The following is a 55,437-nucleotide window of genomic DNA, read 5'->3' on the forward strand; positions in this document are numbered from 1 at the left end:
GGCGCCACATCGGCCACCTCGTCGAAACCATCGAGGCAGCCGAATGCAAGAACTACTTCGAAAACGCAGGCTACGCTTCCGTCAAAATATGAAACGCTCTAGGATCCATGCCGCGACTTTCGAGCAGGGCACAACGGTGCAATACTGTCTTTGGCGGTCCGTGTAGTATCCAACGTTAGGCTGCCCTTCTTGGACCGATGCATTCTCGGCAAAGGTCGCGGCATGGATCCTAGGGTCTGCGCCGCGTCGCTTCGCTCCTTGCTTCGCCCTAGGATGACGAATGCGTGGTGGGTCGGCACTCAACGGGCGCGGATAAAGTCCGCGAAAGCATTCAGCGCATCGCGCATCGCCAGCCGGTTCGCCGGCTCCGCCAGGATGCTCTCGACCTCCGGCTGCTTCTTCCCCAACAGCACAATCTCCAGCATATTGCCCTCGCACAACGCGAACGACATGGTGCGCATGATCTCGGCCAGTGCGGCGCGGGCGAACAGCGAGCGCGGCGAGGCGTGCACCAGCATAGCCGGCTTGGCGACGGCGGCGTCGCGCGAGACCAGCCAGTCGAGCCCGTTCTTCAGCCCGCCCGGCACGCCATGGGCATATTCCGGACAGGAGACGATCACGCCGTCGGCTCGAGTGACGGCATCGATCAGTTCGGAGGCTTCGAGCGGCGTCCGCTCGCCCTCGTCGTCGGGGTCGAAGATCGGCAGACAGCCAAGCCCGTCATAGACGCTGACGCGGCAGCCGGGCGGTGCGTTGCGCGCCAGTGCTGCGATCAGGGCCGAATTGGTGGAAGCCGCGCGCAGGCTTCCGGAAATGGCAAGAATGTTCAGCAAGATGGACCAGTCAGGACGAATCGTGGGTCGAAAAACCTACCACATCGTCTTCTTGTATTCCTCGTCGAGCCAGCGATCGGTCGCCTCGGCGGAATCGGCAACCGCCAATTGATCGCGCATGATCTGGCCGAGCGTCGGCAGCGTCGCGCGGTCGTACCAGGTTTCCGGCTTCCACAGGTCCGAGCGCATGAAGGCTTTTGCGCAGTGCATGTAGGCGGCCTTGACGCTGACCACGACGACGCTTTGCGGCTCCCTACCGTCGACGGCGAGCCGTTCGCGCAAATTTGCGTCGACGGTGATGCGGGCATCGCCGTTGACGCGCAGCGTCTCGTTCATGCCGGGAATGAGGAAGAGCAGCCCGACAGAGGGATTGAGGAGAATGTTCTCCAGCGTGTCGAGCCGGTTGTTGCCGGGCCGGTCGGGAATGGCGATGGTGGTGTCGTCGAGAACGGTGGCAAAGCCCGGCTTGTCGCCCTTCGGCGTCACGTCGGCGTTGCCGGCACCGTCGGACGAGCCGATCAGCACGAACGGGCTCTTGCCGATGAAGGAGCGGCAATGGCCGTCAAGTTTTTTCAGCTCCTTGCGGATAGAACCGTCGGTCGGACGTGGCGTCTTGTAGATCGTCCTCAACTGGTCGCGCGTGGTGATGAATTCCATGTCCCTCTCCCCAGAACGGTTCATTGTCTCACGAACGCAGAACCGCTTTTTCTACTTTCCGGTTCTCTCTTCTTTGCCGGCCTTGTCCTCGAGTGAATGACGCAGGATCAGCGGCATCTGGCTGAAGGTGAACAGAAGCGTGATCGGCATGATGCCCCAGACCTTGAAAGTAACCCAGGCGTCGGTGGAAAAATTGCGCCACACCACCTCATTGACGATGGCCAGGAACAGGAAGAACAGGCCCCAGCGGAAGGTCAGTTTCCGCCAGCCCTCGGCGTCGAGGCTGAAGGCTGAATCGAAGACATAGCCAAGCAGCGACTTGCCGAAGTAGAGGCCGCCGAGCAGCACGCCGCCGAACAGCGTGTTGACGATGGTCGGCTTCATCTTGATGAAGATGTCGTCCTGCAGATAGAGCGTCAGCGCGCCGAAGATGAAGACGACGACGCCCGACACCATCGGCATGATCGGCAAGGTGCGGGTGAGCAGCCACGAGGCGATCAGGGCGATGGCCGTGGCGGCCATGAACAGCCCGGTGGCGACGAAGATCGGCCCGCCGAACTCGGCCAGAACAGGGAATTTCTGCACCAGCCATCCGCCGCGCGCATTGGCGAAGAAGAACACCATCAACGGACCCAGCTCCAGCACCAGCTTGAGCAGCGGATTGACGCCTTCCTTCTTCTGCTTCTGCGGGTCCGACGGATCGCGTTCGAGAATGGGTGGGTTCATGGAATCTCTTTCTTGCGCATGATCTGATCCAAAAAGTCTGCAACTTTTTGGGACATGCTTGTTAAGCTACTCCAGCGATCGCCCTGGCGAATTCGCTTGCCGAGAAAGGTTCGAGGTCGTCGACCTGTTCGCCGACGCCGATGAAATAGACCGGCAATTTGTGCTTTGCCGCGATCGCCACCAGAATACCGCCGCGCGCCGTGCCGTCCAGCTTGGTCATCACCAGGCCGTTGACGCCGGCGATATTGCGGAAGATCTCGACCTGGTTGAGCGCGTTCTGGCCGGTGGTGGCGTCGACTGTCTGCAGCACGGTGTGCGGTGCTTCCGGGTCGAGTTTGCCAAGCACGCGGACGATCTTTTCGAGCTCCGCCATCAGTTCGGTCTTGTTCTGCAGGCGGCCGGCGGTGTCGATGATCAGCACGTCGGAACCGGCCTCCTTGGCCTTCTCGAAGGCGTCATAGGCGAGCCCTGCGGCATCGGCGCCGATCTTGGAGGCGATGACCGGCGATTTCGTCCGCTCGCCCCAGATCTTCAGCTGCTCGATCGCAGCGGCGCGGAACGTGTCGCCGGCGGCGAGCATCACCGACAGGCCGCCATCGGTCAGCTTGGCGGCGAGCTTGCCGATTGTGGTGGTCTTGCCGGTGCCGTTGACTCCGACCACCAGGATGACATGCGGTTTGTGCGAGAGGTCGAGCTCCAGCGGCATGGCGACGTGGGTCAACACCTTTTCCACCTCGGCCGCCATGATGGCGCGGACCTCCGTGTCGGAGACGTCCTTGCCGTAGCGGCTGGCGGCCAGCGCGTCGGTAACGCGCAAGGCCGTCTCCATGCCGAGATCGGCGCGGATCAGCACATCCTCCAGGTCCTGCAAAGTCTCTTCGTCCAGCTTGCGCTTGGTGAAGACGCCGGCAATGTTGCCGGTGAGTTCCTTGGACGAACGGGCAAGCCCGTCCTTCATGCGCTGGAACCAGGAGCGCCTCGGTGCCGGTTCCGGTGCCTTCTGCGGCTCGGCCTTCTGCTCGACCTTTTTGGTGACGGTCACCTTGCCGGGGGCGGCTTTCGGCTCCGGCGCGGGTTGTGGAAGAGACTGCGGCTCGGGCGCGATTTCCGCAATGACCGGCTGCGATTCGATAGGCGCAGGCTGGCGAATGGGAGGTGCGATTTCGGCAGGCGGGGCTTCGGGCGTCGGTGCTGAAACTTCTTCCTTCTCCCCGTCTTCAGACGGAGAGAAGGTGCCAGCAGGCGGATGAGGGGCGGCGCTGACCTCTGATAATGGCTGAGCAGGGGCCGGCCCCGGTGTCGGCACCTCGATCGGGGCTGGTGTCTCGGCCGGAACCTCGGCAGGCGTCGGCACTTCGACCGGTTCCGGTTCCGGCTGCTGTTCCGGGCGTGACGGGACGATCTCCGGCTCGGCCGGCGCGGGTGGCGGGACCTCCTGCGGCTGCGGTTCGGGAGCAGGCTCCGGAACGGCGGGAGGCGTTGGTATCTCCTCGGGCGCCGGCGGCTCGGCAGGCGTCTCGGGCGCGGGTTCTTCTTCCGGCTCGGGCTCCGGCAGGGGTTCCGGCTCGGAGGGAATAGTCCGCTCCGGTGCTGGCGGAATGGCCGGTGCCGGCTCGGGCACCGGCTTCTCGACAGGCGCCGATTCCGGCGCGGGGATCACTTCCGGCTCGACCGTCGTCGGCGTCGGCGCAGTTTCCGCCTCGCGCTCCAGCTCGTCACGCTTCAAGAACTCCGGAACGACCTGCTCGGCCGCCGGCTTCAGCGCCTCGAGCGCTTCCCATTTGATCGGCGGCAGCGGGGCGGTCTCGTCGACCCGCTCCTCGACCACCTCTTTCTTGCCGAACGAAAATATCTTCTTGAAAAAACCAGCCATGCTTTGCGTTTCTCAGGCCGCGCGGGCGGCGAGGGGCGCCGCGATCAGCCTGCTACCATCGTGGCCGGATATATCGGCCTCGACGATCTCACCCGGTGCGCCCGTGCCGAGTGCGGCAAGCGTAAAACCCTCGGTGCGGCCAAGGCCGTCGCGCTCGATCAGGATCGACTGACGCGTACCGGTGAGCGACGACAGATGCCTGATATACGCAACTTCACCGGCTGCGCGCAGCCGGGCGGCGCGCTGTTTGACCAATTCGCGGCGGAGCTGGGGCATGCGCGCGGCAGGCGTGCCTTCGCGTGGGCTGAACGGGAAGACGTGGAGATGGGTCAGGCCACACTCCTCGACAATTTTCTCCGAGTTCTCGAACATTTCGTCGGTCTCGGTCGGGAAGCCGGCGATGATGTCGGCGCCGAAGACGATACCGGGGCGCAGCTTGCGCACATCCTCGCAGAAGCGGATCGACTGGTCGCGCAGATGCCGGCGCTTCATCCGCTTCAGGATCATGTCGTCGCCCGACTGCAGCGACAGATGCAGATGCGGCATCAGCCGCGGCTCGGTGGCGATGGCGTCGAGCAGATCGTCGTCGGCCTCGATCGAATCGATGGAGGACAGCCGCAGGCGCTTCACGTCGGGCACCTGTTTCAGGATTGTTTTCACCAGCCTGCCGAGCTTCGGCGCGCCCGGCAGATCGGCGCCGAATGATGTCATGTCGACGCCGGTCAGAACGATCTCGGCATAGCCGTTGCCGGCGAGCCGCTTGACCTGCTCGACCACGGCGCCCATCGGCACCGAGCGCGAATTGCCGCGGCCGTAGGGAATGATGCAGAAGGTGCAGCGGTGGTCGCAGCCATTCTGCACCTGGACGAAGGCGCGTGCCCGGCCCTCGATGGCGTCGACCATGTGGCCTGCGGTCTCACGCACCGAAAAGATATCGTTGACGCGTGCCTTTTCGGTGTCGTTGACGCCGAAATCCGGCAGTGCGCGATAGGAGTTGGCCTTCAGCTTCTCTTCATTGCCGAGCACGAGATCGACCTCGTCCATGGCGGCGAATTTTTCAGGCTCGGTCTGCGCGGCGCAGCCGGTGACGATGATGCGCGCCTGCGGGTTGTCGCGGCGCGCCTTGCGGATCGCCTGCTTGGCCTGGCGCACTGCTTCGCCTGTCACGGCGCAGGTGTTGAAGATCATGGCGCCACCTTCCAGCGCGCCCAGACCGGCACTTTCAGCCTCGCGCCGCATCACCTGCGATTCATAGGTGTTGAGCCGACAGCCGAAGGTGACGACATCGATGCCCTGGGACATCGGGCTCTTGGGCAGAGCGGACATCAGGCCGCGCTTTCGGTGTCGCGGGCCCATGTCCCGTTCGACGGGTCGAAGCTGCCGGAAAATTCCCATTCGGCGGCGCCCGTCAGGACCACGTGGTCATCGTCGCGCCATTCGACATGCAGCATGCCGCCGCCGGGGGTCAACAGACTGACGCTGCGGCCGGTCCGGTTGGTGCGGGCAGCGGCCACGACGGCGGCGCAGGCGGCCGAGCCGCAGGCCTTGGTCAGTCCGGCGCCGCGCTCCCAGGTGCGGATGATCATCGTTTCGGGCGAAGTAACCTGAGCGATGGTGATGTTGGCGCGCTCGGGGAACATCGGGTGGTTCTCGAGCAGCGGGCCGAAGCGATCGAGCTCATAGGACCAGACGTCATTGTCGACCCAGAAGATGGCGTGCGGATTGCCCATCGAGACGACCGAGGGTGAATGCAGCACCGGCGCGTCGATCGGGCCGATCTGCAGCTCGATCATCCGGGTGTCGCGGAACTCCTCGGCCAGCGGGATATCCTGCCAGCCGAAGCGCGGCGTGCCCATATCGACCGAGATCGAACCGTCGGCATGTTCGCGCGCATTGAGGATGCCCGCCACGGTTTCGAAGGTGAAGATCTTCTGGCCGGTCTCGGCGGCGAGCGCCTGGACGACGCAGCGCATGCCATTGCCGCAGGCCTGGGCGCTGGTTCCATCGGAATTCAAGATGTCGATGAAAAAGGCGGTGCCCGGCGTCCTGGCGTCATGGATCGCCATGATCTGGTCGAAGCTGGTCGCGGCATCGGCATTCAGCGCAATCGCCGCCGCCGCCGTCACCCGATCGGCACGGCCACGCATATCGGCAACGATGATCTCGTTGCCGATGCCGTTCATCTTGGCGAAAGGGGCGGTGCTGGCCATTGCTCCCGAAAAATTCCGTGTCCGTTTGGCGCTATATGGCGGAAACGGGCAGGAATTACCAGTGCGCAGCCGCTTGGTCACGGCGAAAGCGCCGGACTTACGTGACGGCGAAAATGCCCAGCACCATCAGCAGGAAAATGATCAGAACGATGCCGATAAGGATGCGCGCACCGGTGGCGGCGGCACCTGCCAGCGCCGGCATGCCGAGCAGACTCGCCGCCGCGGCGACGATCAGGAGAATGACGATCCATTTGAGCATGGCAATGCCTCGCAAACCGGCAGATTTTTCAACCACATGAAAACGCGGTTGCCGCGTTGGGGTTCCGTCGAAACCGGATCAGGGCGCTATGTGCTCCGGCACATCCCAGACCTCGCCCGGCCGCAAGGCGCGAAAACGCTCGCGTGGGATGCCTTGATCGTCGAGCGCCTCGGTCAATTTACGCGCCGGCTCGTCGATCGGTTCGTCGGTGAGCTGGAATGTGCCCCAGTGACAGCCGGCGGCACGGGCGGCATTGCATAGCGTCATGCCTTGCACCGCTTCCCAGGGATTCTGGTGCTGCGACGCCATGAACCAGCGCGGCTCATAGGCGCCGATCGGCAGGATGGCGAAGCGGAAGCCGCCATGTTTCTCGGCCATCAGCCGGTAGTTGACGCCATTGTGAAAGCCGGTATCGCCGGCGAAATAGAGCTTGCTGTCAGGCGTTTCGACGACGAAGCCGGCCCACAGCGCCATGCGCCGGTCGCGGGCGCCACGCGCCGACCAGTGATGCACCGGCTCGACATGGACGGCGGCGCCATTGCCGATCTCGACCCTGTCGCCCCAGTCATGCGCCGACAGTCGCATGCCGGGCACGGCGGCTTCGATGATGGCGTCGTTGCCGAGCGGGGTGAGCACCAGCGGGTCGTGGCCGGCCTTCAGCCGCTTCAACGTGGCGAGGTCGAGATGGTCATAGGGGTTGTGGCTGACCAGAACGAGGTCGATCGGCGGCAGGTCGGCAAAGGCGATGCCTGGCGCATTGATGCGTTTTGGTCCGGCGAAGGAAAGCGGCGACGCGCGCAGCGACCACACCGGATCGGTAAGAATGTTCAGACCGGCCGTCTGGACCAGCAAGGTGGAATGACCAACCATGGTCACTTCCAGCGCGGCGCCCTCGACCCGAGCCGTCGGTTTCGCCTGCGGAAAGGGGCTTGCATCGCTCGCCGGCCATTTCGAGCGCTGGCCATTCAACTGCCATTTCAGCAGGTCGGCGAAACGGCCGGGTGGCTGGCCGTCGGGATTGAAGAACAATGCGCCGTCGAAATGGTCGCTGGGCGGGCCGCTGTAATAGCGATTGGCGGCAGTCTTTCTCGCGGCCAATTTGCGGCTCCAGCAGGGTTTCGTTTTCCAGACATAGGCGCTAAGGCGGTTCGCGCAAGCGTCCACCGACGAAGTGTTGACCGGAATTCCCAAGCGACGCGCGACAAGCGGTCAGCCGTCCCCATTGCGATAAAATTGCAACACTTCTGGCTGCAAACTGTATTTTAACCATATCGGGTTGAAATTTCGCCACCTTCTCCATCTTGGTGGGGGTGAGATTGTGCGGACGGCTTCCCCCCAGCCGGATCCGACGGAGGTTGGAATGACTTTTTCGAAAACCGGTCTGGTGGCCGTATCGCTGGCGGCGCTCGTTGCGAGCGGCTGTTCGACCTCACGTTTTTCCTCGATGGATGACCAGCAGCCGGCACCGCTGGAGGCCGCGCCCGCCGGCAAGGTGACGGCGAACCAACTGCCGCCGCCGGCATCGCCCGGCACCACCGACCCTTCGCAATTCCCGACCGCTCCGGCGAACACGCAGGTCGCCGCGCTGCCTTCGGATGGTTCGGCGCCGGCCGGCGCTTCGGACGTGACCGCCGCCAGCGTCGCCGGTGTCTGGAACGCCAGCGTTGCGGGCCAGAGCTGCAAGGTGGCGACACCGCAGACCAAATTCGGCGCCGGCTTCCGCGCCGGTCCGCTGCATTGCCCGGCGCCGATGGACGGCATCAAGTCGTGGAACGTCGCCGGCAAGCAGCTGACGCTCTATGACGAGAGCGGCGGTGCGCTGGCGCGGCTCTATTCCTCGGGCGGCTCGAAATTCGACGGCCAGACTTCCAACGGCCAGCCGATTTCGCTTACGAGATAGTTTTTGTTTTACGCAATTCCGGTTCCCGGAATCGCTCCAGAACGACGTGACCGATGCATCTGCGTGACGGCCTCCAGACCCATGCGACCGTTAGGCAGCGCTACGACCATCTGGTGGAAACCGGTACGATCGACCGCGATCCGGCGCAGGAACGGATCGTTGCGGCGCTCGACCGGCTGACCGATGAGATCTCGGCCAAGCGGCTGGCGCATAAGTCGAGCGCGCTGGGCTGGCTGTTCGCCCGCAAGCGCGAGACGCATGAGGCCGTCAAAGGCCTCTACATCCATGGCGGCGTCGGCCGCGGCAAGACCATGCTGATGGACATGTTCTTCGACTTGCTGCCGGTGCGGCGCAAGCGCCGCGTCCACTTCAACGACTTCATGGCCGACGTGCAGGACCGTATCCAGAAGCACCGGCAGGCGCGCAAGAATGGCGACGTCAGGGAAGACGATCCGATCCCGCCGGTGGCCAAGGCCCTTGCCGAGCAAGCCTGGGTGCTGTGCTTCGACGAGTTCTCGGTCACCGACATTGCCGACGCGATGATCCTGTCCAGGTTGTTTTCGGCGCTGTTTGCCAGCGGCGTGGTGCTGGTCGCCACCTCGAATGTGGCGCCGGAAAACCTCTACAGCCACGGGCTGAACCGCCAGCTTTTCCTGCCCTTCATCGGCATATTGGAGCGGCACACACAGGTGCTGGCGCTCGATGCCGACAAGGACTACCGGCTGGAAAAGCTCGCCCGGACACCGGTCTATGTGACGCCGGCCGATGCGGCGGCGGACCAGCTACTCGACGAGGCCTGGCAAGCCATGACGCGGGGCGCGCCGACCGCCGAGACGTCGCTGGCCCTCAAAGGGCGGCAGGTGATCGTGCCGCGTGCGGCGGGCGATGCGGCGCGGTTCTCCTTCGCCGATCTCTGCGAAAAGCCGCTTGGCGCGCGCGATTTCCTGGCGATCGCCGGGCGCTTCTCAACCATTTTCATCGACCACGTCCCGGTGCTCGGCGAAGGCAAGCGCAACGAGGCCAAGCGCTTCATCCTGCTGATCGACACGCTCTACGACCATCGTATGCGGCTGGTGGCGAGCGCCGAAGCGCCGCCGCAAGCACTTTATGCAGCCAAGCGCGGCGTCGAAGCCTTCGAGTTCGAGCGCACGGCATCGCGGCTGATCGAGATGCAAAGCCGCGACTGGCTGGAGGATTGGGCGGAGCGGCAGAAAGGAAAGCCGGCGGTGTCGGAAGCGTCGCAGGCGCAGGCCTAAAGAAAAGCGATTGGCAGCTTAGCGCCCCGCTCATTCCTGCTTCGTTGAAGATTGGCGAAATCGCGTGGCAATGGATCTCCCCCTCGAGGGGGCGATGGCCGGCAGGCCAGGGGGGTTGGTTCGACCGGGCGCGGCACAGATGGCGCCAGCGCGTCACGCGCGGCGACCCCCTCTGTCGCCTTCGGTGACATCTCCCCCCTTGCGGGCAGGGCTATCGCACATGGATTCTTGCGAAGAAGAACCCCCACCCTAACCCCTCCCCACAAGGGGGAGGGAACGCTGCCGCGTGCCTTTAATTCTTCTTGGCGCCGAAAAGACAGGCGATGCTCCTGGGTCAGCGCCAACGGAAGTCTCCCTCCCCCTTGTGGGGAGGGGTTAGGAGTGGGGGTACGTGCCGGGCAGACATCTCAGGAATTCCATATGCGATAGCCTGCCCTCAAGGGGGAGATTTGGCGACCGCCATCACAAGGGCGTCATCGCCTGCATCCAGCCTTACGATTTCCATCTTCGTCGGCTATTTCTTCCCAAGTCGGCTTACAAACTTTGACGTTTACGTAAATCCCAAATGATCTAACCGATTGAAAATACTGACACCAAAATAATCGTTTGAATTTTTTCCGTGCCGGGGCTATTGGGTGCGGCGAAAATTCGCGGTTCCCCGCAGCATTCCGGCCTCTTCTTCGACGCCGCCATCAAATCACCAGAGATTTGAGACGTCGTCACCGACAAAGGGAAAACATCTTCACATGGCACGCAACAAGATAGCGCTTATCGGCTCTGGCATGATCGGCGGCACGCTCGCTCACATGATCGGCCTCAAGGACCTCGGCGACGTGGTGCTGTTCGATATTGCCGAAGGTATCCCGCAGGGCAAGGGGCTCGATATCGCGCAGTCGTCGCCTGTCGATGGCTTCGACTCCAGGCTCACCGGCATCAACGACTATGCCGGCATCGAAGGGGCCGACGTCTGCATCGTCACCGCCGGCGTGCCGCGCAAGCCCGGCATGAGCCGCGACGACCTTTTGGGCATCAACCTCAAGGTCATGGAACAGGTCGGCGCCGGGCTGAAGAAGTACGCGCCGAAGGCCTTCGTCATCTGCATCACAAACCCGCTCGACGCCATGGTCTGGGCGCTGCAGAAGTTCTCAGGCCTGCCCAACAGCCATGTCGTCGGCATGGCCGGCGTGCTTGACAGCGCGCGCTTCCGCTATTTCCTGGCAGAGGAATTCAAGGTCTCGGTCGAGGACGTCACCGCCTTCGTGCTCGGCGGCCACGGCGATTCCATGGTGCCGATGATCCGCTATTCGACGGTATCGGGCATTCCGCTGCCCGACCTCATCAAGATGGGCTGGACCTCGAAGGAGAAGCTCGACCAGATCGTGCAGCGCACCCGCGACGGCGGCGCCGAGATCGTCGGCCTGCTCAAGACCGGTTCGGCCTATTACGCGCCGGCCGCTTCGGCGATCTCGATGGCCGAAGCCTATCTCAAGGACAAGAAGCGCGTGCTGCCCTGCGCGGCGTATCTCTCCGGCCAGTATGGCGTCAAGAACACCTATGTCGGCGTTCCCGTGGTGATCGGCGCCGGCGGCGTCGAGCGCATCATCGAGATCGAACTCAACAAGAGCGAGCAGAAGATGTTCGACTCCTCTGTGGCGACGGTGCAGGGCCTGACCGAGGCCTGCGTCAAGATCGCGCCGCAACTCGCCTCCAAATGAATCTCCAGTAAGTGAACCCCCAGTCGATCCGGAGACCATCCAAATGAACATCCATGAGTATCAGGGCAAGGCGCTGCTGAAGAGCTTTGGCGCGCCGGTGGCCGAAGGCGTGCCGGTGTTCAAGGCGAGCGAAGCGGAAGCCGCCGCCAAGGCGCTGCCGGGCCCGCTCTATGTGGTGAAGAGCCAGATCCATGCCGGCGGACGCGGCAAGGGCAAATTCAGCGAGCTCGGCCCGGACGCCAAGGGCGGCGTGCGGCTGGCGAAATCGGTGGCCGACGTCATCGCCAACGCCAACGAGATGCTGGGCAACACGCTGGTGACCAAGCAGACCGGTCCGGCCGGCAAGCAGGTCAACCGCCTCTACATCGAAGACGGCGCCGACATCGAGCGCGAGCTCTATCTGTCGATCCTGGTCGACCGTTCGGTCGGCCGCATCGCCTTCGTCGTCTCGACCGAGGGCGGCATGGACATCGAAGCGGTCGCCCATGACACGCCCGAAAAGATCATCACCGTCGCCATCGATCCGGAAAAAGGCGTCACGGCAGCCGACCTGAAGGCGCTCAACGGCGCGCTCAAGCTCGACGGCGATGCGGCCAAGGACGGCGATACGCTGTTCCCGATCCTCTACAAGGCCTTCGTCGAGAAGGACATGAGCCTGCTCGAGGTCAACCCGCTGATCGTCATGAAGAACGGCCGGCTGCGCGTGCTCGACGCGAAAGTGTCGTTCGATAACAACGCGCTGTTCCGCCACCCCGACGTGCTCGAACTGCGCGACACAACCGAAGAGGACGAAAAGGAAATCGAGGCGTCGAAATACGACCTCGCCTATGTCGCGCTCGACGGCAATATCGGCTGCATGGTCAACGGCGCCGGCCTCGCCATGGCGACGATGGACATCATCAAGCTCTATGGCGCCGAGCCGGCCAACTTCCTCGATGTCGGCGGTGGCGCGTCCAAGGAGAAGGTGACGGCGGCGTTCAAGATCATCACCAGGGATCCGGCGGTCAAGGGTATCCTGATCAACATCTTCGGCGGCATCATGAAGTGCGACATCATTGCCGAGGGCGTCATTGCCGCGGTCAAGGAAGTCGGGCTGGAAGTGCCGCTGGTGGTGCGCCTGGAAGGCACCAATGCCGAGCTCGGCAAGAAGATCATCAACGACAGCGGCCTCAACGTGGTGTCGGCCGATGATCTCGACGACGCAGCCAAGAAGATCGTGGCGGCGGTGAAGGGCTGAGCGGATGCCTCCGCGCAAGATAAACCTCGTCGAGGCGGCCGATCGGACCATCAGCAAGGTTTTCGATCCGCATATCGCCGGCGACGTCAACGACAGCCAGGCGAAGGTCGCCAAGTTCGGCGAGATGTTCGACTGGCATGCGCATGACAATGAGGACGAAGCCTTCCTTGTGCTGCGCGGGCGTATCGCCATCGATTTCTGCGACGGTCCGGTCGAGCTCGGCGAGGGCGATTTCATCGTCGTGCCGCGCGGTGTCGAGCACCGGCCGCGTTCGCTGACCGCGGAACCCGTGGTGCTGATGTTCGAGCCGGCAACGACGCTCAACACCGGCAATGCCAAAAGCGACCTCACCGTCGCCGACCTGAAGCGGCTGTAACGAACTTGCGACTGCCACACAGTTACACATATACTGTGTGAAGTAGGCGCAGGAGAAAAGAGAAATGAAGAACATCACTCTGGCAGTCGAAGACGAGGTCTTGGAGCAGGTCAAGCTGACAGCCGCCGAACAGCGAACGACCGTCAACGCCATGGTGCGGGAGTTTTTCTCGGCAGTGGCCGCCAAGCGGTACGCCAAGGACGAGGCACGGCAGGCCCTTCTGCGGCTCGCCCGCGAGGCGGCAGGCGACATGGGTGGCAAGAAATGGAACCGGGAAGCTCTCTATGATCGCTGACTGCTTCCTCGACACGAACATCCTCGTCTATGCCGCCATCGGACACAAGGCCGAGCGCGCGAAGTATGAGCGCGCCGTGGAGTTGATCGCCAAGGAAGACTATTCGACCTCCGCACAGGTGCTGCAGGAGTTCTATGTCAACGTGACCAAGCGAGCTGAGGTCACACTGGCGCCGGCGAAGGCGGCCGAATGGGTCGCCGCGATCTCCATGAAGCCCTGCCAGGATCTGGATAGCGCCGTTGTAATGCGGGGCATCGCGAACGCGCAACGCTACCAGATTTCATATTGGGATGGCGCCATCATCGCCGCCGCCGAGCGCCTTGGCGTCAAGATACTCTACACCGAAGACCTCAACCACGGGCAGTCTTATGGCTCCGTGGTCGCCATGAACCCCTTCCGCAATCACTGATCAGGTCGCAAAAAAATGTCCATTCTCGTCGACAAGAACACCAAGGTGCTGGTGCAGGGCCTGACCGGCAAGACCGGCACGTTCCACACCGAACAGGCGCTGGCTTATCACGGCACGAAAATGGTCGGCGGCATCCACCCGAAGAAGGGTGGCGAGACGTGGACCGGCGCAAAGGGCGAGAGCCTGCCGATCTTCGCCACCGTCGCCGAGGGCAAGGAAAAGACCGGCGCCAACGCCTCCGTCGTCTATGTGCCGCCGGCGGGTGCCGCCGAGGCCATCCTGGAAGCGATTGAGGCCGAGATCCCGCTGATCATCTGCATCACCGAAGGTATCCCGGTGATGGACATGATCAAGGTCAAGGCGCGGCTCGACCGCTCGACGTCGCGGCTGATCGGGCCGAACTGCCCGGGCGTGCTGACGCCCAAGGAATGCAAGATCGGCATCATGCCCGGAAACATCTTCCGCAAGGGCTCGGTCGGCGTTGTTTCGCGGTCGGGAACGCTTACCTATGAGGCAGTGTTCCAGACCACCAATGTCGGCCTCGGCCAGACCACCGCCGTTGGCATTGGCGGCGACCCCGTCAAGGGCACCGAATTCATCGACGTGCTCGAAATGTTCCTCGCCGATGACGAGACCAAGTCGATCATCATGATCGGCGAGATCGGCGGTTCGGCCGAGGAAGACGCCGCGCAGTTCCTCAAGGACGAAGCCAGGCGTGGCCGAAGCAAGCCGATGGCCGGTTTCATCGCCGGGCGCACGGCGCCGGCCGGCCGCACCATGGGGCATGCGGGCGCGGTCATCTCCGGCGGCAAGGGCGGCGCGGAAGACAAGATCGCGGCGATGGAATCGGCCGGGATAAAAGTATCGCCCTCGCCGGCGCGACTAGGCACGACGCTGGTCGAGGCGATCAAAGGGTAAGGGAATAGGGGAGTAAGGGAGTAGGGCAGTAGGGAAAATAGCAGCGGCAAAAAGCCCTACTCCCCTATTCCCCTCCAAAAACAGGAGACGGAGCCAGGCTCCGCGGACAAAAATGGCAAGACAAGATCAGGCCAACGACCAATTTTCGCTCACCTCATTCCTCTATGGCGGCAACGCCGATTACATCGACGCGCTCTACGCCGCCTATGAGGACGATCCCGCTTCGGTCAATCCCGAATGGCAGGAGTTCTTCGCCGGGCTGAAAGACGATGCCGGCGATGTGCGCAGGAATGCCAAGGGCGCCTCCTGGGCCAAGCCCTCCTGGCCGCTGCAGGCGAATGGCGAACTGGTCTCGGCGCTCGACGGCAACTGGGGCATCGTCGAGAAGACGATCGAAAAGAAGGTCAAGGACAAGGCGGTCACCAACGGCGTCGTCCTGTCCGATGCCGACGTGCACCAGGCGACGCGCGATTCAGTGCGCGCCATCATGATGATCCGCGCCTACCGCATGCGCGGCCATCTGCACGCCAATCTCGATCCGCTCGGCATCGCCAAGCCGCTCGAGGATTACAACGAGCTGTCGCCGGAGAACTATGGCTTCACCGAAGCCGACTATGACCGGCCGATCTTCCTCGACAATGTGCTCGGGCTTGAATTCGGCACCATCCGGCAGATGCTGGAAATCCTGACCCGAACCTATTGCTCGACGCTCGGCGTCGAGTTCATGCATATTTCGGACCCCGAGGAAAAGGCCTGGATCCAGGCCCGCATCGAGGGCGCCGACAAGGAGATCACCTTCACCGCCACCGGCAAGAAGGCGATCCTGCAGAAGCTGGTCGAGGCCGAAGGCTTCGAGCAGTTCATCGACGTCAAGTACAAGGGCACCAAGCGCTTCGGCCTCGATGGCAGTGAAGCGCTGATCCCGGCGCTGGAGCAGATCGTCAAGCGCGGCGGCCAGCTCGGCATGAAGGAGATCGTGCTCGGCATGGCGCATCGCGGCCGGCTGAACGTGCTCTCCCAGGTGATGGCCAAGCCGCACCGCGCCATCTTCCACGAGTTCAAGGGCGGCTCGGCCGCACCCGACGAGGTCGAGGGCTCGGGCGACGTCAAGTACCATCTCGGCGCCTCGTCGGACCGCGAGTTCGACGGCAACAAGGTGCATCTGTCCCTGACTGCCAACCCCTCGCATCTGGAAATCGTCGATCCGGTGGTGATGGGCAAGGCGCGCGCCAAGCAGGATTACCTGTTCGGCCGCAGCCGCGAGGAGATCGTGCCGCTGGAAGAGCGCGCCAAAGTGCTGCCGCTCTTGCTGCATGGCGATGCCGCCTTCGCCGGTCAGGGCGTGATCGCCGAGATCCTCGGCCTGTCCGGCCTGCGCGGCCACCGCGTCGCCGGCACGCTGCACTTCATCATCAACAACCAGATCGGTTTCACCACCAACCCGCGCTTCTCGCGCTCGTCGCCCTATCCATCAGACGTGGCCAAGATGATCGAGGCGCCGATCTTCCACGTCAATGGCGACGACCCGGAAGCCGTGGTGCACGCCACCAAGGTGGCGATCGAATTCCGCATGAAGTTCTTCAAGCCTGTTGTGGTCGATATGTTCTGCTATCGCCGCTTCGGCCACAATGAGGGCGACGAGCCCGCCTTCACCCAGCCGATCATGTATCGCAACATCCGCACCCACAAGACGACCGTGCAGATCTATGGCGACCGGCTGATCGCCGAGGGTCACATCAGCCAGGCTGAACTCGACCAGCTCAAGGCCGACTGGCGGGCGCATCTGGAATCCGAATGGGAAGTCGGCCAGCACTACAAGCCCAACAAGGCCGATTGGCTGGACGGCGCCTGGTCGGGCCTGCGCACCGCCGACAACCAGGACGAACAGCGGCGCGGCAAGACCGCCGTGCCGGTCAAGACGCTGAAGGAAATCGGCAAGAAGCTGACCGAGGTGCCGAAGGATTTCGAGGCGCACAAGACGATCATCCGCTTCCTCGAGAACCGCCGCCAGGCGATCGAGTCGGGCGAAGGCATCGACTGGTCAACGGCCGAGGCGCTGGCCTTCGGCGCCATCCTGCTCGACGGCAATCCGATCCGCCTGTCGGGCCAGGATTCCGAACGCGGCACCTTCTCGCAGCGCCATTCGGTCCTTTACGACCAGCGCGACGAGACCCGTTACATCCCGCTCAACAATCTGTCGGCGGCTCAAGCTGGCTACGAAGTCATCAACTCGATGCTGTCGGAAGAGGCGGTGCTGGGCTTCGAATATGGCTACAGCCTGGCCGAGCCGAAGGCGCTGACCTTGTGGGAAGCGCAGTTCGGCGACTTCGCCAACGGTGCCCAGGTGGTGTTCGACCAGTTCATCTCCAGCGGAGAGCGCAAGTGGCTCAGAATGTCGGGCCTCGTCTGCCTGTTGCCGCATGGCTATGAAGGCCAGGGTCCGGAACACTCCTCGGCCCGGCTCGAACGCTTCCTGCAGCTTTGCGCCGAAGACAACATGCAAGTGGCCAACTGCACGACGCCGGCCAACTACTTCCACATATTGCGCCGGCAGCTGAAGCGCGATTTCCGCAAGCCGCTGATCCTGATGACGCCGAAGTCGCTGCTGCGCCATAAGCGGGCGGTGTCGACGCTGCCGGAAATTTCGGGCGAAAGCTCATTCCACCGGTTGCTGTGGGACGATGCGCAGCTGCTTTCCGGCCAGGCGATCAAGCTGGTCAAGGATTCAAAGATCCGCCGCGTCGTGCTGTGTTCGGGCAAGGTCTATTACGACCTCTATGAGGAGCGCGAGAAGCGCGGCATCAACGACATCTATCTGCTGCGCGTCGAGCAGCTTTATCCGTTCCCGGCCAAGGCGCTGATCACCGAACTGTCGCGGTTCCGCAATGCCGAGATGGTCTGGTGCCAGGAAGAGCCCAAGAACATGGGCGCCTGGTCGTTCATCGACCCGTATTTGGAATGGGTGCTGGCGCATATCGATGCCAAGCATCAGCGGGTGCGCTACACCGGCCGTCCTGCCGCCGCCTCGCCGGCGACCGGACTGATGTCAAAGCATCTCGCCCAGCTCGCCGCCTTGCTCGAAGACGCGCTTGGTGAATAGAGAATATCTGGGCGAACAACAGAACCGAAAGAAAACGGACAGGCACAATGGCTACCGAAATCCGCGTTCCCACTCTCGGCGAATCCGTCACTGAAGCGACCGTCGGCAAATGGTTCAAGAAGGTTGGCGATACAATCGCCGCCGATGAACCGCTGGTCGAGCTCGAGACCGACAAGGTGACGGTGGAGGTGCCTGCCGCCGCCGCCGGCACGCTGGGTGAGATCACCGTCAAGGAAGGTGAGACGGTCGGTGTCGGCGCGCTGCTCGGTTCGATTTCGGCAGGTGGCGCGGCCGCCGCTCCGGCTACCAAGCCGCAGGCGGTGTCGCAGGCCTCGTCGCCGGATGCCGCATCGACCGGCAAGCAGGCCGCGGCCGAGACCGCCAAGATCGCCGGCGACGCCGGCCCGGTCGAACCGCGCACCATGCCGCCCGCACCGGCCGCGGCCAAGCTGATCGCCGAAAGCAATCTCTCGGTCGACCAGATCTCCGGTTCGGGAAAGCGTGGCCAGGTGCTGAAAGGCGACGTGCTCGACGCCATCTCCAAAGGCGCGCCGTCACAGCCGGCAGAGACGCCGAAGGCGGCACCTGCACCGGTTGCCGTGCGCGCGCCATCCTCCGGCGACGACGCCTCGCGCGAGGAGCGCGTGCGCATGACCAAGCTGCGCCAGACCATCGCGCGCCGCCTCAAGGAAGCGCAGTCGACCGCCGCCATGCTGACCACCTTCAACGAGGTCGACATGTCAGCGGTGATGGCGCTGCGCACCAAATACAAAGACGTGTTCGAGAAGAAGCACGGCGTGAAGCTCGGCTTCATGGGCTTCTTCACCAAGGCCGTCACCCACGCGCTGAAGGAAATCCCTTCGGTCAATGCCGAGATCGACGGCACCGACATCATCTTCAAGAACTATGCCCATATCGGCGTCGCCGTCGGCACCGAAAAGGGCCTCGTCGTCCCGGTCGTGCGCAATGCCGACCAGATGTCGATCGCCGAGATCGAGAAGGACATCGGCCGGCTGGGCATCGCCGCCCGCGACGGCAAGCTGTCGGTCGCCGACATGCAAGGCGGGACGTTTACGATTTCCAACGGTGGCGTTTACGGGTCGCTGATGTCGACGCCTATCCTCAACGCGCCGCAGTCGGGCATTCTGGGCATGCACAAGATCCAGGAGCGGCCTGTCGTGGTCGGCGGCCAGATCGTGATCCGGCCGATGATGTACCTGGCACTCAGCTACGATCACCGCATCGTCGACGGTAAGGAAGCGGTGACCTTCCTGGTCCGCGTCAAGGAAAGCCTGGAGGATCCGGAACGGCTGGTGCTTGATCTCTGAGGTCTGGTGCTGATCCGGCTGTTGGAATGCGTGCCGGAGGAAGGGATCTGCGCGGCAGAATGACGACCCGTTCCCTTAGCCTTTCCAAGGTGCTTCCGATCGCATCGATCGCGGCCGGCATGGTGCTGGCCGCCGCAAGTGCCCATGCAGCCTGTCCGATCGAGCTAGCCGTCTATGGCGACGCGCAGGGCGGCGCAGAGATCGATTTTACCCCGACCGGCACCTCGGCGACCGTCACCAACTCGTTCCGGATGATCCTCGACAACAATGTGGTGCTCAACGGTATCGTTATGTGGAACGAAGGCGTGTCGCGGCCGAACGGCGCGCTGATGTACAAATGCCCCGAAGGCGACGTCACCGGCGAGGAGCTTGCTGCCTGCACGCCCTGGCATGGCGTCATCTACACGTCGGATGACAAGGGCAACATCGGACTGCTGCCGGCCGAAGGGGTCGAAGCGCCGAAGACGCTGATCCTGCCGGACCTCGGGCCGGCGTTGCGCCAATCCTCGGCCTATGGCGGCAGCGGGTTTTCGAAAGTGCCGTGGGATGTGTTTGTCTTGAAGGGATGCCAGGAATGAGCGAGGCGAAAAAGGTGCTGCTGGTCACCGGCGGCAGCCGCGGCATTGGCGCCGCGGTCTGCCGGCTAGGATCGAAGGCCGGCTACCGCGTGGCGGTCAACTATGCCTCGAACCAGGCTGCCGCTGACGCAGTGGTCGCCGAGATCAAGGCCGGCGGCGGCGAGGCCTTAGCCGTCAAGGGCGATGTCGGCAGCGAGGCCGATATCGTGGCCATGTTCGAGGCCGTCGACCGCGCCTATGGCCGGCTCGATGCCTTCGTCAACAATGCCGGCATCGTCGACGTCAAGGCCCGTGTCGACGAGATGGACGTCGCGCGGCTGGAGCGCATGATGCGCATCAATGTCGTCGGCTCGTTCCTGTGTGCCCGCGAAGCGGTGAAGCGCATGTCGACCCGTCATGGCGGGGCGGGCGGATCGATCGTCAACATCTCGTCGGCGGCAGCGACATTGGGCTCGCCGGGCGAATTTGTCGACTATGCCGCCTCCAAGGGTGCCATCGACACGTTCACCGTCGGGCTCGCCCGTGAGGTCGCACTGGAAGGCATTCGCGTCAATGCGGTGCGGCCCGGCCTCATCGATACCGAGATCCATGCCTCCGGCGGGCAGCCGGACAGGATAGAGCGGTTCCGCGACCTGCTGCCGATGAAAAGAGCCGGCACGGCTGATGAAGTCGCGGGCGCGGTTCTCTATCTTCTATCCGACGCCGCGTCCTATACGACGGGCGCGATCCTGAATGTAAGCGGCGGCCGCTGAGCGCCAAGCAAAGGGAAACAAACATGGCTTATGACGTCGTTATCATCGGATCGGGACCGGGCGGCTATGTCTGCGCCATCAAGGCGGCGCAGCTCGGGCTCAGCGTTGCGGTGGTCGAGAAGAACGCGACCTTCGGCGGCACCTGCCTCAACATCGGCTGTATTCCGTCGAAGGCGCTGCTCCATGCCTCCGAGATGTTCGCCGAAGCCGGCCATTCCTTCGACGCGCTCGGTATCGAGATACCAGCGCCGAAATTGAACCTGACGAAGATGATGGCGCACAAGGATGCGACGGTGTCGTCGAACGTCAACGGCGTCGCCTTCCTGTTCAAGAAGAACAAGATCGACAGCTTTCGCGGCACCGGCAAGGTGGTCGCGGCCGGCAAGGTCTCGGTGACCGGCGAGGACGGCAAGGTCGAGGAGATCGAGACCAAGAACATCGTCATCGCCACCGGATCGGATGTCGCCGGCATTCCCGGCGTCAAGGTCGACATCGACGAGAAGGTGATCGTGTCGTCGACCGGCGCGCTGTCGCTGGAGAAGGTGCCCGGCCATCTGGTGGTGGTCGGCGGCGGTGTCATCGGGCTCGAGCTCGGCTCGGTGTGGGCGCGGCTCGGCGCCAAGGTCACCGTGGTCGAATTCCTCGACACCATCCTGGGCGGCATGGACGGCGAGGTCTCCAAGCAGTTCCAGCGGCTGCTATCCAAACAGGGTTTCGAGTTCAAGCTCGGCGCCAAGGTCACCGGCGTCGCCAAGGCCAAGAAGGGTGCCACGGTCACCTTCGAGCCGGTCAAGGGCGGCGCCGCCGAGACGATCGAGGCCGATGCCGTGCTGATCGCCACCGGGCGCCGCGCCTATGCCGACAGTCTCGGGCTCGGGGAAGCCGGCGTCGAGGTCGACGAGCGCGGCCGGGTCAAGACCGATGGCCATCTCGAGACCAATGTCCCGGGCATCTATGCCATCGGCGATGTCATCGCCGGGCCGATGCTGGCACACAAGGCCGAGGACGAGGGCGTGGCGGTAGCGGAAACCATTGCCGGCCAGGCCGGCCACGTGAACTATGACGTCATTCCGAGCGTCGTCTACACCAGCCCGGAAATCGCCTCGGTCGGCAAGACCGAGGAAGAGTTGAAGAAGGCCGGCATCGACTACAAGGTCGGAAAATTTCCGTTCAGCGCCAATGGCCGGGCGCGCGCCATGCTGCACACCGACGGTTTTGTGAAGATCCTCGCCGACAAGCAAAGCGACCGCGTGCTCGGCGTGCATATCGTCGGCTTCGGCGCCGGCGAGATGATCCACGAGGCGGCGGTGCTGATGGAGTTCGGCGGCTCGTCGGAGGATCTCGCCCGCACCTGCCATGCGCATCCGACGATGTCGGAAGCGGTGAAGGAGGCGGCGCTGGCGACGTTCTTCAAGCCGATCCACATCTAAAGGCACTATCCCGATCAAGCCCGAGGATGACGAGCGTAGGGATGCCCATAAAACAAAACGGCCCGCCTTTCGGCGGGCCGTTCGTATTTGATATCGAGCCGATCAGTTGGCCGGTGCCGGTGCCGGCGCTGGGGCTGGGGCCGGCGCAGGAGCCGGTGCGGGCGCTGGTGCCGGGGCAGGCGCCGGTTCTGCAGGCGCCGGAGCAGGCGCGGGTGCTGGCGCAGGTTCGGCCGGCTTCATCGGTTCCGCCGGTGCGGGCGCGGGGGCCGGTGTGCTGGCCGCCGGCGGCTCGGCTGGTGCCGGGTGCTCACCACTTCTTCCGAAAACATAATACGCGACAACCGCCAGAATAACGACGACCAGCGCAATCAGCCAGCCACTACCGCCGCCACCGCTCTGTTTGATGGTGGTGTTGGTGGTGTTGGGATTGAACGGATCGTTTGGATTCGGTGCGTTCGCCATAAAAGTGTCCTCCGTGGATGAAAAATATCAATCAACACCATTCAACGCGCAATCATTGAACTGGTTTCACGCTAGGGTTGGAAAACGCCAAAAACAAGGACAATCCTGCCTTTCCGCAGCCTGAACGGCGTCGTTTCGCCCCGCAGCGCGCCAAGTTGGTGCCTATTATGGGTTTTTCCGGAGGATTTTTGTCGTGACGAATCCCATAGCAGAGTTTGTCCCGAATCACTGCGATGTTCTCGCCGGAGCCCAGTTCGCCGACCGCTATGTGCTGGTCACTGAAGGTCTTTCTTTAACGGCACTCGGCGCGGCGGAACGCGCCCTGGGGCGAACGCCGCCCTGGGTCGGCAGGCTCATGGCGCTGCGCAACCTTGCCGTCAAGCCGTTCCGGCTGAAGACGGGCCTGGAAACTGCGGTGTTGCCGTCGGGCCGGATCGGGATATTTCCGCTAATCAGCCAGTTTCCCGGCAAGGTTGTGCTTGGCCTCGACGACCGGCATCTCGATTTCCGTGTCATGGTCGAAGTCAGGAATCTCGGCAGGGGCCGACAGGAGGTGGCCGCGACGACGATCGTCAAGACGCACAATTGGCTCGGGCGCGCCTATCTCGCGATCATCATGCCGTTTCACCGGATCATCGTTCCGGCGATGCTGGCCCAGATCCTGGCGAAGTAAACTGAAGTAGCTAAAGTCCAACAGGCGTGACGGTGTAACCGGCCTTGCGGAAGTCCTCGACGAGGCCTTCGGGGCCGGGAAGGTGGAGGGCGCCGACCGCCATGAAGACGTTGCCCCTGGCAAGGATCGGTTCGGCATGCTCGACCATCACCTTGTTGCGGCTGGTGATCATGGTTTCCTCGAACGCCGCATAGCCCGCGGGGTCGTCCGTGCCATCCGGCATGGCCACGCGAAACAGCGGCCAGAACATGCCGGTGTCGCCGCGCTGGTAGAGCACGATCATGGTTTCGTTGATGTCGTTGATCTTATCGCCGAGCTTCAGCGTGTCGACGAGACCCTTCATGTGAAACGCCAGCGGCAGCGAGGCCATGGCTCGCAGCTGGCTTTCAGCCGTCTCCAATCCTTCCACCGGCTTGCCGGAAGCCTTTGCACCCTCGGCCAGCTTGACGTCGAGCACCGGTGCGCCGCCGGACTGGCGGGCCAGCTCGCAGGCCGGCAGTGCCATCATGGCCGAGAGCATCCACGGCTTCATCTTGGCAACCGTAGCCGGAGGAATGCCGCGTGCGTCGAGCGCGGCGTTCATGGCCGCCGCATCGTCGGGCGACAGCAGCGACGCCAGCGTCGTCGAATCGGTGAACATCATCAGGTCCGGCTCCTGGAGCATCGCGACCATCATCTTCTGCTTGTCGAGCACGTCGGTGGTTTCGATGACGATGGTGCCGGCGGCGTCATAGGCTTTCTGCGCGTCGGGAGGCAGCGTGGTGACGCGCGGGTCGGTCATATGCATGGTGCCGAACAGGAAGGACGGCTTTTCGCCGGGCTTTTCCAGCCTCCACAACAGGCCCTTGCCGTTCGGTGTCGCTGCGGCTTCCGCTTCGATCTTGCGGTAGGTCGCCGGATCGTTCTTCTGCAAGGCCGACAGCATGTCGGCGCCGGTGCAGGTCGGGATTCCGGCATGCGCGTTGCCGGCCGCGAACAGCAGCACGGCGAGGAACGACAGGAAGAACAAAACATTGAGCGCGACGAGCAGCTTCAGCGACACGGAAGCTGCACGGTCGGCGATGGCGATGACGCGTTTCATGGTTCTGTCTTCATGTTTGACCATGATCTTTTCCGAAAACCGGGTCCCACTTTTCGGGACCATGGTCAGTTCTAGAACCGAAAAGCGGCAAAACGGTTAATTGGTACTGCGAAATTGAAGGGTTCATGCCCGTGGATGGGCTGATTCGTAAATCTCGAGCAGCCTCGCGGTGTCGACGCCGGTGTAGATCTGCGTCGTCGACAGGCTGGCGTGGCCGAGCAGTTCCTGGATGGTGCGCAAATCGCCGCCGCTGCCGAGCAGATGCGTAGCGAAGGAATGGCGCAACGCATGCGGCGTCGCGGTATCGGGCAGATTGAGTGCTGAGCGCAGTTTGGCCATGTCGCGCTGGACGATGGCCGGGTTGAGCGGACCGCCACGGGCGCCGCGAAACAACAGGCCCTTGGGGTCGAGATGGTAAGGGCAGAGCCGGCGATATTCGGCGATCGCCCTGAGCGCCACCGGCAGCACCGGCACCAGGCGCGTCTTGCCGCCCTTGCCGGTGACGCGCAGCACGGTGTCGGCCGCCGACGCCAGGTCGGCGCCGGCCAGGCCGAGCGCCTCGGAAATGCGCAGGCCGGAGCCGTAGAGCAGTGTCAGCACAGCGGCGTTGCGGGCCGCGATCCAGGGTTCTTCCGCCAGTTGACCTTCGATGGAAACAACATGCTTGGCATCGCTCGCCGTCAGCGGCTTGGGCAGCGATTTGGGCTGCCGCGGCGCGCGCAGTGCTGCCGCACCTGCCGCATTGGCAAGGCCGCGCCGCTCGAGGAACCGCAGCAGCGAGCGAATGCCGGCGAGACCTCGGCCGAGCGTGCGGGCGCCGGCGCCGGCGTTGCGGCGGGCGGCGAGGAAGCCGCGCAGGTCGGCCGGGCGCAGATCGGCGATGTCCGAAATGCCGGGCGAGCCGCCGCAATGGCCGGTGAGGAAATGCAGGAACTGGCGCGTGTCTCGCTCATAGGCTTCCACCGTCTTAGGCGACAGCCGACGTTCTCGCGCGAGCATCTTCAGCCAGCTTTCGCGTGCCGCCTGGAGATCGGGTTTGGCCGGGATCAGGAATTCCTGCATGGCGTGCTTTCGACCCTTGTTTCCTGCATACCCCGCCATTTTCCGGCAGCCGGGTTAGGAAGCGGTGAAGAGCGCGTCATTGAAATGACGATCGGGGAGCGTTAGAGCAAAGCCAAAGGATTTAGCGCCATGAGCAAGCCCCAGAACCCTGTCCAGATGGCCGTGATCGGCGCCGCCCATGGCATCAAGGGCGAATTGCGGGTGAAGACCTTCACCGGTGAACCGCTGGCGCTGGCCGACTACGGCCCGCTCTACGCCCGTGACGGCCGCGCCTTCCAGATCATCGACATCAGGCCCGCCAACACCGTCGTCGTGGTCCGCTTCAAGGGCGTTGCCGACCGCAACGCGGCCGAGGCGCTGGCCGGCACGGAGCTGTTCGTCGACCGTTCGATGCTGCCGGACGACGGCGAGGAAGACGAGTTCTACCATGCCGACCTCGTCGGCCTCGAAGTCCGCGACGAGACGGGTGCCGCACTCGGCAAGGTCGTCGCGGTGCACAATTTCGGCGGCGGCGACATTCTCGACGTGACGCTGGGCGGGCGCAAGGGCGTGCTGATCCCGTTCACACAGGCTGCCGTGCCGCAAGTGTCGATCGCCGAAGGCTTCGTCCGTGTCGACCCGGCGGCGGCCGGACTTGTCGAGGACGAGGATGGCGACGGCCCGCGAGAGGAAGACTTCGATCCGAAGGGCAGGCCGCGCGGACCGAGCGATGCCGGGGGCAACCGGTGAGTTTTTCCGCTTCGGTGCTGACGCTTTACCCCGAGATGTTTCCCGGCGCGCTCGGCCTGTCGTTGGCCGGCCGGGCGCTCGAGGCCGGCACGTGGTCGCTGGAGGCGATCCAGATCCGTGACTTCGCCACCGACCGTCATCGCACCGTCGACGACACGCCGGCTGGCGGCGGTGCCGGCATGGTGATGCGTGCCGATGTCCTGGCCAGGGCGATCGACCATGCTTCGCCGGAAGGCGACGCAAGGCCACGGCTGTTGATGAGCCCGCGCGGCAAACCGCTGACGCAGGCGCGCGTGCGCGAACTGGCCGCAGGGCCTGGCGCCGTCATCCTGTGCGGCCGCTTCGAAGGCGTCGACCAGCGGGTGATCGACGCGCGGGGATTAGAGGAAGTCTCGATCGGCGACTACATCCTCTCTGGCGGTGAGCCGGCAGCGCTTGTACTGCTGGATGCCGTGGTGCGGCTGTTGCCCGGTGTGATGGGAAACGCCGTGTCGGGCGAGGAGGAGAGTTTCGAAAACGGCCTGCTTGAACATCCGCATTACACGCGGCCGCAGGAGTTCGAGGGACGCGAGATTCCCGATGTGCTGATTTCGGGCAATCACAAGAAGATCGCCGCATGGCGGCGGGCGCAGTCGGAAGCGCTGACGAAAGAGCGGCGTCCTGATTTGTTGGGCGCCGCCGCTCAGCCTTTCCAAAAGTAATAGAAAGCCAGAAACAGGCCGACGGCGACGACGAAGCCGCGCACCGCGTTTTGCGGCACGCGCTTGGCGATCCAGACGCCGGCATAGCCGCCGAGCGCGCCGCCCGGGATCATGATGATCGCCTGCGGCCAGGCGACGACGCCGCCCGAGACGAAGACGACGATCGCGACAGCGGCGATGACCATGGCCAGCATGTTCTTCAACGCGTTCAGCCGGTGGTAGTCGCCGGCTTGTGTCAGGCCGAGCGTCGCCAGCATCATCACGCCCATGCCGGCGCCGAAGAAGCCGCCATAGATGGCGGTGAGAAACTGCGCCAGGGAGCCGGCGAGCGAGCCCACCGCCGCTTCATGGCCGGGCTTCGGCACCGGTTTCAGCCAGGGGCCGGCGGCGAACAGGGCCGTCGCGGCTAGCAGCAGCCACGGCACCAGAGCGCGAAACGAGGGATTGTCGAGCGCCAGTAGGATCAGCGCGCCGGCCAGCGCCCCGATCGCCGAGATCAGACAGAGCAGCAGCGCGCCGCGCCAGAAATGCCTGATGTCGGCCGAATAGGCGAGCGTCGAGGTGATGTAGCCCGGAAATTGCGTCACCGAGGAGGTGGCGTTGGCGACGATCGGCGGCAGGCCGACCAACGTCATGGCGCCGAAGGTGATGAAGGTGCCGCCACCGGCGACCGCATTGGCGGCGCCTGACAGAAAGCCCGCCAGAAAGAGCAGGATGGCATCGAAGACAGACATGAATTGCGGCCGCTCAAAACTGTGTTATTTCAGGCTTAGAAAGCCTGAACGACCGGCGCAACCCGGCACGGCAGGATTACGATGGTGCCATGCGAGCAGAAAATGCGCTGCCAAGGCGTGACAAAGCGGCGAAATAGCTGTATGTGCCCGCCCGTACCGGCCAGAAAGAATCTGCCGGACCCGTCAACAATGACGGTGTAGTCGCCCCTGCCTGATGTTTCAAAGACAAATGTCTTGGAGACAAAGGGCATAGCCAAGCGGTCAATGGAACTGCAAGGCGAGTGTCGGACGCTCTGACTGTCGGAAGAACAAGAAGTGGACTTTTGAGATGGATATTCTCCGTCAGCTCGAGGCCGAACAGGCCGCCAAGATCGAAGCCAAGCGCAAGCTTCCCGAATTCCAGCCCGGCGACACCGTGCGCGTCCAGGTCCGCGTGACCGAAGGCACCCGCACCCGCGTCCAGGCCTATGAGGGCGTCGTCATCGCCCGCGCAGGCGCCGGCTTCCAGGAGAACTTCACGGTTCGCAAGATTTCCTACGGTGAAGGCGTCGAGCGCGTGTTCCCGGTCTACTCGCCGATGGTTGAAGGCGTTGAAATCGTTCGCCGCGGCAAGGTGCGTCGCGCCAAGCTCTACTACCTGCGCGATCGTCGCGGCAAATCGGCCCGTATTTCGGAAAACACCGGCGTGCGCGCCCGCAAGCTGAACGACGAGGAGCGCGATGCTCTGAACGCCGAGAAGGCCCGCATCGAGGCCGAGAAGGTGGCAGCCGCCGAGGCTCTGGCCGTCGAGAAGGCCGCTCAGGACGCCGCCGAGAAGAAGGCCGCCGCCGAGGCAGCTGAAGCCGCAAAGGCAGCCGAAGCAGCCACCGCCGAATAAGTTTTTCGGCGAGCAAGTTTGAAAAGGCGGCTTCGGCCGCCTTTTTTCGTTTCCGGGGCTGGCTGGCGGAAAAGTCGGCGGTTGACTCGATTTACATCGTGTACTAAACAATCGTACGCGATTTAAATGGAGAAATGAAATGCCTGCATTGTATTCTACCCAAGCCCGCGCCGTCGGCGGCCGTGCCGGCCATGTCCAGAGCGACGATGGCTTGCTCAGCCTCGATCTTGCCATGCCCAAGGAGCTTGGCGGCAAAGGTGGCGCCACCAATCCCGAACAGCTTTTCGCCGCCGGCTATGCCGCCTGCTTCGAAAGCGCCATGCGCTTCATCGCCGGCAAGCAGAAACTGCCGCTGCAGGATGCCTCGGTGACGGCAAATGTCAGCCTGCACAGCAATGCGCAGGGCGGATTTGTGCTCGGCGTTTCGCTGGCAGCGGAAACAAAAGGTCTTGATCAGGCGGCGGCGGAAGCGCTTGTATCGGCGGCGCACCAGGTTTGCCCCTATTCCAACGCCATCAAGGGCAACATCGAGGTGGCGCTTTCGGCTAAGGCGCTTCCGGCAAAGGCAGCATGAACACAAAACAGACGGACGATACCACGCAGGCCTCGGCGGATTTCGCCGGGGTGCCGAAACTCGACGAACAGATCTGCTTCGCCCTCTATTCGGCTAGCGGGCTGATGACACGGCTCTACCGGCCGTTGCTCGAACCGCTCGGCCTCACCTATCCGCAATATCTGGCGATGATGGCGCTGTGGGAGCGAGCGCCACGCACGGTGGGTGGACTCGGCGAGGTGCTGGGTCTCGATTCGGCGACGCTGACACCCCTGCTCAAACGGCTGGAGGCGGGCGGCTTCATCACCCGCCGGCGCGACGCTGCCGACGAGCGCCGGGTGCTTCTGGAGCTGACAGCCAAGGGACAGTCGCTACGCGGGCCCGCCAAAGACGTTGCTGTCCAGATACTCTGCCAATTTCCCCGCCTCAGCGCGGTCGAACTGGATGGCCTGCACCGCATCCTGGCCAAGCTCATTGCTGGGCTGCGCGAGACGGACGCCAAGGCACCGGCGGCTGACTGACCGCCGGCCAAGGCACGGATCTCCCGGAATCTTCCGATCGAGAGCATTGGAATCCGATTTCGCCCCAGGCGACACGGCAGAGCGTCTTGCATGACGCTTGCGGAAAGCTAAAGTCGGCGCCGGATTTTCCTGCAAGCCCGGCCATGCCCGGGTCATCAATTCCCGGGGAGTGTGTCATGACCAAATCGAAACTGCTGCTGGCGGGCCTGCTTGCCCTCGTCCTGGCACCCGTTGCCGCCTTCGCGCAGGCGCTGCCCGACCTCGGCGGCAAGAAGGTGGTGGTTGTGACCGAAAACGCCTATCCGCCGCTGCAGTTCATCGATGCCAAGACCGGCAAACAGATCGGCTGGGAATATGACGCGATGAACGAGATCGCCAAGCGGCTCAATTTCACGGTCGAGTACCAGAACACTTCCTGGGACGCGATGATCCAGGCGGTTTCCGACAACCAGTACAACATTGGCATGACCGGCATCACCATCAAGGACGACCGCAAGGAGAAGGTCGATTTCTCCGACCCCTATATGCGCTCGGAACAGTTCATGCTGGTGCGCGGCGATGAGAGCCGCTTCACCGACGCCAAGACCTTCGGCGCCTTCAAGGACGGGCTGGTCGGCGCGCAGGCCGGCACCACGCCCTTCTACACCGCCGTGTACAGCGTGCTCGACGGCAATGAGCAGAACCCGCGCATCAAACTGTTCGAGACGTTCGGCGCGACCGTGCAGGCACTGAAATCAGGCGACGTCGATGTTGTTTTGACCGATGGCACCGCCGGCAAAGGCTATGTCGACGCCTCCGAGGGCAAATTGAAGCTGATCGGCGGGCCGCTCGGTACCGAGGATTTTGGGTTTATCTTTCCGAAGGGTTCGGACCTGGTGAAGCCGGTCAACGCGGCCATCGCGGCGTTGAAGGCTGACGGGACGCTGGATGCACTGAACAAGAAATGGTTTCTTGATTACAAGATGGGGCAGTAGTTCGCTGAACCTCACGCAGACACGGCGCTTGAACACCCCCCTCTGCCCTGCCGGGCATCTCCCCCGCAAGGGGGGAGATCAGCTGTCCGCCCTGCCTTCGCGTACCTCCAGCATTGAAGAAAAGGCGCGGGCATTGAAGCTGCCAATCTCCCTCCTTGCGGGGGAGATGGCCGGCAGGCCAGAGGGGGGTGCCTTGGCGCAATCCTTCTGATGCAGGTCCCTTGCTCTTCCTCCAAAGCCGACTTCCCCTGGTGGCTCGTCGTTGCCGTAACCCTCGCCATCGCGGTGGCCGTCTTCGTCGCCACCAGCAACCTCTATACCCAGGTGTTTGCCACGGTCGCCAAGGGCATCGGCGTCACCATCTTCGTCACCGTGATTGCCTTCGTGCTGGCTTCGGCCATGGGTCTCGGCATCGCGCTGATGGGAATGTCCGGCTCGCGCTGGCTGCGCCAGATCGCGCGCTTTTATGTCGAGATCATCCGCGGCGTGCCGATCCTGGTGCTTCTGTTCTGGATCGCCTTTGCCGGTGCACCGGCCTTCGTCGCGGCTTGGAACGCGCTGACCGCGCCGCTGCAAAGTGCCGGCCTGTTCGGCGAGCTTTTGGTGCGCGACGTGTCGCTGCTCTGGCGCGCCATCATGGCGCTGACCATCGGCTATTCGGCTTTCATCTCGGAGGTTTTCCGGGCCGGCATCCAGTCGGTGGAGAAGGGCCAGATCGAGGCGGCGAAGGCGCTTGGGCTGACCCGCGCTCAGCGCTTCCGGCTGATCGTGTTCCCACAGGCGATCCGCACCATCCTGCCGCCGCTCGGCAATGATTTCGTCGCTTTGGTCAAAGATTCCTCGCTGGTCTCGGTGCTCGGCGTTGCCGACATCACGCAGATGGGCAAGGTCTACGCCGCCGGCTCCTTTCGCTTCTTCGAGACCTATTCGATAACGGCCTATATCTATCTCATCCTGACCGTCGGCCTGTCGCTGGCGCTTAGGACGCTGGAGCGGCGGCTGCGCCGCCAGCACGAGGAATAGTTTTTCGGCGAAGACAGCATTACGATCCCCGAGCATTCCCTTTGAGGAGGTCCCATGATCGTCGACAAAGCCAATGCGGCGCTGGATTCCGTCTACACGGCCGACACGCCGGAAGCGCTTGAGGAGGCCTATGCCGCGTGGGCCGCGACCTATGACACCGAGACCGCCTCGCTCGGCTACCTCCTGCCTTTCCTGATCACCGCCTGGGTGGCGCGCCATGTGCCGGCGGGCGATGGCCCCTTGCTCGATGCCGGCTGCGGCACCGGCCTGTCGGGACCGTCGCTGAAGGCGCTCGGTTACCGCGACATTGCGGGGCTGGACCTCTCGCACGATATGCTGAAGATCGCCGGCAGCCGCAATGCCTACAGCGAACTGAAGCAGGCAATGCTGGGCGACACGTTGCCATGGCCTGACGGCCACTTCCGCGCCTTCTTCTCGACCGGCGTGTTCACCATCAGCCATGCGCCGGCCTCTAGCCTGCACGAGTTGGTGCGCATCACCCGCAAGGGTGGCCATGCCATCTTCACCGTGCGTGACCAGGTGTTCGAAAGTGGCGGCTTTCAAGCCGTGTTCGATGAGCTGGAGCAAGCTGGGAAATGGCGACCGGTCGAGGAAAGCCCGTGGTTCCGCTGCTATGCGATCGCCGAGCCCGAAGCGCTGGTGAAGACGTTTGTGTTTGAAGTGATCTGAGCGGAGAGGTTTGGGTTCTGCGAAGACACGCCGCAATTGCCGAAAACCCAAAACATTGGTATGAGCCACGCCATGGAAGAGCTTTTTGGCGATCCGGCCTACAAGGGGTTCGTGCTGCAGGACAGGAAACGCCTGCCGTCGCGCTTTTCCGCGCGCGTGTCCGGGGCGCTGACCAGCCGACTACCCTAGGCCGACCTGTCCAGGTCGTTTTCGCCGGGCCGCAAGTCAGGCGTCTGCTCTTTCCCATTCTCATATCGACGGATTTACGCACATGAGCGCACCGCGCACCCTCTACGACAAGATTTTCGACGACCATGTCGTCGACCGCCAGGACGACGGCACCTGCCTGCTCTATATCGACCGCCACCTGGTCCATGAAGTGACCAGCCCGCAGGCCTTCGAAGGCCTGCGCATGACCGGCCGTAAAGTCCGACATCCGGAAAAGACGCTGGCCGTGGTCGATCACAATGTCTCGACCTCACCCGAGCGCAAGTTCGGCATCAAGAACGAGGAAAGCCGTATCCAGGTCGAGGCGCTGGCCAAGAACGCCAGGGATTTCGGCGTCGAATATTATTCCGAGAATGATATTCGCCAGGGCATCGTCCACATCATCGGTCCGGAGCAGGGCTTTACTCTGCCCGGCATGACCATCGTCTGCGGCGACAGCCACACCTCGACGCATGGCGCTTTCGGCGCGCTGGCGCATGGCATCGGCACGTCCGAGGTCGAGCATGTTCTGGCGACACAGACGCTGATCCAGCGCAAGGCCAAGAACATGCTCGTGCGTGTCGACGGCCAGCTGCCGCAGGGCGTCACCGCCAAGGACATCATCCTGGCCATCATCGGCGAGATCGGCACCGCCGGCGGCACTGGCTATGTCATCGAATACGCCGGCGAGGCGATCCGTGCGCTGTCGATGGAAGGCCGCATGACGATCTGCAACATGTCGATCGAAGGCGGTGCGCGCGCCGGCCTTATCGCCGCCGACGAGACGACCTTCGCCTATGTCAAGGACAAGCCTCGCGCGCCGAAGGGCGCGTCCTGGGATGCGGCACTCGAATACTGGAAGACGCTGCAGTCCGACGAGGGCGCGCATTTCGACAAGGTGATCGTGCTCGACGCGGCCAAGCTGCCGCCGATCGTCTCCTGGGGCTCCTCGCCCGAGGATGTGGTGTCGGTGCAAGGCATCGTGCCGAACCCGGACGACATCGCCGATGAAAACAAGCGCACCTCCAAGCAGCGCGCGCTCGACTATATGGGTCTGACGCCGGGCACCAAGATCACCGACATCACGCTCGATCGCGTCTTCATCGGTTCCTGCACCAATGGCCGCATCGAAGATCTGCGCGCCGTCGCCAAGGTGGTCGAAGGCAAGACGGTCAGCCCGCATGTCGACGCGATGATCGTGCCGGGCTCCGGACTGGTCAAGGAACAGGCGGAAGCCGAAGGCCTCGACAAGATCTTTGTCGCCGCCGGTTTCGACTGGCGCGAGCCGGGCTGTTCGATGTGCCTGGCCATGAACGACGACCGGCTGAAGCCGCATGAACGCTGCGCCTCGACCTCGAACCGCAATTTCGAGGGCCGGCAAGGGTTCAAGGGCCGCACCCATCTGGTGTCGCCGGCGATGGCGGCCGCGGCGGCGATCGCCGGCCACTTCGTCGACATCCGGGAGTGGAAGTAACCCGGATTTGAACAGAACCCGAGCCGCGCCCGGCTCGGGTCAGCTCTTTCCGTCGCGGCGGACGAGTTCGTGGAACTCCTCGCGGCGTCCCGGCTGTTCGGCGGCGACCACAAGCGCAAGCTGTTGTTCCTCGAAGAGCTTGAACCATTCGTCCCATTCGACAAGTTCATAGCCTCCCGCATTGAGCGGCCGTTCAGGCTGGTCCTGATCCTGATAGGCGTGCTGGCCGAAGACCAGCCTCAACATGGGCTGCGTCCCCGCCTCCGGCGATATGTCGACGATTGCGGGAAAGCCGGCGCGCCCGGCAGCCCATGAGCGGATCGCATCGTGGTCGGTCAGTGTGATTGTGTCGGCCATGGGTCGCTCCAGATTGTGAACGGAGGAACGCTGGCTGGGGTCTGCGGTTCCCTGACATTATTTTGAGGCGGCGGTCCTGCTTGCCGCATGGCTTAACCGCTTGTTTGGGCTTGCCCTCTAAGCTCTTCCCTGACGTAAGCTAGGGGAAGTCACAGTCGGTTGGACACGGGTCTGCTCATTGCGCTGCTCAACCCGACGATCGCGCTGGCGCTCGGCGCGGCGTTCCTTGTGCTATGGTCCTATCAGCGCCACCGCCCCTATCTGGCCGTTCTGGCGATCAGCTACAGTCTCTCGGCGGCTGGCTTCCTGCTCCAGTATTTCACCTTGCCCATCGGGATGCCGCTGACCAAGCTTACGTCGAACATCTGCTTCACCATCGCTGCCTGCTGCCTGTCCAGCGCCGTCATCCACCGTTATGGCCGCAAGGTGCCCTCTGTGGGGATCGCCGTGTTGGCGGGCGGCGGCCTGGCGTCGTTATGCTGGTTCCTGTTCGTCGCGCCGGATCTCACCTGGCGCATCCTGGCGATGAATTTCGCATTCGGCGGCATCAGCCTTCTGGTTGCCGCCGAACTGCGCCCGGTACGCAACAACGGCCCGACCGAAAAAATCCTGTTCGTGCTGTCGCTGCTGTCGGGCGTCAATTTCTTCGTGCGCACCCTTGCCGTCGTCATCGCGCATGGGCCCTTCGCCAGCTATGACGGGTTCTATGGCTCGTCCTACTGGACGACGGCGCTGCTGTCGCACGCGCTGCTCTCGCTGCTCATCGCGCTGTGCCTGTTTTCCGCCGCGGCACTCGACGTGCTGAAGGCATTGAAGACCGAGACCTATACCGACCCCCTGTCGGGCCTGCTCAACCGGCGTGGCTTCGAGGAGCGAGGCATGCTGCTCTTGCAGCACTGCGCCTCGGCCCGGTTCCCGGTCGCGCTAGTGCTGGCCGACCTCGATCATTTCAAGGCGCTCAACGATGTGCATGGGCATGGGGCGGGCGATCGGGTGATCGCCGACTTCGCCGCCAAGCTTCGGTCGGCGGCCGGCGCGCGCGGTGTTGCCGGGCGTATCGGCGGCGAGGAATTCGCGGTGCTGCTGCCCCTCAGCGATCTTGCGGCGGCGCGGCTGTTCGCCGAAGCGGTGCGCACCGTCTATTCGGCCGGCCATGTCGACGGGCTTCCCCCAGGAACGAAGGTGACGGCAAGCTTCGGCGTGGCGGCCCGCAGCGGTGGCGAGGCGCTGGAGCCGCTGATGCGCCGTGCCGACGATGCGCTCTACAAAGCCAAGAAGAACGGCCGCGACAGCGTACGCCTGTCCTATGAGCGGCCGGAAACGGCGTTCCTGCCGGAGCCGCTCAAGACCGGCTGAATCTGTCCGGCCGGGACGGCGTTAACGTCTTCTTCGCCCGTCGATGATTAGCTGTCGGCGCGGGTGCGGGAGAACATGAGCGGCGCCAACTTCATCCTGTTGATCAATCTGTCGGTTGCCGGCCTGCTGGCGGCATCCTTCATGGCGGTCGCCTTCCACGATGTCGGCCGGGCGCCGGCGCGCTGGCTGGCATTTGGCTATCTGCTGGGCATGGCCTATTCGGCCATCGAATTCTCCATTCCCGCTTTTGCCGACGCGCGGCTTCCGGTCGTTGCCGCCTTCGCGGTCTTCCTTGGCGCCACCATTGCGTTCAATGGCGGGCTTGCCCGCAAATACGGCGTGGCGGCGCCCTGGAAGCCGATGTTGTTTTTCCTGTTGGCCACCACCATAGCCGTGTATTTCGTGCAGGACCTGCCTCGCCAGTCGCTCATCCGCATCATGGCTTACCAGCTTCCCTATGCGGTCATGCAGTTCGTCGGGCTGGCCATCGTCTGGTCATCGAGGCAAAAGCTTGCCCGTCTCGATCGCATATTGATGGCCGTGCTGGCGGCGAGCGGCCTGCAGTTTGCCTCCAAGCCGTTCATCGCGCATGCGCTCGGCGGCTGGGGCGCCAATCCGCAGGCCTATCTGCAAAGCAACTACGCGCTGGTGTCGCAATCGCTCGGCACTGTCTTTGCGCTGGCGCTGGCGCTGCTGATGCTGGCCATCCTGGTTCGCGACGTGCTTGCCGAAGTGACGTCGAAGTCGGAGACGGACACGCTTTCGCGCCTGCTCAACCGCGGCGGCTTCACCCGCCATGCCGAGCTGGCGGTGCTTGGCGCGATGCGGCAAGGCGTGCCGGTCGCGCTGGTCATCGCCGACCTCGATCATTTCAAGAGCGTTAACGACAGTTTCGGCCATGCGTCAGGCGACCGGGTGATCGAGATTTTTGCAGGCTTCCTGCGCGAAGCCGCCGCCGCGCATCACGTTGCCGGCCGCATCGGCGGCGAGGAGTTCGCCATCATCCTGCCGGGAACCAACCTTGCCGCGGCGCGGCTGTTCGCCGAGGGCACGCGCAGCGCCTTTGGCGGGCTGCCCATCGACGGGCTGCCCGCTGACAACCGCTGCACCGCGAGCTTCGGCGTCGCCGAACTTCATCCGAGCGAAGACTTTGCCGATCTGATGCGGCGCGCCGACCAGGCGCTCTATCAGGCGAAGAATGCCGGGCGCGATTGCGTGCGCGTCTCCGCCGGGCCTGCCGGCAATTGGTCGTCAGCCGGAATGGAAGCCAGAGCAATTTCAGGAAAAGTGTGAAACGGTTTTCCCGGGAAAAGCGCATAGCGCTTTCTCTTGGGAAATTGCGTCCAGACAAAGAGTCTAACGGCAGGGGCTGAGCTCGGGCATCTCGCCGTCGGAGAGACCGTACATATAGGAGCGGCCCTTCACCAGCACCGGCGGCCGGTAGCAATCGCTGTATCCGCTGATCTCGTCGGCTTCGTTCTCGTAGATCACCTTGGGCTGGCCGGCGCTGGTGTAGTCGGATAGCTGCTTGGCCAGCCTGCCTTCGCCGACGATGATGCGCTTGTAGCCGGCGGCGCTGTCGATAACGAGATTGCCGAAGGAATCAGCGTAGACACGATCCTGATGCCGGGCGCCGGCGAGCGCTGGCGCTGCAAGGCCAACGACCGAGGCCGCTACGATGAGCGCCGCAAGGCGCGATCTGCCTGAATTCGAACGCATGGCGTCCTCCGTGTCTTGAGGGAAAGCCTCCTCGAATCAGAAATTAACGTTTTCTTAACCTTTGTTAAGAGGCCGGTGCGTTTGGCGGCAATGTCTCGGTAAACATGGTTAATATCCGTTAATATCCGACTGGATGGAAAACCCGTTGGCCATCATTCGGCCATGCTCGGCCGCACCATCGCGGCTGGTGTCCGTCTCGGCGTCGGGATGACCTTGATCTTGGCAAAGCATCGCGGCTGGTTTGCCGCGCGGGAGGACAGCATATGGCGCTACGCCGGCCGAATTGGGTCTCCGTTTTCCCGTTGCTCGGGATCGCCGCTGGCTGTGTGCCGCAGGACAGCGCGCCGAAGGCGGCCAATACCGTGGTCGTCTCACCTGCACCGGCTCAGCAGTCCGTCGCAGCCGCGGCGCCTCCGGCAGCTGCAACCAAGATCATCACCGACCTTACCGCGCCTCGGTCCGGCATAGGCGCGGCCACCTACAGATGCGGCAACAACGGTATGATTTCTATCCAAAATCTCGGTACATCGTTGCGTGTGGTCGGGTCCGACGGCGCGACCGAGGAGTTTGCGGCCTCGCCCGCCAACCAGAGCAGCCGCTACCAGGCGGTCACGCATGACGCAATCGTGATCGACGGACGCGAGGCGTTGGTGATGAAGAAGGGGTCGACGCCGCAGACCTGCAAACGCTGACGCCAATCTCAACACCGCTGGGCCCTTGGGTCAGACATGTTGCACTGCAGCGATATCGAGCCGGCTTCGGGCCTCCCGGCCTAATCGATTGAAGCCCAAGCCGGCCTTTTAGTCAGACTAAATTACGTTTTCGAAACGGTTTTCTGGCTTTGACGCGGTGCAAAAAGAGCATTAGAAACCGGCTGTCCGAAGTCGCAACCGGAAGCGGCAATGCCGCATTTCCACCTGAGGCTCCAGAGAGACGCCGAACTGGGGGAGCCATGAGCAAATCACCAGCCACCCGCGAATTTGTCAGACGTGAACGGCCGATTTCGCCGCACCTCACCGTGTACCGGCCGCCGATCACCATGACGATGTCGATCATTCACCGCATCACCGGTGGCGCGCTGTATTTCGGCACGCTGCTGGTCGCCCTGTGGCTGATGGCGGCGGCAAGCTCGCAGGCGACGTTCGATTGGGCCAATTGGGCCTTCGGCACCTGGCTCGGCCGGCTCATCCTGTTCGGCTACACCTGGGCGCTGATGCACCATATGCTGGGTGGCGTGCGCCATCTGGTCTGGGACACCGGCGCGGGTCTGGAGAAGCATACCGCCTCGAAGATCGCCTGGGCGACGCTGGCCGGCTCGATCCTGCTCACCCTGCTGATCTGGATCGCCGGCACTATGGCGCGGGGAGCCTGACCATGAGCGGCAAAAACACCGACATGCGCACGCCGCTGGCGAGGGTCCGCGGCCTCGGCTCCGCCCGTGAGGGCACCGGGCATTTCTGGCGCCAACGCCTCACCGCGATCGCCAACATCCCGCTGATCCTGTTCTTCGTCGGCTTCCTGATCGCGCTCAACGGCGCCGACTACGCACATGTGCGGGCAGCTCTTGCCAACCCGTTCGTGGCGCTAGTGATGGCCCTGGTGCTCATTTCCGGGCTTACCCATATGCGGCTCGGCATGCAGGCGATCATCGAGGATTACGTGCATGGCGAAGGCATGAAGCTGGCGCTGATCGCGCTCAATACATTTTTCACCATAGCGGTCGGCGTCGCCTCGATCTTCGCCCTGCTCAAGCTGGCATTCGGAGGCTGAGTTGGCCAAGGACGCGAAACAAGCCAACACGGCAGGCTATACCTTTGTCGACCACAAGTTCGACGTGGTGGTCGTTGGCGCCGGCGGCGCCGGCCTGCGCGCCACGCTCGGCATGGCCGAACAGGGGCTGCGCACCGCCTGCATCAGCAAGGTGTTCCCGACCCGCTCGCACACGGTGGCGGCGCAAGGGGGCATTGCCGCCTCGCTGTCCAACATGGGTCCCGATTCCTGGCAGTGGCACATGTACGACACCGTCAAGGGCTCGGACTGGCTGGGCGATGTCGACGCCATGGAATATCTGGTGCGCGAAGCGCCGGCCGCGGTCTACGAGCTCGAACATTACGGCGTGCCGTTTTCGCGCACCGAAGAGGGCAAGATCTACCAGCGGCCGTTCGGCGGCCACATGATGAACTATGGCGACGGCCCGCCGGTGCAGCGCACCTGTGCCGCCGCCGACCGCACCGGCCACGCCATCCTGCACACGCTCTACGGCCAGTCGCTGAAGAACAACGCGCAGTTCTTCATCGAGTATTTCGCGCTCGACCTGATCATGGAGCCGGACGGCACCTGCACCGGCGTCGTCGCCTGGAACCTCGATGACGGCACCATCCACCGTTTCTCCGCCAAGATGGTGGTGCTGGCGACCGGCGGCTATGGCCGCACCTATTTCTCGGCCACCTCGGCGCACACCTGCACCGGCGACGGCGGCGGCATGGCCGCGCGGGCAGGGTTCCCCCTTCAAGACATGGAGTTCGTGCAGTTCCACCCGACCGGCATCTATGGCGCCGGCTGCCTGATCACCGAGGGCGCACGCGGCGAGGGCGGCTATCTCGTCAACTCCGAGGGCGAGCGCTTCATGGAGCGCTACGCGCCGTCGGCCAAGGACCTTGCCTCGCGCGACGTCGTCTCGCGCTGCATGACGCTGGAAATCCGCGAGGGTCGCGGCGTCGGCAAGAACAAGGACCACATCTTCCTGCATCTCGACCATCTCGATCCCGCCGTCCTGCATGAGCGGCTGCCGGGCATTTCGGAATCGGCCAAGATCTTTGCCGGCGTCGACCTGACCAAGGAGCCGATCCCGGTGCTGCCCACGGTCCACTACAATATGGGCGGCGTGCCGACCAATTACTGGGGCGAGGTGCTCAATCCGACGGCGCTCAATCCAGACCAGGTGTCGCCCGGATTGATGGCTGTCGGCGAAGCCGGCTGTGCCTCCGTGCATGGCGCCAATCGGCTCGGTTCGAATTCGCTGATCGATCTTGTGGTGTTCGGCCGCGCGGCCGCGATCCGCGCCGGCCAGGTCATCGACCGCAAGTCGGCGATCCCTTCGCCCAACGAAGCCTCGGTCGAAAAGATCATGGACCGCTTCGACCGGCTCCGCCACGCCAACGGCTCGACGCCGACAGCGGTGCTGCGCGAGAAGATGCAGAAGGCGATGCAGGAAGACGCGGCGGTGTTCCGCACGCAGGAATCGCTGGAGAGCGGCTGCAAGCGCATTTCGCAGCTCTGGGGCGAGTTGAAGGACATCAAAGTGTCCGACCGCTCGATGATCTGGAACTCCGATCTGGTCGAGACGCTGGAGCTGGAAAACCTGATGGCCAATGCCATCACCACGGTCTACAGCGCCGAGGCGCGCAAGGAGAGCCGTGGCGCGCACGCACGCGAGGACTTTTCGGCGCGCGACGACGCGGTCTGGCGCAAGCATACGCTGGCCAGGCTGAGCGAAGACGGCAAGGTGACGCTCTCCTACCGGCCGGTGCACACTGAGCCGCAGCTGGCTGAAAAGGACGGCGGCATCAGCCTCGCCAAGATCGCGCCCAGGGCCAGAGTGTATTGAGGATCGAACATGGTTGAACTCACGCTCCCCAAGAATTCGCAGATCAAGCCGGGAAAGACCTGGCCCAAGCCCGAGGGCGCCACCAATCTGCGGGAGTACCGCATCTATCGCTGGTCGCCGGACGATGACGAGAACCCGCGCATCGACACCTATTTCGTCGACATGGACGATTGCGGGCCGATGGTGCTCGACGCGCTGCTGTGGATCAAGAACAAGATCGACCCGACGCTGACCTTGCGGCGTTCCTGCCGCGAAGGCATTTGCGGCTCCTGCGCCATGAACATCGACGGCTCCAACACGCTCGCCTGCACCAAGGGCTGCGACGACATTTCCGGCGCGGTAAAAGTCTACCCGCTGCCGCATATGCAGGTGGTCAAGGATCTTGTGCCGGACCTCACCAATTTCTATGCCCAGCATGCCTCGATCCAGCCCTGGCTGAAGACGGTGTCGCCGGAGCCGGCCAAGGAGTGGCTGCAGAGCCATGAGGACCGCGAGAAGCTCGACGGGCTCTACGAATGCATATTGTGCGCCTGCTGCTCGACCTCGTGCCCGAGCTATTGGTGGAACGGCGACCGCTATCTCGGCCCGGCAACGCTTCTGCAGGCCTATCGCTGGCTGATCGATAGCCGCGACGAGGCCACCGGCGAGCGGCTCGACAACCTCGAAGACCCGTTCCGGCTCTATCGCTGCCACACCATCATGAACTGCGCGCAGACCTGCCCCAAGGGCCTCAACCCGGCCAAGGCGATCGCCGAGATCAAGAAGATGATGGTGGAGAGAAGGGTTTAGGCGGTTGGTCGGTTGCCGGCGAAAGCAAATCCAATGAGCGATGACCTTCCCATCCTCTCCCCGGTAGAAGCCCGTGTGCTCGGCTGCCTGATCGAGAAGAAGGAGCTGACGCCGGATGTCTATCCGCTGACGCTGAATTCAGCACTGGCCGCCGCAAACCAGAAGACGGCGCGCGAGCCGGTGATGGCGCTGGAACAGGCCGAGGTGCACCGGGGGCTGAAGCTGCTGGAACAAAAGGGTCTGGTGCGGCAGATGTTCGGTTCGCGTGTCGAGCGCTACGAGCACCAGATGGCGCAGCGCTTCTCGCTGACCACGCCGCAGACCGCTTTGATCGGCCTGCTGTTGCTGCGCGGGCCGCAGACGGCCCATGAATTGTCGGCGCGCACCGAGCGCATGGCACGGTTTTCGTCGATCGAAGATCTGCGCGCCGAACTCGACATGCTGATCGGACGTCGGCCGCCACTCATCGAGGAAATCCCGCGAGGACCGGGCCAGCGCGAGGACCGCTACGTGCATCTGCTGAGCGGCCCGGTGGACGTTGCCGCCCTTTCGGTGCAGCGAAGTGCATCGGCCCTGCCTGCTTCCGACCTGGAGGCGCGGTTGGAGGCACTGGAGCAGGAAGTCGCCGCACTGCGTGCTCGCCTGGACGCGCTGGGAGCATAGGCCGGCGCGCGCCTGGCGTTCGCGCCGGGCCTTTACACGGATGCAGCGCTTTCAGCCGAGCCGGGCATCAAGCGATACGTTTATGGCGCCGAGCGCCTTCGAGACCGGACATCCGGCCTTGGCCTTTTCAGCCAACTCCCCAAATTTCGCCGCATCGATGCCAGGCACCTTGCCGACCACGGTGAGTGCGCTCCCGGTGATCCCCGTGCCGGGAACCAGCGTCACCACGGCCTTGGCGTCGAGTTCGGCGGCGGGGGTGCCGTTCTCGGCCAGGAAATGCGAAAACTGCATGGCAAAGCAGCCGGCGTGCGCGGCGGCGATCAGTTCTTCCGGATTGGTGCCGGATTTGCCACTCTCGTCCTCGAAGCGCGCCTTGAACGAATAAGGCGTGCCCTTCAAGGTTCCGCTCTGGGTGTCGAGCGTGCCCGTGCCCTCTTTCAGATCGCCTTTCCAGATGGCGTTTGCGGTGCGGTCCATGAATTCCTCCTTGTTACAGCGGTGGCGCCGGCCAGGCGGCGTTCCTCCCAACTATAGCGCGGGCGCGAGGGAAGGCCACCGCGCTGTTTGCGCGCGCATGCAGCGCCGGCGGACCGCGCCGAATCTTTTTTTGAAAAAATCTGCGTGCAAAAATGTCGACTTGCATCGGCCCCGACCGTCCTGCGGGGACCACGGATTCTCGTGGCGGATGGAGGTTCGGATGAACAATCTGTTTTCTGCCCATTGGACAAGCACCGGCCGAAGGGCTGATCTAGGGGAAAGCGACCCGCTGCATGTGCCGCCCTCCGGCTTCGGCCGGCTGCTTGCGGCAGTTGCCATTATCGGCATTGCGGTCAGCCTTCTCGATCATGTTGCTGCCGGCAAGGACTCAACCGATATCGTGATCGCCTATGGTTCGTCACAGCAAAGGAGCTGGAAATGAGATATGTCTGTCTGGTCTATGGCGAGGAAAACGACCTCCATGCCATGACGCCGGAGCGTCTGGCCAAGCTCGATGCCGATTCCATGGCTCATGACCGGTCATTGGATCAGCGTGGGATGCTGATCGTCGCACAGGCGCTCCAATCGGTGAAGACGTCGAAGACGCTGCGGCGACGCCAGGGCAAGCGGCTGATCACCGACGGCCCGTTCGCCGAAACCAAGGAGCAGTTGCTCGGCTTCGTCATGATCGAGGCGGACAATCTCGACCAGGCGCTGGAGATCGCTGGCGAGATCCCGCTGGCCGAAATAGGCACTATCGAGGTGCGGGCGATCTACGATGTGCCGGGGTCATAGCCCCCGCCATGTGCTACAGCCACGCGGAAACCAAGACATTCGATTGAAAGATCGTCCTGGTTCATTTCGTGCGCAACTTTTGCGTGTTGAAGCAAGGCGAGAGTTCTCCTATCGTCGCCGGGGTTCTTGGGGATTTCGACATGCCTTTCCTGATTGCTATCCTTGGCGTGATGGGCGCGGCGGCGTTCTGGTGGTACCGGATGAAGGCCATGAACGAGGCCGCGCGTGACGTTGCGGACGTTGTCGGGCGCGTACAGGGCAACATCCGCCGCAAGAAGCTGCGCAAGCAGGCAGCGCTGTCGCCGCTGACGGCGATCGATGATCCGGTCGTAGCGGCGGCTACGCTGATCACGTCGATCGTCTCCGAGGATGGGCCCATACTGCCGCAGCGCGAGGCCGTCATCCGCGCCGTGATTTCCGAGATCGCCGACAAGAAGAAAACGGACGAGGCGGTGGTCTACGCCAAATGGGCGGCGGCGCAAGTCGACGACACCACCGTCGTCATCGACAAGCTGGCGCCGTTTCTGCGCGAACGTCTCGATGTCGCCGAGCGAAACGATCTGCTGCAGATGGTCAACCGCGCCGCCCAGGGCGGCGAGAAACGCCTCGAAATATCCGACCAGAGGATATTGCGGCTGCGGCAAAAGCTGGGTTTTGAGGTCAATTGATCGCATACCTTGGCGATTGGCGGAAACGCCCATCGCTTTCGTCATCCTGGGGCGGAGCAAGGAGCGAAGCGACGCGGCGCAGACCCCGGGATCCATGCCGCGACTCAAACGCGTCACCACGGTGCAGAATTCTGCTCCGCTGCATTCTTCAGCCAAGGTCGCGGCATGGATCCTTGGGTCTTCGCTCCGCTTCGCGTCGCTACGCCCAAGGATGACGACGTTGGGGATGCTGGCGGCGGGTCAAATCGCCTCGCCCTTCAACAGTCTTGGCGTGCCGGCGGACAGTCCCGACGCCTGGCGGATGAAGAATTCCTTCAGGCGCGGCATGCGTTCGACGAGGCCGAGGCCGATGTCGCGGACGGTGCGCAGCGGGCCGATGTCGTTGGAAAACAGCCGGTTCAGCGCGTCCGTGGTGATGCCCATCTGCACCGTGTCGAAGCGGCGCCACTGCTGGTAGCGCTCGAGCACGTCGAGCGCGCCGATATCCCGGCCGAGCCGGTCGGCCTCGACGATCACCTCAGCAAGGGCCGCGACATCCTTGAAGCCGAGATTGAGGCCCTGGCCGGCGATCGGGTGGATGCCGTGGGCGGCATCGCCGGCGAGCGCGATGCGGGGTGCGACGAAGGCGCGCGCAATGGTCAGGCCGAGCGGCCAGGCGCGCGGCTTGTCGGCGACGCGGATTTCGCCAAGCTTCAGGCCAAAGCGCTGCTCGAGCTCGTGTTCGAAGAGGAGATCGTCACCGGCCACCAGCTTCTCGGCATCGGGCGTACGTTCGACCCAGACGATCGACGAACGGTTGGTGCCGTCCTCGCCGGGTTTGAGCGGCAGTGTGGCGAAAGGCCCGGCCGGCAGGAAATGCTCTTCGGCGCGACCATTGTGCGGGCGTTCATGCGCCACCGTGCAGACGATGCCGGACTGGCCATATTCCCACTTCACCGTCTTGATGCCGGCCATGTCGCGCAGCTTCGAGTTGACGCCGTCGGCGGCGACCAGCAGCCGGGCCTTCAGCGTCGCGCCGTCGGCGAGATGCACGGTGATGCCGGCGCCGTTGGTCTCGAACCCCTGCACGGCGACGCCTTCGATGATGTCGATGCCGAGTTTTTCGGCACTGGCCCGCAAGGCGCCGTTCAGCACCCTGTTGGCGACCATATGCGCAAAAGGCTCGCCCGGCGCCACTTCGCCGTCGAAGGTCAGGAAGACCGGACGCACCGGATCGGCAGTGCGCGAATCGGTGATGATCATCTCGGTGATCGCCTGCGCCTGGGGCACGATCTCGGCCCACACGCCGAGCTGGTCGAGCATGCGGCAGGCGGCGGCGGCAATGGCCGAGGCGCGGCCATCCCTTTGCCAGGCGCCAGCAGGTGCGGCATCGACGAGAGCGATGGCGAGATCCGGTCGCGCCTGCTTCAGCGATACGGCGGCGGCCAGGCCGACATAGCCGGCGCCGGCGACCAGGACATCGAGCCCAGATCTTGTTTTCGCGTTTGCCCCGGTTTTCGTGTCCGCCTTGCGTTCCATCATCTTCGCTCCTGCGCGCCGGCCGGGTCTTGCGCCCTTGACTGCCTGTCCGTCCTGTCGGAAACCGCCATAACACTTCTGCGGCGAGGGCGCGAAATATGACGGCAGCCATGGACGAGCTTCTCGGCATTCTCGACCTCGAGAAGCTGGAACACAATCTGTATCGTGGTCGCAGCCCGCTGCTCGACTGGCAGCGCGTGTTCGGCGGCCAGACCATCGCCCAGGCGCTGGTGGCGGCGCAGCGGACAGTGGATCCCGATCGGTACGTGCATTCGCTGCACGGCTATTTCATGCGGCCTGGCGACACCAAGGTGCCGATCGTCTACGAGGTCGACCGTATTCGCGACGGCGGCTCCTTCACCACGCGGCGCGTGGTAGCGGTCCAGCACGGCCAGGCGATCTTTTCGCTCGAAGCCTCGTTCCAGCAGGATGAGGTCGGCCTGGAGCACCAGGTGCCGATGCCGCAGGACGTTCCGGGGCCGGACACATTGCTGTCGCAGCGCGAATTGCTGGGCAAATTCGGCGAGGCGGTGCCCGATGGCATCAAACGCTACTGGGAGCGCGACCGGCCGATCGAAATGAAGCCGGTGATGCTCAAGCATTACACCAGCCGCGAAAAACTGGAGCCAAAGCAGAACATCTGGATCCGCACCACCGGTCCGGTGCCGGCGGACCGCGCCATCCAGGCGGCGGTGCTCGCCTATCTTTCCGACATGACACTGCTCGACACATCGACCTTCGCGCATGGCCGCGCCATTTTCGACCGCGATATCCAGGCGGCGAGCCTCGACCACGCCATGTGGTTCCATCGCAGTCATGCGCTCGACGACTGGATGCTCTACACGCAGGACAGCCCGTCGACACAGGGGTCGCGCGGCTTTACGCGCGGGTCGCTATTTGCCCGCGACGGCACGCTGATCGCCTCGGTTGCGCAGGAAGGGCTGATCCGGCTTAAGCGATCGCCTGCAGAGTAGGCATTTTCCAAAAATTGCCTAACTTTTAAGCAGATGCACCGCCGCAGCTGTGGGCAGGTTGCGTCGGTGCGCTCCCGAAACTGTTTGCTTACAATAGGTTAACACCCTGCTTCGGCACTTGGCACGGAGCTTGAATCCTTGTGGGCACTCTCCGGCTCTTTGGGATCGGTGAAGGTGTGCAAACGCGGGGGACCGCAACAGCAAAGGGTGAAACCTTATGAAAATCGTGATGGCAATCATCAAGCCGTTCAAGCTCGACGAGGTACGCGAAGCGCTTACCGCCGTCGGCATCCAGGGCCTGACCGTCACCGAAGTCAAAGGCTACGGGCGTCAGAAAGGGCATACGGAGATCTATCGCGGGGCGGAATACGCGGTCAGCTTCCTGCCGAAGATCAAGATCGAAGTCGCGGTCAGCGCCGACATGGTCGACAAGGCCGTCGAAGCCATCACCGCCGCCGCCAAGACCGGCCAGATCGGCGACGGCAAGATCTTCGTTTTCGGCATCGATCAGGCGGTGCGCATCCGCACCGGCGAAACAGACACCGACGCGCTCTGAGCGGCGATCACGTATTCCAATGGAGAGTTCAATGAATATTCCTTCCACCTTGAAGTCAGTGGCGCGCTCCGCGCTGCTGGGCTCGTTCGCACTCGGAGCATTGGGCACGGTCGCCGCATTGGCGCAGGAAGCGGCTCCCGCCGCGGCTGCAGCAGCGCCAGCTTTCACCGTCGACAAGGGCGACACCACGTGGATGATGATTTCCACCGTTCTGGTGCTGTTGATGACGGTTCCCGGCCTTGCGCTTTTCTACGGCGGCCTGGTTCGCAGCAAGAACATGCTGTCGGTGCTGATGCAGGTCTTCACCATCACCAGCGTGGTCATGATCATCTGGGTTTTCTACGGCTACAGCCTCGCCTTCACCCCGGGCAACGCCTTCGTCGGCGGCCTTTCCAAGATGTTTCTCTCCGGCGTCGATGTGACGACCCTGTCGGAAACCTTTACCAAGGGTGTCGCCATTCCTGAACTGGTGTTCGTCGTCTTCCAGATGACCTTCGCCTGCATCACGCCGGCCCTGATCGTCGGCGCCTTCGCCGAACGCGTCAAATTCTCCGCTTTGATCCTTTTCGTGATCCTTTGGGTCACTTTCATCTACTTCCCGATCGCTCATATGGTCTGGTTCTGGGGCGGCCCGAGCGCTTATAGCGATCCGACCGGCCTCATCTTCAGCTTCGGCGCCATCGACTTCGCCGGCGGCACGGTCGTTCACATCAATGCGGGTATTGCCGGCCTCGTCGGCGCGCTCATGATCGGCAAGCGCAGCGGCTACAAGAAGGACCTCATGGCGCCGCACTCGATGACGCTGACCATGGTCGGTGCTTCGCTGCTGTGGGTCGGCTGGTTTGGCTTCAACGCCGGTTCGAACCTTGAAGCGAACGCCTATGCGGTGCTGGCCATGATCAATACCTTCGTCGCCACGGCGGCGGCGGCGGTCACCTGGATCGTGCTTGAATCGCTGCTGCGCGGCAAAGCCTCCATGCTTGGTGCTGTTTCGGGTGCGGTGACCGGCCTCGTCGCCGTCACGCCCGCTGCCGGCTTTGCCGGCCCGATGGGCGCCATCGTGCTCGGCATCGTCGCCACCTTCGTCTGCTACTTCTTCGTCTCGGTGGTGAAGAACGCGTTCGACTACGACGACAGCCTTGATGTCTTCGGCGTCCACTGCATCGGCGGCATCATCGGCGCGCTCGGCACAGGCATCCTGGTCAATCCTGCCCTCGGTGGCGCCGGCATTGTCGACTATTCGACGGCCGACTTTGCTGCCGGCTATGCCGGCACGGCCACACAACTCCTGGCGCAGGCCAAGGGTGTCCTGGTGACCCTGTTGTGGTCGGGTATCGGCAGCGCCATCCTCTACAAGATCGTCGACCTGATAATCGGCCTGCGTCCGACAGCCGACGCAGAGCGCGAAGGCCTCGACCTCACCTCGCATGGCGAAGCGGCCTATCACTCGTAAGCCCTGTGCGAGGCGGCCTCGGCCGCCCCGCATTCTCCCATCCCGTCGTGACGCTCCCGAAAGGAGTTCACGCATTGAGGCCCGGATCATGTCCGGGCCTCTTTTTTTGGCAAGCCATTCCGGCAATGGGCGGCTTCACGCAATCACGTTCGGGTGATCAGGTTTTTTGAGGAAACAACGACCGCTCTGGTTCCGAACAGTGGAGGCGATCGTCGTTCTGACGCTCGTGCCAACAACAGGGAAGGAAACCATCTCATGAACCTCAAGAACATCTGCCTCGGAGCGCTTGCTCTTTCCATGATAGGCGGCGTGGCTTTTGCCGGTGCTCTGGATGAGCCCGACAACATGGCGCCGTTCTTCACGGACTCCGGCATGAAAACCATGAAGCCGATGGCGGATTTCAAGACAGCCTTCATGGCCATGCCGATGGAAAAGCAGGAAGCGATGAAGAAGGAATGCCAGGATGCGGCGATGAGCAAGCCGCATGCGGAATTCTGCGCCAATGTGCAGGCGCTCGGCGGCGCCAACTGATTTGCCGCGATCGGGCCGAGACCCGATCTTTGTTCCAGACGACCAATGGCGGGCTGCCAGCCCGCCATTGTGTCGTTCGATGGAAGCTCCATCGGCCCGTCGTCCATCATTGCCTCGAGCGGCTCAACCGGCGGTAAGAGGTTTGATCATCTCAACCTCTTATAGTTAATGCGCCCTTAACCTTCCCACCGATAGTCTGAGACCCGAATCTGCCGGAATGCGCCACGCACCCGGCGAGTCCACGACAGACGGGGAAGAGCATGCGTTCAGGGGCTTCAGCACCGCTCGCGCTGGCCGATACGGGGCACGGCATCCAGGCGTTCGCACGGCGTCAGGTCGGGCGGCTGGTCGGCGTCGGCCTGTTCGCGCTGGCCGCCTTTGGCGTTGCCAGCCTTGCCACCTGGAATGTCGCCGATCCGAGTTTTTCCCACGCGACGAACAACACCGTCACCAATGCCATGGGCTATGCGGGTGCCGTGTTCTCCGACCTGGCCATGCAGTTCTTCGGCCTCGCCGCCGTCGCCGCCTTGGTTCCGACGGTCATCTGGGGATTCCTGCTGTTTTCCGCACGCGGCGTCGACAGGCTGCCCAAGCGCGGGTTGTCCTGGTTCGGCTTCGCGCTGCTGGCCGCTGCGATGGTCGGCTGCGTCGTGCCGCCCAAGACCTGGCCGCTGCCCACCGGCCTCGGCGGCGTGTTCGGCGACATGGTGCTGAAGATCCCCGGCGTCGTCATCGGCGGCTATCCGACCGGGCTGATCGCCAGCATCATCGCCATCCTGCTGTCGGCGCCCGCACTGTGGCTCTTCGCCCATGGCTCGGCGCTGATCGGACGCAAGAACGGCTTCGCCGTGATGGAGGACGAGCCCGCCGTTGATCCGCGCGAGGACGACCTTTTGTTCGACAATGACGAGGACGAAGGCGACGAGGGCATCCTGGCGCTCGGCGCCATCACCCATTGGTGGCTGTCGCTGCGCGCGTGGATGCACCGCCGTGCCTTGCGCCGCAGGCAGGAGCGGGACGAGTACGAGCCGGAGATGGAGCAGCGCTCCACAGCCTGGCGGCGCGCCGCCGAACGGGTCGAATCGGCGGAGTTTGCCGAGCAGCGGATGAGCCAGGATGGCCGCGCCCGCGTCGAACCCGAATTCTTCGCCGCCATGGTCAATGACCGCAGCGCCTCGCTCGACCCCGACGATGCCGATATCTTCGAGGACCGCTTCGACAATGCGGGCGAGGATGCCGATTTCGACGATGAACCTGTCGTGCAACGCCGCGGCGCGTCGACCGCCAAGGTGCAGCCGTTCCGCTCCGACGCAGCCACCCGCGTCGAGGCGCCGGCGGCGCGCCCCGTGCCCGGCGCCCGTGTGCAGCGCGAGGCGCAGACATCGCTGATCGGCTCGGAAAAGTTCGAAATGCCGTCGCTGCACTTCCTCTCCGAACCGAAGAACGTGGTGCGCGACGCCAGCCTGTCCAAGGACGCGTTGGAGCAGAACGCCCGCTTGCTCGAAGGCGTGCTGGAGGATTTCGGCGTCAAGGGCGAGATCATCGCCGTGCGTCCGGGTCCGGTGGTCACGCTCTATGAGCTCGAACCGGCGCCCGGCATCAAATCGTCGCGGGTCATCGGCCTGTCCGACGACATCGCCCGCTCGATGAGCGCCATCGCCTGCCGCGTCGCGGTGGTGCCAGGCCGCAACGCCATCGGCATCGAACTGCCGAACGCCAAGCGCGAAACCGTCTATCTCAGAGAGATCCTGGCCAGCCGTGACTTCGAGACGACGAAGGCCAAGCTGGCGCTGGCGCTGGGCAAGACCATCAATGGCGAGGCGGTCATCGTCGACATTGCCAAGATGCCGCACGTGCTTGTCGCCGGCACCACCGGCTCGGGCAAGTCGGTCGCCATCAACACCATGATCCTGTCGCTGCTCTACCGGCTGACGCCGCAGGACTGCCGGCTGATCATGATCGATCCGAAAATGCTGGAACTCTCGGTCTATGACGGCATCCCGCATCTGCTCACGCCCGTCGTCACCGATCCGAAAAAGGCCGTGGTGGCGCTGAAATGGACCGTGCGCGAGATGGAGGACCGCTACCGCAAGATGTCCAAGGTCGGCGTGCGCAACATCGACGGCTTCAACGCCCGCGTCAGCCAGGCGGACAAGAAGGGCGAGAAGATCTCACGCACCGTGCAGACCGGCTTCGACCGCCAGACCGGCGAGGCGATCTACGAGACCGAGAACCTCGATCTCGAGCCGATGCCGTATATCGTCGTCATCATCGATGAGATGGCCGACCTGATGATGGTCGCCGGCAAGGACATCGAAGGTGCCGTGCAGCGCCTGGCGCAGATGGCGCGCGCCGCCGGCATCCATGTCATCATGGCGACGCAGCGGCCGTCGGTCGACGTCATCACCGGCACCATCAAGGCCAATTTCCCGACCCGCATCTCCTTCCAGGTGACGTCCAAGATCGACAGCCGCACCATTCTGGGTGAGCAGGGCGCCGAGCAGCTGCTCGGCATGGGCGACATGCTCTACATGGCCGGCGGCGGTCGTATCCAGCGCGTGCACGGCCCGTTCGTCGCCGATGAAGAGGTCGAGAAGATCGTCGCGCACCTGAAGCTGCAGGGCGTGCCGGAATATCTCGACGCCATCACCGAGGATGACGGCGAGGACGACGACGAGCCGTCGGGCAAGGGTGGGTCCGGTGGCGGCAACAGCAATTTCGAGGATTCCGACGATCCTTACGATCAGGCGGTCTCCGTGGTGCTGCGCGACGGCAAGGCCTCGACCAGCTATATCCAGCGCCGGCTGGGCATCGGCTACAACCGCGCCGCCTCGATCATCGAGAAGATGGAGAAGGAAGGTATCGTCGGCCCGGCCAACCATGCCGGCAAGCGAGAGATCCTGGTGCCGACCGAAGACGACAAGTTCTGACTGGAAAGCCTGACCCTTGTGACATCCCGGTCCGGCAACCTTGAACCTTTCAAGGCGTTGAAGCGACCAAGGGACGCCCGACCCGCCAAATTTCAGCCTAACTGGGGGTCCAAGCACAGAACAACTCAGGAATCAGATGAGAGTGACCGACATGAAAAACGATCTTTCAGCGCTCAGCACATTTGCTCCCTCCCGGCGTCAGTTGCTGGGCCTCGGCCTGGCGTTTGCGGGGGCGGCAGCCTTCAACGCGGTGCCCGGCTTCCAGGTGCTGGCTTCGGCGCAGGCGGCTGTGCCGGCCGCTGCGCAGAAGATCGCCGACCACTTTTCCTCGGTCAAATCGATGAGCGGCGAATTCGTGCAGTTCGGCCCCAAGGGCGAGCAGACCGGCGGCAAGTTCTTCCTTGAACGGCCAGGCAAGATCCGCTTCAACTATGACGGCTCTTCGAATTTCCGGGTGATTTCAGACGGCAAGTCGGTGGTCATCCTGAACAAGAAGCTCAACACGTCCGATCTCTATCCGTTGTCGAAGACGCCTCTGAAGCTGCTGCTCGACACCAGGATCGATCTCTCCGGCGACCGCGTCAAAAGCGTCAAGCAGGAGGATGACCTCACCACCATCCAGCTCGCCGACAAATCGGTGTTCGGCAATTCGAAGATCACCATGATGTTCGATCCGAAAACCTTCGACTTGCGGCAGTGGACGATCACCGACGCGCAGGGCAAGGATACGACGGTGATGATCTTCAACACCAAGGAAGGCGTCAGCTTCGCGCCTGATACTTTCGCCATCGACTACACGGCGAACCGCGAGCTCAACACCAACAAGGCGCGCTAACCCAGTTGTTATAGCTGTGGAAAGCACCGGGCCGCGCCTCGTCGGGCGTTGGCCGGCTTGTCTTTGCGGCCCGCGGCTGGCAATTTCCCGGACTGACTCCGTCAAAAGGCGTCTTCCCCGCCGGAACCCATCGGTTCTGGCCGGTCGCACGCTGTCCTGGATTGCCAATGCCCTTCTCCATCGCCACCTGGAACATCAACTCCGTTCGCCTGCGCATGCCGATCGTCGAGCGCCTGCTCGTCGAGCATGCGCCCGACGTGCTGTGCCTGCAGGAAACCAAGGTTCCCGACGAACTCTTTCCCGAAAAGGCTTTCCGCAAGCTCGGCTACGAGCACATCGCCTTCCATGGCCAGAAGGGCTACCACGGCGTAGCAACCGTGGCGCGGCGGCCGATCGAATTGGTCGAAAAGCGGCGCTTTTGCGAGATCGAGGATAGCCGGCACCTCTCGGTGACGGTGCGGGCCGGCGGCAAGGCGATCCTGCTGCACAATTTCTACGTCCCGGCGGGTGGCGATGAACCGGATCCCGTCATCAACAGGAAGTTCAAGCACAAGCTCGATTTCGTTGCCGAGATGAATGCCATTCGGGCAGAACATGACGAGGTGTCCGGCTCGGTGCTGGTCGGCGACCTCAACATCGCCCCGCTCGAACATGATGTCTGGTCGCACAAGCAATTGCTCAACGTGGTCAGCCACACGCCGATCGAGACGGAAAATTTCGAGGCGATGCGCCGCGCCGGCGACTGGGTCGACCTGATGCGGCTCAACGTGCCGCATGAGCAGAAGCTCTACACCTGGTGGAGCTATCGCGCGCAGGATTGGGAGCTGTCCAACCGCGGCCGCCGTCTCGACCACGTCTGGTCGTCGCCGAACCTGGTGCCCAGCTTTTCCGGCTACGAAATCCTGCGTCCGGCGCGCGGCTGGGAGCGCCCGTCGGACCATGTGCCTGTGATCGCGCGGTTCGATCTGGACTAGCCTGCTTGAAGATGCGGGGCCTGCGGCAGTCAGTCGGTAGAAGTGGAGTCGGCTGGATCCACCCACGGACGGCCCAATCGTGTCACCATCGCCGCGTACCCAACGGTACCTGCCGCCCAAAGGAAGATGCCAAGCTCTTTGACGACGTCTTCGGCGATGGCGGCCGCAGAACCAGGGGTAGGAAACAGCTCTCCGAGCTGGTCGATGGATGCTGACATCGCGAGCAGGAAGCCTGCGGCCACAAAGACGATCGTGCCGTCGAATGTCTTTCGTCGCAGCCGAAAGAACCAGAACAACCCGGCGGCGGCGTAGACAATCATCGGAACGATCTCCGGTATCCCTACAATGGGCAGCACGTCCTCATGGATCAACAACAGGTCGTCGAGGCCCAAGAACAGGGTAAGGCCGCCGAGAAACGTGCAATCCCATCGATGCGTGAGCAGGCCAGCAAACAGGGTCGCAGCGCCGGTGCCGATCCATAGCGAAGCACCCAGGGACGAAATCCACCCCGTATAGAAGCCGACTTCGGCGGCTGCAGATGGATCTCGATAAAAGATCCAGGCGTCCAGGCCACGAATTTGCGCGATGAACAGCGCGGCTAAGAGCATCGCAACATTAATCGCCGTCGCCGCCAGTACGACCAAGCGCCAGGCTATCGTCCATTCGCCGCCATGCTTGGTGCGCGACGCGTTGTTCTCTGGCATTGCTATTCTCATTGAGGACTGAGAGGAACTCCACTGGAACCAAAGTACGACAGCCGCCAGATCTGCCGCCGAGAACTCCGCCTGCATTGTGCCGGTGGCTTCGCCCCACCGAACCCATTGTACCATGGCGTCGATGTTCAGGTGAGGCTGGCCTGCAAATGGCCGACCTGAATCTCAACGCGCTTCGAAGCGCGACCAAATGAATTCAAGTTCAAACGGCGCGCTCAAGTCTTCATGCATGTCGTTGTCGCGAATTGCTGGGCTGACAGGCCAGCGAGATCCGGCAGATGGGGATGGTCGCGGCGGCGCGTCGCCAGCATCCGTTGCGCCGCTTCGATGATTGTCGACGCAGGCACATTGGCGACCAGGCCGGTCGGGCTTGCAAGACGGGATTCGATCACGTCCACGCAGTTCGAAAGCGGCCTCCAACGGGCCATGTTGGCGCCGCCACTGAGGATAACCATCGGCGTCATCACGGTTGCCATGAGATGTGCGGTACCGCCTTCGGCGCCGATGTAAAGATCGGCAAACTCGCCGAGCGCCAGCAAGATGTCGCCGATATCGACACCCTCGATCGCGGCGGAATCAACAAGCCGCAGCTTCGGTACGCGCTGAGCCAGTTCAGCCATATCGGGACCATCGCCGGGGGTTTTCACATAGAGAAGGTCCGCCCCGTCGGCGATCAGGCCGTCGGCGATCGCGGCAACCTGATCCGCCGACATGCGCTTGCTGGCGCTGCCGTGCGCCGCGATAATGATCAACGGAGCATGCTTGCCATGCGCAAGGCCCCTGGCCGCCGCTCGTGCGGCCGGGCCAGGCTCCAGCCGATGATCGAAAGGCAGCCGCTTGCCGGCAAGGCGTTCGATGAGACGGTGGTAGCGCCAGGCATTGTGCCCGGGTCGTGCTTCAGGCCTTTGG

The 55,437-nt window shown here is 63.5% G+C and carries 59 protein-coding genes (1 of these 59 only partly in view); 42 read left to right on the forward strand and 17 right to left on the reverse strand.

From position 1 onward, the window contains the following. Positions 1-299 precede the first annotated feature (299 nt). The 8 genes from NKK51_RS26600 to NKK51_RS26635 form a co-directional block, all read right to left on the reverse strand. The gene (locus tag NKK51_RS26600; RefSeq protein ID WP_352555104.1) at positions 300-833 is read right to left on the reverse strand and encodes an NADPH-dependent FMN reductase; all 534 of its coding nucleotides are present in this window, start codon (positions 831-833) and stop codon (positions 300-302) included. Between the two features lie 36 nt (positions 834-869). Beyond that, positions 870-1,490 carry a pyridoxamine 5'-phosphate oxidase family protein gene (locus NKK51_RS26605; RefSeq protein WP_023811295.1) on the reverse strand — a complete coding sequence of 207 codons (621 nt, stop codon included), beginning with the start codon at positions 1,488-1,490 and terminating at the stop codon, positions 870-872. Positions 1,491-1,541: 51 nt separating this feature from the next. Further along, positions 1,542-2,216: a septation protein A gene (locus tag NKK51_RS26610; protein ID WP_023811294.1), complete on the reverse strand. Its 675-nt coding sequence runs from the start codon at positions 2,214-2,216 to the stop codon at positions 1,542-1,544. 61 nt (positions 2,217-2,277) lie between these two features. Beyond that, on the reverse strand, positions 2,278-4,089 hold the full coding sequence (gene ftsY, locus NKK51_RS26615; protein WP_352555105.1) for a signal recognition particle-docking protein FtsY: 1,812 nt from the start codon (positions 4,087-4,089) through the stop codon (positions 2,278-2,280). 12 nt (positions 4,090-4,101) lie between these two features. Next, positions 4,102-5,415, reverse strand: coding sequence for a tRNA (N(6)-L-threonylcarbamoyladenosine(37)-C(2))-methylthiotransferase MtaB (mtaB, locus tag NKK51_RS26620; protein WP_352555106.1), 1,314 nt, complete (start codon positions 5,413-5,415; stop codon positions 4,102-4,104). Next, positions 5,415-6,299: a diaminopimelate epimerase gene (gene dapF / locus NKK51_RS26625; RefSeq protein ID WP_023811291.1), complete on the reverse strand. Its 885-nt coding sequence runs from the start codon at positions 6,297-6,299 to the stop codon at positions 5,415-5,417. Before dapF ends, mtaB begins: the two co-directional genes overlap by 1 nt. 97 nt (positions 6,300-6,396) lie before the next feature. After that, complete coding sequence (locus NKK51_RS26630) at positions 6,397-6,558, reverse strand: DUF1328 family protein (protein WP_128304269.1); 162 nt, start codon at positions 6,556-6,558, stop codon at positions 6,397-6,399. Between the two features lie 78 nt (positions 6,559-6,636). Then, positions 6,637-7,656 carry an MBL fold metallo-hydrolase gene (locus tag NKK51_RS26635; protein WP_352555107.1) on the reverse strand — a complete coding sequence of 340 codons (1,020 nt, stop codon included), beginning with the start codon at positions 7,654-7,656 and terminating at the stop codon, positions 6,637-6,639. A gap of 262 nt (positions 7,657-7,918) precedes the next feature. Between NKK51_RS26635 and NKK51_RS26640 the strand changes: the two genes are divergently transcribed. From NKK51_RS26640 to NKK51_RS26710, 15 genes are all read left to right on the forward strand, one after another. Continuing rightward, a complete protein-coding gene (locus tag NKK51_RS26640; protein ID WP_023811288.1) occupies positions 7,919-8,458 on the forward strand; it encodes a protease inhibitor Inh/omp19 family protein in 540 nt (179 codons plus the stop codon). 53 nt (positions 8,459-8,511) lie between these two features. Then, positions 8,512-9,714, forward strand: a complete 1,203-nt coding sequence (gene zapE / locus NKK51_RS26645; RefSeq protein WP_352555108.1) for a cell division protein ZapE — start codon at positions 8,512-8,514, stop codon at positions 9,712-9,714. 746 nt (positions 9,715-10,460) lie between these two features. Next, positions 10,461-11,429 (forward strand): malate dehydrogenase, encoded by a 969-nt coding sequence (mdh, locus tag NKK51_RS26650; protein WP_013528846.1) that lies wholly within the window; start codon positions 10,461-10,463, stop codon positions 11,427-11,429. Positions 11,430-11,472: 43 nt separating this feature from the next. Further along, positions 11,473-12,666 (forward strand): ADP-forming succinate--CoA ligase subunit beta, encoded by a 1,194-nt coding sequence (gene sucC, locus NKK51_RS26655; protein WP_128304265.1) that lies wholly within the window; start codon positions 11,473-11,475, stop codon positions 12,664-12,666. 4 nt (positions 12,667-12,670) lie between these two features. Then, entirely contained in the window at positions 12,671-13,042 is a 372-nt protein-coding gene (locus NKK51_RS26660) for a cupin domain-containing protein (protein WP_352555109.1), read from the forward strand. Between the two features lie 64 nt (positions 13,043-13,106). Then, on the forward strand, positions 13,107-13,337 hold the full coding sequence (locus NKK51_RS26665; RefSeq protein ID WP_023811284.1) for a hypothetical protein: 231 nt from the start codon (positions 13,107-13,109) through the stop codon (positions 13,335-13,337). Continuing rightward, on the forward strand, positions 13,327-13,746 hold the full coding sequence (locus tag NKK51_RS26670) for a PIN domain-containing protein (protein WP_127296323.1): 420 nt from the start codon (positions 13,327-13,329) through the stop codon (positions 13,744-13,746). Before NKK51_RS26665 ends, NKK51_RS26670 begins: the two co-directional genes overlap by 11 nt. A 15-nt stretch (positions 13,747-13,761) precedes the next feature. Next, the gene (gene sucD / locus NKK51_RS26675; RefSeq protein WP_352555110.1) at positions 13,762-14,664 is read left to right on the forward strand and encodes a succinate--CoA ligase subunit alpha; all 903 of its coding nucleotides are present in this window, start codon (positions 13,762-13,764) and stop codon (positions 14,662-14,664) included. Between the two features lie 112 nt (positions 14,665-14,776). After that, entirely contained in the window at positions 14,777-17,764 is a 2,988-nt protein-coding gene (locus NKK51_RS26680; protein ID WP_352555111.1) for a 2-oxoglutarate dehydrogenase E1 component, read from the forward strand. 47 nt (positions 17,765-17,811) lie between these two features. After that, complete coding sequence (odhB, locus tag NKK51_RS26685) at positions 17,812-19,092, forward strand: 2-oxoglutarate dehydrogenase complex dihydrolipoyllysine-residue succinyltransferase (RefSeq protein WP_023811280.1); 1,281 nt, start codon at positions 17,812-17,814, stop codon at positions 19,090-19,092. Positions 19,093-19,151: 59 nt separating this feature from the next. After that, positions 19,152-19,670: a hypothetical protein gene (locus tag NKK51_RS26690; protein WP_352555112.1), complete on the forward strand. Its 519-nt coding sequence runs from the start codon at positions 19,152-19,154 to the stop codon at positions 19,668-19,670. Then, on the forward strand, positions 19,667-20,422 hold the full coding sequence (locus NKK51_RS26695; RefSeq protein WP_127296321.1) for an SDR family oxidoreductase: 756 nt from the start codon (positions 19,667-19,669) through the stop codon (positions 20,420-20,422). The genes NKK51_RS26690 and NKK51_RS26695 overlap by 4 nt, the downstream gene beginning before the upstream one ends. 23 nt (positions 20,423-20,445) lie before the next feature. After that, entirely contained in the window at positions 20,446-21,852 is a 1,407-nt protein-coding gene (gene lpdA / locus NKK51_RS26700; RefSeq protein ID WP_352555113.1) for a dihydrolipoyl dehydrogenase, read from the forward strand. A 41-nt stretch (positions 21,853-21,893) separates the two neighbouring features. Next, positions 21,894-22,205: a hypothetical protein gene (locus tag NKK51_RS26705; RefSeq protein WP_352555114.1), complete on the forward strand. Its 312-nt coding sequence runs from the start codon at positions 21,894-21,896 to the stop codon at positions 22,203-22,205. Positions 22,206-22,507: 302 nt separating this feature from the next. Continuing rightward, complete coding sequence (locus tag NKK51_RS26710; protein ID WP_352555115.1) at positions 22,508-22,987, forward strand: DUF2867 domain-containing protein; 480 nt, start codon at positions 22,508-22,510, stop codon at positions 22,985-22,987. Between the two features lie 10 nt (positions 22,988-22,997). On the opposite strand, the gene NKK51_RS26715 is transcribed toward NKK51_RS26710, so the two are convergent. Next, complete coding sequence (locus tag NKK51_RS26715) at positions 22,998-24,068, reverse strand: TraB/GumN family protein (RefSeq protein WP_352555163.1); 1,071 nt, start codon at positions 24,066-24,068, stop codon at positions 22,998-23,000. Between the two features lie 123 nt (positions 24,069-24,191). Then, on the reverse strand, positions 24,192-25,130 hold the full coding sequence (locus tag NKK51_RS26720; protein ID WP_352555116.1) for a tyrosine recombinase XerC: 939 nt from the start codon (positions 25,128-25,130) through the stop codon (positions 24,192-24,194). A gap of 129 nt (positions 25,131-25,259) precedes the next feature. Between NKK51_RS26720 and rimM the strand changes: the two genes are divergently transcribed. Together rimM and trmD are read left to right on the forward strand one after the other, a co-directional pair. Beyond that, the gene (gene rimM, locus NKK51_RS26725; RefSeq protein ID WP_352555117.1) at positions 25,260-25,859 is read left to right on the forward strand and encodes a ribosome maturation factor RimM; all 600 of its coding nucleotides are present in this window, start codon (positions 25,260-25,262) and stop codon (positions 25,857-25,859) included. Then, a complete protein-coding gene (gene trmD / locus NKK51_RS26730; RefSeq protein WP_352555118.1) occupies positions 25,856-26,560 on the forward strand; it encodes a tRNA (guanosine(37)-N1)-methyltransferase TrmD in 705 nt (234 codons plus the stop codon). Before rimM ends, trmD begins: the two co-directional genes overlap by 4 nt. On the opposite strand, the gene NKK51_RS26735 is transcribed toward trmD, so the two are convergent. Continuing rightward, complete coding sequence (locus NKK51_RS26735; protein WP_352555119.1) at positions 26,542-27,294, reverse strand: sulfite exporter TauE/SafE family protein; 753 nt, start codon at positions 27,292-27,294, stop codon at positions 26,542-26,544. The genes trmD and NKK51_RS26735 overlap by 19 nt on opposite strands. Positions 27,295-27,622: 328 nt before the next feature. Here NKK51_RS26735 and rplS point away from each other — a divergent pair, with 328 nt between their 5' ends. From rplS to leuC, 7 genes are all read left to right on the forward strand, one after another. Continuing rightward, positions 27,623-28,171: a 50S ribosomal protein L19 gene (gene rplS / locus NKK51_RS26740; protein ID WP_023811269.1), complete on the forward strand. Its 549-nt coding sequence runs from the start codon at positions 27,623-27,625 to the stop codon at positions 28,169-28,171. Positions 28,172-28,310: 139 nt separating this feature from the next. Beyond that, the gene (locus NKK51_RS26745; protein WP_023811268.1) at positions 28,311-28,745 is read left to right on the forward strand and encodes an organic hydroperoxide resistance protein; all 435 of its coding nucleotides are present in this window, start codon (positions 28,311-28,313) and stop codon (positions 28,743-28,745) included. Further along, positions 28,742-29,245, forward strand: a complete 504-nt coding sequence (locus NKK51_RS26750) for a MarR family winged helix-turn-helix transcriptional regulator (protein ID WP_128304256.1) — start codon at positions 28,742-28,744, stop codon at positions 29,243-29,245. Before NKK51_RS26745 ends, NKK51_RS26750 begins: the two co-directional genes overlap by 4 nt. Positions 29,246-29,421: 176 nt before the next feature. Next, on the forward strand, positions 29,422-30,219 hold the full coding sequence (locus NKK51_RS26755; RefSeq protein WP_128304255.1) for a transporter substrate-binding domain-containing protein: 798 nt from the start codon (positions 29,422-29,424) through the stop codon (positions 30,217-30,219). A gap of 210 nt (positions 30,220-30,429) precedes the next feature. After that, positions 30,430-31,242 carry an amino acid ABC transporter permease gene (locus tag NKK51_RS26760; protein ID WP_352555122.1) on the forward strand — a complete coding sequence of 271 codons (813 nt, stop codon included), beginning with the start codon at positions 30,430-30,432 and terminating at the stop codon, positions 31,240-31,242. A 54-nt stretch (positions 31,243-31,296) separates the two neighbouring features. Further along, positions 31,297-31,932 carry a class I SAM-dependent DNA methyltransferase gene (locus NKK51_RS26765; protein ID WP_352555123.1) on the forward strand — a complete coding sequence of 212 codons (636 nt, stop codon included), beginning with the start codon at positions 31,297-31,299 and terminating at the stop codon, positions 31,930-31,932. 271 nt (positions 31,933-32,203) lie between these two features. Continuing rightward, entirely contained in the window at positions 32,204-33,613 is a 1,410-nt protein-coding gene (gene leuC, locus NKK51_RS26770; RefSeq protein WP_127297674.1) for a 3-isopropylmalate dehydratase large subunit, read from the forward strand. 39 nt (positions 33,614-33,652) lie between these two features. Here the strand turns inward: leuC and NKK51_RS26775 are convergent, their stop codons facing one another. After that, on the reverse strand, positions 33,653-33,970 hold the full coding sequence (locus NKK51_RS26775; protein ID WP_127267369.1) for a hypothetical protein: 318 nt from the start codon (positions 33,968-33,970) through the stop codon (positions 33,653-33,655). Between the two features lie 159 nt (positions 33,971-34,129). Here NKK51_RS26775 and NKK51_RS26780 point away from each other — a divergent pair, with 159 nt between their 5' ends. Continuing rightward, positions 34,130-35,326 carry a GGDEF domain-containing protein gene (locus NKK51_RS26780; RefSeq protein ID WP_352555124.1) on the forward strand — a complete coding sequence of 399 codons (1,197 nt, stop codon included), beginning with the start codon at positions 34,130-34,132 and terminating at the stop codon, positions 35,324-35,326. Positions 35,327-35,401: 75 nt separating this feature from the next. Further along, positions 35,402-36,619, forward strand: a complete 1,218-nt coding sequence (locus tag NKK51_RS26785) for a GGDEF domain-containing protein (protein ID WP_352555125.1) — start codon at positions 35,402-35,404, stop codon at positions 36,617-36,619. A 63-nt stretch (positions 36,620-36,682) separates the two neighbouring features. Here the strand turns inward: NKK51_RS26785 and NKK51_RS26790 are convergent, their stop codons facing one another. Continuing rightward, positions 36,683-37,045, reverse strand: coding sequence for a hypothetical protein (locus NKK51_RS26790; RefSeq protein ID WP_352555126.1), 363 nt, complete (start codon positions 37,043-37,045; stop codon positions 36,683-36,685). 263 nt (positions 37,046-37,308) lie between these two features. Here NKK51_RS26790 and NKK51_RS26795 point away from each other — a divergent pair, with 263 nt between their 5' ends. The 6 genes from NKK51_RS26795 to NKK51_RS26820 all read left to right on the forward strand — a co-directional run bounded on the left by NKK51_RS26795 (position 37,309) and on the right by NKK51_RS26820 (position 42,104). Beyond that, on the forward strand, positions 37,309-37,737 hold the full coding sequence (locus NKK51_RS26795) for a hypothetical protein (protein WP_023811256.1): 429 nt from the start codon (positions 37,309-37,311) through the stop codon (positions 37,735-37,737). Between the two features lie 260 nt (positions 37,738-37,997). Further along, a complete protein-coding gene (gene sdhC / locus NKK51_RS26800) occupies positions 37,998-38,417 on the forward strand; it encodes a succinate dehydrogenase, cytochrome b556 subunit (RefSeq protein ID WP_128304249.1) in 420 nt (139 codons plus the stop codon). A gap of 2 nt (positions 38,418-38,419) precedes the next feature. Further along, complete coding sequence (gene sdhD, locus NKK51_RS26805) at positions 38,420-38,815, forward strand: succinate dehydrogenase, hydrophobic membrane anchor protein (protein WP_128304248.1); 396 nt, start codon at positions 38,420-38,422, stop codon at positions 38,813-38,815. 1 nt (position 38,816) lies between these two features. Beyond that, complete coding sequence (gene sdhA / locus NKK51_RS26810) at positions 38,817-40,652, forward strand: succinate dehydrogenase flavoprotein subunit (protein ID WP_352555127.1); 1,836 nt, start codon at positions 38,817-38,819, stop codon at positions 40,650-40,652. A gap of 9 nt (positions 40,653-40,661) precedes the next feature. Further along, complete coding sequence (locus NKK51_RS26815; RefSeq protein WP_013528877.1) at positions 40,662-41,441, forward strand: succinate dehydrogenase iron-sulfur subunit; 780 nt, start codon at positions 40,662-40,664, stop codon at positions 41,439-41,441. Positions 41,442-41,474: 33 nt separating this feature from the next. After that, positions 41,475-42,104 (forward strand): YceH family protein, encoded by a 630-nt coding sequence (locus tag NKK51_RS26820; RefSeq protein WP_352555129.1) that lies wholly within the window; start codon positions 41,475-41,477, stop codon positions 42,102-42,104. A 51-nt stretch (positions 42,105-42,155) separates the two neighbouring features. Here NKK51_RS26820 and NKK51_RS26825 read toward each other — a convergent pair whose 3' ends face one another. After that, the gene (locus NKK51_RS26825; protein WP_352555130.1) at positions 42,156-42,581 is read right to left on the reverse strand and encodes an OsmC family protein; all 426 of its coding nucleotides are present in this window, start codon (positions 42,579-42,581) and stop codon (positions 42,156-42,158) included. Between the two features lie 220 nt (positions 42,582-42,801). On the opposite strand from NKK51_RS26825, the gene NKK51_RS26830 reads away from it, so the two are divergent. The 3 genes from NKK51_RS26830 (at position 42,802) to NKK51_RS26840 (ending at position 44,044) form a co-directional block, all read left to right on the forward strand. Continuing rightward, entirely contained in the window at positions 42,802-43,023 is a 222-nt protein-coding gene (locus NKK51_RS26830) for a hypothetical protein (RefSeq protein WP_352555132.1), read from the forward strand. Next, the gene (locus tag NKK51_RS26835) at positions 43,020-43,376 is read left to right on the forward strand and encodes a YciI family protein (RefSeq protein WP_352555134.1); all 357 of its coding nucleotides are present in this window, start codon (positions 43,020-43,022) and stop codon (positions 43,374-43,376) included. Before NKK51_RS26830 ends, NKK51_RS26835 begins: the two co-directional genes overlap by 4 nt. Before the next feature lie 140 nt (positions 43,377-43,516). Continuing rightward, entirely contained in the window at positions 43,517-44,044 is a 528-nt protein-coding gene (locus tag NKK51_RS26840) for a hypothetical protein (RefSeq protein ID WP_352555136.1), read from the forward strand. 240 nt (positions 44,045-44,284) lie between these two features. Here NKK51_RS26840 and NKK51_RS26845 read toward each other — a convergent pair whose 3' ends face one another. Beyond that, positions 44,285-45,562 carry a ubiquinone biosynthesis hydroxylase gene (locus tag NKK51_RS26845; protein ID WP_352555165.1) on the reverse strand — a complete coding sequence of 426 codons (1,278 nt, stop codon included), beginning with the start codon at positions 45,560-45,562 and terminating at the stop codon, positions 44,285-44,287. A 98-nt stretch (positions 45,563-45,660) separates the two neighbouring features. Between NKK51_RS26845 and tesB the strand changes: the two genes are divergently transcribed. From tesB to NKK51_RS26880, 7 genes are all read left to right on the forward strand, one after another. After that, the gene (gene tesB, locus NKK51_RS26850; protein WP_013528888.1) at positions 45,661-46,536 is read left to right on the forward strand and encodes an acyl-CoA thioesterase II; all 876 of its coding nucleotides are present in this window, start codon (positions 45,661-45,663) and stop codon (positions 46,534-46,536) included. Between the two features lie 217 nt (positions 46,537-46,753). Continuing rightward, the gene (locus NKK51_RS26855; RefSeq protein WP_013528889.1) at positions 46,754-47,092 is read left to right on the forward strand and encodes a P-II family nitrogen regulator; all 339 of its coding nucleotides are present in this window, start codon (positions 46,754-46,756) and stop codon (positions 47,090-47,092) included. A 13-nt stretch (positions 47,093-47,105) separates the two neighbouring features. Then, positions 47,106-48,545, forward strand: a complete 1,440-nt coding sequence (locus NKK51_RS26860; protein ID WP_502902504.1) for an ammonium transporter — start codon at positions 47,106-47,108, stop codon at positions 48,543-48,545. Between the two features lie 255 nt (positions 48,546-48,800). Continuing rightward, a complete protein-coding gene (locus NKK51_RS26865; protein WP_013528891.1) occupies positions 48,801-49,076 on the forward strand; it encodes a hypothetical protein in 276 nt (91 codons plus the stop codon). A 260-nt stretch (positions 49,077-49,336) separates the two neighbouring features. Then, positions 49,337-52,006, forward strand: coding sequence for a DNA translocase FtsK (locus tag NKK51_RS26870; protein WP_352555141.1), 2,670 nt, complete (start codon positions 49,337-49,339; stop codon positions 52,004-52,006). Positions 52,007-52,157: 151 nt separating this feature from the next. Next, positions 52,158-52,841: an outer-membrane lipoprotein carrier protein LolA gene (locus tag NKK51_RS26875; RefSeq protein ID WP_292337420.1), complete on the forward strand. Its 684-nt coding sequence runs from the start codon at positions 52,158-52,160 to the stop codon at positions 52,839-52,841. Positions 52,842-53,008: 167 nt separating this feature from the next. Further along, positions 53,009-53,815, forward strand: a complete 807-nt coding sequence (locus NKK51_RS26880) for an exodeoxyribonuclease III (protein WP_127396140.1) — start codon at positions 53,009-53,011, stop codon at positions 53,813-53,815. Positions 53,816-53,844: 29 nt separating this feature from the next. Here NKK51_RS26880 and NKK51_RS26885 read toward each other — a convergent pair whose 3' ends face one another. Both NKK51_RS26885 and NKK51_RS26890 read right to left on the reverse strand, forming a co-directional pair. Then, entirely contained in the window at positions 53,845-54,519 is a 675-nt protein-coding gene (locus tag NKK51_RS26885) for a DUF8692 domain-containing protein (protein ID WP_352555143.1), read from the reverse strand. 224 nt (positions 54,520-54,743) lie between these two features. Then, positions 54,744-55,437, reverse strand: partial view of a glycosyltransferase family 9 protein gene (locus tag NKK51_RS26890; protein WP_196815326.1) — the 3' portion only. It continues 374 nt past the right edge of the window; only the last 694 of its 1,068 coding nucleotides appear in the window; the start codon falls outside the window, past its right edge; it ends in the stop codon at positions 54,744-54,746.

Origin of the sequence: Mesorhizobium sp. M0011, assembly GCF_040324155.1 — a bacterium.
Taxonomy (GTDB): Bacteria; Pseudomonadota; Alphaproteobacteria; order Rhizobiales; family Rhizobiaceae; genus Mesorhizobium.

Coding starts and splice junctions, on each gene's coding strand:
- NKK51_RS26605 (WP_023811295.1), bottom strand. CDS start 1,490: ATGGAATTCATCACCACGCGCGACCAGTTGAGGACGATCTACAAGACG.
- NKK51_RS26610 (WP_023811294.1), bottom strand. CDS start 2,216: ATGAACCCACCCATTCTCGAACGCGATCCGTCGGACCCGCAGAAGCAG.
- ftsY (WP_352555105.1), bottom strand. CDS start 4,089: ATGGCTGGTTTTTTCAAGAAGATATTTTCGTTCGGCAAGAAAGAGGTG.
- mtaB (WP_352555106.1), bottom strand. CDS start 5,415: ATGTCCGCTCTGCCCAAGAGCCCGATGTCCCAGGGCATCGATGTCGTC.
- dapF (WP_023811291.1), bottom strand. CDS start 6,299: ATGGCCAGCACCGCCCCTTTCGCCAAGATGAACGGCATCGGCAACGAG.
- NKK51_RS26630 (WP_128304269.1), bottom strand. CDS start 6,558: ATGCTCAAATGGATCGTCATTCTCCTGATCGTCGCCGCGGCGGCGAGT.
- NKK51_RS26640 (WP_023811288.1), top strand. CDS start 7,919: ATGACTTTTTCGAAAACCGGTCTGGTGGCCGTATCGCTGGCGGCGCTC.
- zapE (WP_352555108.1), top strand. CDS start 8,512: ATGCATCTGCGTGACGGCCTCCAGACCCATGCGACCGTTAGGCAGCGC.
- mdh (WP_013528846.1), top strand. CDS start 10,461: ATGGCACGCAACAAGATAGCGCTTATCGGCTCTGGCATGATCGGCGGC.
- sucC (WP_128304265.1), top strand. CDS start 11,473: ATGAACATCCATGAGTATCAGGGCAAGGCGCTGCTGAAGAGCTTTGGC.
- NKK51_RS26660 (WP_352555109.1), top strand. CDS start 12,671: ATGCCTCCGCGCAAGATAAACCTCGTCGAGGCGGCCGATCGGACCATC.
- NKK51_RS26665 (WP_023811284.1), top strand. CDS start 13,107: ATGAAGAACATCACTCTGGCAGTCGAAGACGAGGTCTTGGAGCAGGTC.
- NKK51_RS26670 (WP_127296323.1), top strand. CDS start 13,327: ATGATCGCTGACTGCTTCCTCGACACGAACATCCTCGTCTATGCCGCC.
- sucD (WP_352555110.1), top strand. CDS start 13,762: ATGTCCATTCTCGTCGACAAGAACACCAAGGTGCTGGTGCAGGGCCTG.
- NKK51_RS26680 (WP_352555111.1), top strand. CDS start 14,777: ATGGCAAGACAAGATCAGGCCAACGACCAATTTTCGCTCACCTCATTC.
- odhB (WP_023811280.1), top strand. CDS start 17,812: ATGGCTACCGAAATCCGCGTTCCCACTCTCGGCGAATCCGTCACTGAA.
- NKK51_RS26690 (WP_352555112.1), top strand. CDS start 19,152: ATGACGACCCGTTCCCTTAGCCTTTCCAAGGTGCTTCCGATCGCATCG.
- NKK51_RS26695 (WP_127296321.1), top strand. CDS start 19,667: ATGAGCGAGGCGAAAAAGGTGCTGCTGGTCACCGGCGGCAGCCGCGGC.
- lpdA (WP_352555113.1), top strand. CDS start 20,446: ATGGCTTATGACGTCGTTATCATCGGATCGGGACCGGGCGGCTATGTC.
- NKK51_RS26705 (WP_352555114.1), top strand. CDS start 21,894: ATGCCCATAAAACAAAACGGCCCGCCTTTCGGCGGGCCGTTCGTATTT.
- NKK51_RS26715 (WP_352555163.1), bottom strand. CDS start 24,068: ATGAAACGCGTCATCGCCATCGCCGACCGTGCAGCTTCCGTGTCGCTG.
- NKK51_RS26720 (WP_352555116.1), bottom strand. CDS start 25,130: ATGCAGGAATTCCTGATCCCGGCCAAACCCGATCTCCAGGCGGCACGC.
- rimM (WP_352555117.1), top strand. CDS start 25,260: ATGAGCAAGCCCCAGAACCCTGTCCAGATGGCCGTGATCGGCGCCGCC.
- NKK51_RS26735 (WP_352555119.1), bottom strand. CDS start 27,294: ATGTCTGTCTTCGATGCCATCCTGCTCTTTCTGGCGGGCTTTCTGTCA.
- rplS (WP_023811269.1), top strand. CDS start 27,623: ATGGATATTCTCCGTCAGCTCGAGGCCGAACAGGCCGCCAAGATCGAA.
- NKK51_RS26745 (WP_023811268.1), top strand. CDS start 28,311: ATGCCTGCATTGTATTCTACCCAAGCCCGCGCCGTCGGCGGCCGTGCC.
- NKK51_RS26750 (WP_128304256.1), top strand. CDS start 28,742: ATGAACACAAAACAGACGGACGATACCACGCAGGCCTCGGCGGATTTC.
- NKK51_RS26755 (WP_128304255.1), top strand. CDS start 29,422: ATGACCAAATCGAAACTGCTGCTGGCGGGCCTGCTTGCCCTCGTCCTG.
- NKK51_RS26760 (WP_352555122.1), top strand. CDS start 30,430: ATGCAGGTCCCTTGCTCTTCCTCCAAAGCCGACTTCCCCTGGTGGCTC.
- NKK51_RS26765 (WP_352555123.1), top strand. CDS start 31,297: ATGATCGTCGACAAAGCCAATGCGGCGCTGGATTCCGTCTACACGGCC.
- leuC (WP_127297674.1), top strand. CDS start 32,204: ATGAGCGCACCGCGCACCCTCTACGACAAGATTTTCGACGACCATGTC.
- NKK51_RS26775 (WP_127267369.1), bottom strand. CDS start 33,970: ATGGCCGACACAATCACACTGACCGACCACGATGCGATCCGCTCATGG.
- NKK51_RS26785 (WP_352555125.1), top strand. CDS start 35,402: ATGAGCGGCGCCAACTTCATCCTGTTGATCAATCTGTCGGTTGCCGGC.
- NKK51_RS26790 (WP_352555126.1), bottom strand. CDS start 37,045: ATGCGTTCGAATTCAGGCAGATCGCGCCTTGCGGCGCTCATCGTAGCG.
- NKK51_RS26795 (WP_023811256.1), top strand. CDS start 37,309: ATGGCGCTACGCCGGCCGAATTGGGTCTCCGTTTTCCCGTTGCTCGGG.
- sdhC (WP_128304249.1), top strand. CDS start 37,998: ATGAGCAAATCACCAGCCACCCGCGAATTTGTCAGACGTGAACGGCCG.
- sdhD (WP_128304248.1), top strand. CDS start 38,420: ATGAGCGGCAAAAACACCGACATGCGCACGCCGCTGGCGAGGGTCCGC.
- NKK51_RS26815 (WP_013528877.1), top strand. CDS start 40,662: ATGGTTGAACTCACGCTCCCCAAGAATTCGCAGATCAAGCCGGGAAAG.
- NKK51_RS26820 (WP_352555129.1), top strand. CDS start 41,475: ATGAGCGATGACCTTCCCATCCTCTCCCCGGTAGAAGCCCGTGTGCTC.
- NKK51_RS26825 (WP_352555130.1), bottom strand. CDS start 42,581: ATGGACCGCACCGCAAACGCCATCTGGAAAGGCGATCTGAAAGAGGGC.
- NKK51_RS26830 (WP_352555132.1), top strand. CDS start 42,802: ATGAACAATCTGTTTTCTGCCCATTGGACAAGCACCGGCCGAAGGGCT.
- NKK51_RS26835 (WP_352555134.1), top strand. CDS start 43,020: ATGAGATATGTCTGTCTGGTCTATGGCGAGGAAAACGACCTCCATGCC.
- NKK51_RS26840 (WP_352555136.1), top strand. CDS start 43,517: ATGCCTTTCCTGATTGCTATCCTTGGCGTGATGGGCGCGGCGGCGTTC.
- NKK51_RS26845 (WP_352555165.1), bottom strand. CDS start 45,562: ATGGAACGCAAGGCGGACACGAAAACCGGGGCAAACGCGAAAACAAGA.
- tesB (WP_013528888.1), top strand. CDS start 45,661: ATGACGGCAGCCATGGACGAGCTTCTCGGCATTCTCGACCTCGAGAAG.
- NKK51_RS26855 (WP_013528889.1), top strand. CDS start 46,754: ATGAAAATCGTGATGGCAATCATCAAGCCGTTCAAGCTCGACGAGGTA.
- NKK51_RS26865 (WP_013528891.1), top strand. CDS start 48,801: ATGAACCTCAAGAACATCTGCCTCGGAGCGCTTGCTCTTTCCATGATA.
- NKK51_RS26870 (WP_352555141.1), top strand. CDS start 49,337: ATGCGTTCAGGGGCTTCAGCACCGCTCGCGCTGGCCGATACGGGGCAC.
- NKK51_RS26875 (WP_292337420.1), top strand. CDS start 52,158: ATGAAAAACGATCTTTCAGCGCTCAGCACATTTGCTCCCTCCCGGCGT.
- NKK51_RS26880 (WP_127396140.1), top strand. CDS start 53,009: ATGCCCTTCTCCATCGCCACCTGGAACATCAACTCCGTTCGCCTGCGC.
- NKK51_RS26885 (WP_352555143.1), bottom strand. CDS start 54,519: ATGCCAGAGAACAACGCGTCGCGCACCAAGCATGGCGGCGAATGGACG.